The organism is Coprococcus sp. AM97-35, from assembly GCF_027697525.1.
Classification (GTDB): domain Bacteria; phylum Bacillota; class Clostridia; order Lachnospirales; family Lachnospiraceae; genus Allocoprococcus; species Allocoprococcus comes.
This window is the reverse complement of sequence record NZ_JAQESL010000001.1, coordinates 115,343-173,013: the sequence shown is the minus strand read 5'-3', so window position 1 is coordinate 173,013 and position 57,671 is coordinate 115,343. Positions and strand designations below refer to the sequence as shown.

General features: G+C 43.8%; 49 protein-coding genes and 1 tRNA gene (2 of these 50 running past the window's edge). 44 read left to right on the top strand and 6 right to left on the bottom strand.

Annotated features, from left to right (window positions below; translation table 11 throughout):
• From pelG to PG840_RS00800, 6 genes are all read left to right on the top strand, one after another.
• Positions 1-1,390 carry the 3' portion of an exopolysaccharide Pel transporter PelG gene (pelG, locus tag PG840_RS00825; protein WP_270205087.1) on the top strand. The gene continues 80 nt to the left of window position 1, outside the view, so the window shows 1,390 of its 1,470 coding nt (coding positions 81-1,470); the start codon falls outside the window, past its left edge; it ends in the stop codon at positions 1,388-1,390.
• Positions 1,377-3,155 carry a CotH kinase family protein gene (locus tag PG840_RS00820; protein ID WP_270205086.1) on the top strand — a complete coding sequence of 593 codons (1,779 nt, stop codon included), beginning with the start codon at positions 1,377-1,379 and terminating at the stop codon, positions 3,153-3,155. Before pelG ends, PG840_RS00820 begins: the two co-directional genes overlap by 14 nt.
• The gene (locus tag PG840_RS00815) at positions 3,145-3,894 is read left to right on the top strand and encodes a polyphosphate polymerase domain-containing protein (RefSeq protein WP_195502002.1); all 750 of its coding nucleotides are present in this window, start codon (positions 3,145-3,147) and stop codon (positions 3,892-3,894) included. The genes PG840_RS00820 and PG840_RS00815 overlap by 11 nt, the downstream gene beginning before the upstream one ends.
• Positions 3,891-4,562 carry a DUF4956 domain-containing protein gene (locus PG840_RS00810; protein ID WP_055282628.1) on the top strand — a complete coding sequence of 224 codons (672 nt, stop codon included), beginning with the start codon at positions 3,891-3,893 and terminating at the stop codon, positions 4,560-4,562. Before PG840_RS00815 ends, PG840_RS00810 begins: the two co-directional genes overlap by 4 nt.
• Before the next feature lie 93 nt (positions 4,563-4,655).
• Positions 4,656-5,363, top strand: coding sequence for a helix-turn-helix domain-containing protein (locus PG840_RS00805; protein ID WP_270613248.1), 708 nt, complete (start codon positions 4,656-4,658; stop codon positions 5,361-5,363).
• Between the two features lie 35 nt (positions 5,364-5,398).
• A complete protein-coding gene (locus PG840_RS00800) occupies positions 5,399-6,049 on the top strand; it encodes an IS3 family transposase (RefSeq protein ID WP_330663212.1) in 651 nt (216 codons plus the stop codon).
• A 159-nt stretch (positions 6,050-6,208) separates the two neighbouring features.
• On the opposite strand, the gene PG840_RS00795 is transcribed toward PG840_RS00800, so the two are convergent.
• Positions 6,209-7,015 carry an ABC transporter permease gene (locus PG840_RS00795; RefSeq protein WP_022220124.1) on the bottom strand — a complete coding sequence of 269 codons (807 nt, stop codon included), beginning with the start codon at positions 7,013-7,015 and terminating at the stop codon, positions 6,209-6,211.
• Positions 7,008-7,775, bottom strand: a complete 768-nt coding sequence (locus tag PG840_RS00790) for an ABC transporter ATP-binding protein (RefSeq protein WP_270205083.1) — start codon at positions 7,773-7,775, stop codon at positions 7,008-7,010. The genes PG840_RS00795 and PG840_RS00790 overlap by 8 nt, the downstream gene beginning before the upstream one ends.
• Before the next feature lie 188 nt (positions 7,776-7,963).
• Between PG840_RS00790 and PG840_RS00785 the strand changes: the two genes are divergently transcribed.
• The 12 genes from PG840_RS00785 (at position 7,964) to PG840_RS00730 (ending at position 22,237) form a co-directional block, all read left to right on the top strand.
• Positions 7,964-8,626 (top strand): epoxyqueuosine reductase QueH, encoded by a 663-nt coding sequence (locus PG840_RS00785; RefSeq protein ID WP_055248342.1) that lies wholly within the window; start codon positions 7,964-7,966, stop codon positions 8,624-8,626.
• A 76-nt stretch (positions 8,627-8,702) separates the two neighbouring features.
• Complete coding sequence (gene argH / locus PG840_RS00780; protein WP_270205082.1) at positions 8,703-10,082, top strand: argininosuccinate lyase; 1,380 nt, start codon at positions 8,703-8,705, stop codon at positions 10,080-10,082.
• 183 nt (positions 10,083-10,265) lie between these two features.
• Positions 10,266-11,351: an aspartate-semialdehyde dehydrogenase gene (gene asd / locus PG840_RS00775; RefSeq protein WP_008372310.1), complete on the top strand. Its 1,086-nt coding sequence runs from the start codon at positions 10,266-10,268 to the stop codon at positions 11,349-11,351.
• A 100-nt stretch (positions 11,352-11,451) separates the two neighbouring features.
• Positions 11,452-13,557 (top strand): polyphosphate kinase 1, encoded by a 2,106-nt coding sequence (ppk1, locus tag PG840_RS00770; RefSeq protein ID WP_055248284.1) that lies wholly within the window; start codon positions 11,452-11,454, stop codon positions 13,555-13,557.
• A 115-nt stretch (positions 13,558-13,672) separates the two neighbouring features.
• A complete protein-coding gene (locus PG840_RS00765) occupies positions 13,673-15,724 on the top strand; it encodes a DNA topoisomerase (RefSeq protein WP_270205081.1) in 2,052 nt (683 codons plus the stop codon).
• Positions 15,721-16,392 carry an acyltransferase gene (locus PG840_RS00760; protein WP_270205080.1) on the top strand — a complete coding sequence of 224 codons (672 nt, stop codon included), beginning with the start codon at positions 15,721-15,723 and terminating at the stop codon, positions 16,390-16,392. The genes PG840_RS00765 and PG840_RS00760 overlap by 4 nt, the downstream gene beginning before the upstream one ends.
• 6 nt (positions 16,393-16,398) lie before the next feature.
• Positions 16,399-17,202, top strand: a complete 804-nt coding sequence (locus tag PG840_RS00755; RefSeq protein WP_055156598.1) for an MBL fold metallo-hydrolase — start codon at positions 16,399-16,401, stop codon at positions 17,200-17,202.
• A gap of 393 nt (positions 17,203-17,595) precedes the next feature.
• Positions 17,596-18,666, top strand: coding sequence for a recombinase RecA (gene recA, locus PG840_RS00750; RefSeq protein WP_044999002.1), 1,071 nt, complete (start codon positions 17,596-17,598; stop codon positions 18,664-18,666).
• An 8-nt stretch (positions 18,667-18,674) separates the two neighbouring features.
• Complete coding sequence (locus PG840_RS00745; protein WP_055156726.1) at positions 18,675-19,286, top strand: regulatory protein RecX; 612 nt, start codon at positions 18,675-18,677, stop codon at positions 19,284-19,286.
• Positions 19,287-19,358: 72 nt separating this feature from the next.
• The gene (gene rny, locus PG840_RS00740; RefSeq protein WP_008372294.1) at positions 19,359-20,909 is read left to right on the top strand and encodes a ribonuclease Y; all 1,551 of its coding nucleotides are present in this window, start codon (positions 19,359-19,361) and stop codon (positions 20,907-20,909) included.
• 180 nt (positions 20,910-21,089) lie between these two features.
• Positions 21,090-21,629, top strand: a complete 540-nt coding sequence (locus tag PG840_RS00735; protein WP_008372292.1) for an NUDIX hydrolase — start codon at positions 21,090-21,092, stop codon at positions 21,627-21,629.
• 65 nt (positions 21,630-21,694) lie between these two features.
• On the top strand, positions 21,695-22,237 hold the full coding sequence (locus PG840_RS00730; RefSeq protein WP_243002775.1) for a stage II sporulation protein M: 543 nt from the start codon (positions 21,695-21,697) through the stop codon (positions 22,235-22,237).
• A 97-nt stretch (positions 22,238-22,334) separates the two neighbouring features.
• On the opposite strand, the gene PG840_RS00725 is transcribed toward PG840_RS00730, so the two are convergent.
• Entirely contained in the window at positions 22,335-23,642 is a 1,308-nt protein-coding gene (locus tag PG840_RS00725; protein ID WP_270205079.1) for an oligosaccharide flippase family protein, read from the bottom strand.
• A gap of 136 nt (positions 23,643-23,778) precedes the next feature.
• Here PG840_RS00725 and PG840_RS00720 point away from each other — a divergent pair, with 136 nt between their 5' ends.
• From PG840_RS00720 to PG840_RS00675, 10 genes are all read left to right on the top strand, one after another.
• Positions 23,779-24,222: an RrF2 family transcriptional regulator gene (locus PG840_RS00720; RefSeq protein ID WP_055260503.1), complete on the top strand. Its 444-nt coding sequence runs from the start codon at positions 23,779-23,781 to the stop codon at positions 24,220-24,222.
• A complete protein-coding gene (gene nifS / locus PG840_RS00715) occupies positions 24,215-25,399 on the top strand; it encodes a cysteine desulfurase NifS (RefSeq protein WP_022220116.1) in 1,185 nt (394 codons plus the stop codon). Before PG840_RS00720 ends, nifS begins: the two co-directional genes overlap by 8 nt.
• Before the next feature lie 35 nt (positions 25,400-25,434).
• Positions 25,435-25,878, top strand: a complete 444-nt coding sequence (gene nifU, locus PG840_RS00710; RefSeq protein ID WP_008372281.1) for a Fe-S cluster assembly scaffold protein NifU — start codon at positions 25,435-25,437, stop codon at positions 25,876-25,878.
• Positions 25,879-25,901: 23 nt separating this feature from the next.
• Complete coding sequence (mnmA, locus tag PG840_RS00705) at positions 25,902-26,981, top strand: tRNA 2-thiouridine(34) synthase MnmA (protein ID WP_270205078.1); 1,080 nt, start codon at positions 25,902-25,904, stop codon at positions 26,979-26,981.
• A gap of 110 nt (positions 26,982-27,091) precedes the next feature.
• A complete protein-coding gene (locus PG840_RS00700; RefSeq protein WP_055296685.1) occupies positions 27,092-27,895 on the top strand; it encodes a histidinol-phosphatase HisJ family protein in 804 nt (267 codons plus the stop codon).
• A gap of 137 nt (positions 27,896-28,032) precedes the next feature.
• Positions 28,033-29,046, top strand: a complete 1,014-nt coding sequence (gap, locus tag PG840_RS00695) for a type I glyceraldehyde-3-phosphate dehydrogenase (RefSeq protein WP_008372277.1) — start codon at positions 28,033-28,035, stop codon at positions 29,044-29,046.
• Positions 29,047-29,308: 262 nt separating this feature from the next.
• Entirely contained in the window at positions 29,309-30,502 is a 1,194-nt protein-coding gene (locus PG840_RS00690; RefSeq protein ID WP_022220114.1) for a phosphoglycerate kinase, read from the top strand.
• 41 nt (positions 30,503-30,543) lie between these two features.
• Positions 30,544-31,293, top strand: a complete 750-nt coding sequence (gene tpiA / locus PG840_RS00685; protein ID WP_008372272.1) for a triose-phosphate isomerase — start codon at positions 30,544-30,546, stop codon at positions 31,291-31,293.
• 149 nt (positions 31,294-31,442) lie between these two features.
• Positions 31,443-32,981 (top strand): 2,3-bisphosphoglycerate-independent phosphoglycerate mutase, encoded by a 1,539-nt coding sequence (gpmI, locus tag PG840_RS00680; RefSeq protein ID WP_270205077.1) that lies wholly within the window; start codon positions 31,443-31,445, stop codon positions 32,979-32,981.
• Between the two features lie 379 nt (positions 32,982-33,360).
• On the top strand, positions 33,361-34,665 hold the full coding sequence (locus PG840_RS00675) for an aminotransferase (RefSeq protein ID WP_055248298.1): 1,305 nt from the start codon (positions 33,361-33,363) through the stop codon (positions 34,663-34,665).
• A gap of 665 nt (positions 34,666-35,330) precedes the next feature.
• Here the strand turns inward: PG840_RS00675 and PG840_RS00670 are convergent.
• Complete coding sequence (locus PG840_RS00670) at positions 35,331-39,572, bottom strand: 2-hydroxyacyl-CoA dehydratase (protein ID WP_195368136.1); 4,242 nt, start codon at positions 39,570-39,572, stop codon at positions 35,331-35,333.
• 261 nt (positions 39,573-39,833) lie between these two features.
• On the opposite strand from PG840_RS00670, the gene PG840_RS00665 reads away from it, so the two are divergent.
• The 3 genes from PG840_RS00665 to PG840_RS00655 are packed head-to-tail and all read left to right on the top strand — an operon-like array spanning position 39,834 to position 43,469.
• Positions 39,834-40,667: a membrane protein gene (locus tag PG840_RS00665; protein WP_008372258.1), complete on the top strand. Its 834-nt coding sequence runs from the start codon at positions 39,834-39,836 to the stop codon at positions 40,665-40,667.
• Positions 40,668-40,710: 43 nt separating this feature from the next.
• On the top strand, positions 40,711-42,147 hold the full coding sequence (gene pyk / locus PG840_RS00660) for a pyruvate kinase (RefSeq protein ID WP_270205076.1): 1,437 nt from the start codon (positions 40,711-40,713) through the stop codon (positions 42,145-42,147).
• Between the two features lie 20 nt (positions 42,148-42,167).
• Positions 42,168-43,469, top strand: a complete 1,302-nt coding sequence (locus tag PG840_RS00655) for a diaminopimelate decarboxylase (protein ID WP_270613246.1) — start codon at positions 42,168-42,170, stop codon at positions 43,467-43,469.
• Positions 43,470-43,846: 377 nt separating this feature from the next.
• Here PG840_RS00655 and PG840_RS00650 read toward each other — a convergent pair.
• Positions 43,847-43,929, bottom strand: a tRNA-Leu gene (locus tag PG840_RS00650).
• Between the two features lie 231 nt (positions 43,930-44,160).
• Between PG840_RS00650 and polA the strand changes: the two genes are divergently transcribed.
• Genes polA through PG840_RS00620 form a run of 6 tightly spaced genes read left to right on the top strand, consistent with a single transcriptional unit; the run spans position 44,161 to position 50,787 of the window.
• Positions 44,161-46,785, top strand: a complete 2,625-nt coding sequence (gene polA / locus PG840_RS00645) for a DNA polymerase I (RefSeq protein WP_211133787.1) — start codon at positions 44,161-44,163, stop codon at positions 46,783-46,785.
• A 12-nt stretch (positions 46,786-46,797) separates the two neighbouring features.
• Positions 46,798-47,388: a dephospho-CoA kinase gene (gene coaE, locus PG840_RS00640; RefSeq protein WP_008372230.1), complete on the top strand. Its 591-nt coding sequence runs from the start codon at positions 46,798-46,800 to the stop codon at positions 47,386-47,388.
• Positions 47,389-47,408: 20 nt separating this feature from the next.
• On the top strand, positions 47,409-48,206 hold the full coding sequence (locus PG840_RS00635) for an MBL fold metallo-hydrolase (RefSeq protein WP_270205075.1): 798 nt from the start codon (positions 47,409-47,411) through the stop codon (positions 48,204-48,206).
• Positions 48,207-48,248: 42 nt separating this feature from the next.
• Positions 48,249-48,521 (top strand): ACT domain-containing protein, encoded by a 273-nt coding sequence (locus PG840_RS00630; protein ID WP_117556694.1) that lies wholly within the window; start codon positions 48,249-48,251, stop codon positions 48,519-48,521.
• An 11-nt stretch (positions 48,522-48,532) separates the two neighbouring features.
• A complete protein-coding gene (locus PG840_RS00625; RefSeq protein WP_117556696.1) occupies positions 48,533-49,897 on the top strand; it encodes a PFL family protein in 1,365 nt (454 codons plus the stop codon).
• Positions 49,898-49,914: 17 nt separating this feature from the next.
• Complete coding sequence (locus PG840_RS00620) at positions 49,915-50,787, top strand: DegV family protein (protein ID WP_008372222.1); 873 nt, start codon at positions 49,915-49,917, stop codon at positions 50,785-50,787.
• Positions 50,788-50,862: 75 nt separating this feature from the next.
• On the opposite strand, the gene PG840_RS00615 is transcribed toward PG840_RS00620, so the two are convergent.
• The gene (locus PG840_RS00615) at positions 50,863-52,161 is read right to left on the bottom strand and encodes a nucleotidyltransferase (protein WP_195502536.1); all 1,299 of its coding nucleotides are present in this window, start codon (positions 52,159-52,161) and stop codon (positions 50,863-50,865) included.
• A gap of 200 nt (positions 52,162-52,361) precedes the next feature.
• On the opposite strand from PG840_RS00615, the gene PG840_RS00610 reads away from it, so the two are divergent.
• The 7 genes from PG840_RS00610 to smc all read left to right on the top strand — a co-directional run.
• Positions 52,362-53,549, top strand: coding sequence for an acetate kinase (locus PG840_RS00610; protein ID WP_008372212.1), 1,188 nt, complete (start codon positions 52,362-52,364; stop codon positions 53,547-53,549).
• A gap of 97 nt (positions 53,550-53,646) precedes the next feature.
• Positions 53,647-54,174 (top strand): YceD family protein, encoded by a 528-nt coding sequence (locus PG840_RS00605; RefSeq protein WP_055156626.1) that lies wholly within the window; start codon positions 53,647-53,649, stop codon positions 54,172-54,174.
• A 3-nt stretch (positions 54,175-54,177) separates the two neighbouring features.
• Positions 54,178-54,360, top strand: a complete 183-nt coding sequence (gene rpmF, locus PG840_RS00600; protein WP_008372209.1) for a 50S ribosomal protein L32 — start codon at positions 54,178-54,180, stop codon at positions 54,358-54,360.
• A gap of 141 nt (positions 54,361-54,501) precedes the next feature.
• Positions 54,502-55,527, top strand: a complete 1,026-nt coding sequence (plsX, locus tag PG840_RS00595; protein ID WP_022219879.1) for a phosphate acyltransferase PlsX — start codon at positions 54,502-54,504, stop codon at positions 55,525-55,527.
• 21 nt (positions 55,528-55,548) lie between these two features.
• Positions 55,549-55,779: an acyl carrier protein gene (acpP, locus tag PG840_RS00590; protein ID WP_008372189.1), complete on the top strand. Its 231-nt coding sequence runs from the start codon at positions 55,549-55,551 to the stop codon at positions 55,777-55,779.
• A gap of 67 nt (positions 55,780-55,846) precedes the next feature.
• On the top strand, positions 55,847-56,542 hold the full coding sequence (gene rnc / locus PG840_RS00585; RefSeq protein WP_022219880.1) for a ribonuclease III: 696 nt from the start codon (positions 55,847-55,849) through the stop codon (positions 56,540-56,542).
• 7 nt (positions 56,543-56,549) lie between these two features.
• A protein-coding gene (gene smc / locus PG840_RS00580; protein WP_270205073.1) for a chromosome segregation protein SMC crosses the window boundary here: on the top strand, positions 56,550-57,671 show its start. The gene runs 2,439 nt beyond the window's last position; 1,122 of the gene's 3,561 nt are visible here — the first part of the coding sequence; the start codon lies at positions 56,550-56,552; its stop codon lies off the right edge, out of view.

Below are 57,671 nucleotides of genomic sequence, written 5' to 3'. Positions count from 1 at the left end.
AGGAGTGATCTGTACAGGTCCGATGCTGCTCGGTATCGTGCTGTTGGTAGGAATCGCTTTTATCTGCGATCATACCGGTGCGACGAGACATAACCGGGAACTTCTGAACTGTATGATTACTTACACACTTCTCGCTTCGTTGACCGTGACCAGTTTTTTCTCTATGGTCGTGACGAGATATATTGCGGACATGCTGTATGAAGAACGCTACGAGGCGGTGCTTTCTTCTTTCTGGGGTTCAACAGCGATCCTGCTTGTAGTCGGCGGAATCATGTATGGGATTTTTCTTCTGTTTTCAGGAATCAATCTGATCGATCAGTTTTTGTGCCTGGAGTTTTTCGGAGAATTGATCGTCACCTGGAATGCGATGAGTTATCTGACAGCGATCAAGGATTACAAAGGGATTCTTATTTCATTTATTACAGCGGTAGCGGTATCATTGTTGGTCGGATTCCTATTGATCCTGATTGGGATTCCACATGTAGAGGCGTTGATGATCGCAGTTACGATCGGTTATGGAATCATGCTGCTTTGGGATGTGACGCTGTTGTACCGTTATTTTCCGCAGAGAGAGATCAGTGCATTTTTCTTTTTACGCTGGGTGGATCAGTTCCTTCCGCTTGCGTTTACAGGCTTGTTCACGAACATCGGACTATTTGCACATCTTGTTATCATGTGGTGCGGACCGATCCGTGTACATGTTCAGGGATTATTTTATGGTGCACCGTATCATGATGTACCTGCGATGATCGCCTATTTGACGATTCTTATTACAACCGTTAATTTCGTTGTATCTGTGGAAGTGAATTTCTATCCGAAATATCGGAATTATTATAGTTTGTTTAATGACAAGGGAGAAATCAAGGATATCCTGCAGGCGGGAAAAGAGATGAGAAAGGTTTTAAACATGGAGCTGAAATATACGGCGTTAAAGCAGCTACTTACAACGGCACTGGCGATTTCGATCGGACAGCTGCTTCTGACATATCTTCCGCTTGGATTTAATGATCTTATGGAAGGATATTTTAGGACACTCTGCGTCGGCTATGGACTCTATGCAATTGCTAACACAATGATGTTGATCTTACTTTATTTTACAGATTACAAGGGAGCATTATTTGCAACAGGAATGTTCGCCGCGTGTACGACGACATTTACCTGTGTGTCTTTATTCTTCCCACAGGTGTATTATGGGTTTGGATTTTTACTGGGAAGTGCAGTGTTCTTTTTGATCTGTACACTGCGTCTTGGATATTTTATAAAAAAACTTCCGTATTATATTTTGAGCGTACAGCCGATTGTGGCAGAGGATAAAACAGGTTTCTTCACACGGCTTGGATGCTTTTTGGAAGAGAAAATAGAGAGGGGAGATAAGCTTGAAAAAATATAGATTACTTGCGTTGGGATGTGCCCTTTTATTAGGAATGTCCTGTTGCCTGACGGGATGTACCACCCCGGAGAAAACAGGGGATACTTCAAAGAAACAGACAGAACAACAGGAAGAGATAAAAAAGGCAGAGACACAGGATATCAACGACGTTCACCTCAGGGATAAGGATAGTCTCTATGAAAATGATGACGAGACAAGTGTTGTGACGATGTATCTCACCGTTTCCCGTGGAAATTCTTCAGAGGGAACGGCTCATACCTGGAAGGAGATTAACAGTTATTCGGCCTATGATTATGACAAGATGGGAGTAGAACGTTACCAGACAGCGGCGCTTCTTCAGGTTGGTGATGAGTCAGGTCCGCAGAGCGGGGAGGTTGGATATGGTGAAAATGTGCCGAATGCTACCGTGCAGATCAGAGGACAGACATCGAGCCGTAATTCGCAGAAAAACTATAAGATTGAGCTGAAGAAGAATAAGGGAACCTGGCGTGGACAGCGCACGATCAATCTGAATAAACATCAGACAGATGGAATGCGTTTCCGTAATAAGCTGTCCTACGATCTTCTGAAAGGGATACCGCAGCTGATGTCACTTAGAACCCAGTTTGTACATTTATATGTAAGAGATCTTACCGAGGGGGACAGCTCAGAATTCCAGGACTATGGATTGTACACACAGGTGGAACAGCTCAACAAGACAGGAATGAAGAACCATGGAATGGATTCGAAGGGACAGTTGTACAAAATTAATTCGTTTGAGTTTTTCCGCTATGAAGATGTAATAAAAAAAGAAGACGATCCGACCTATGACCAGAAAGCCTTTGAAAAGCTCCTGGAGATCAAAGGAGATTCAGATCATACGAAACTGATTCAAATGCTGACAGATCTGAATGATACTTCTCAACCGATTGAGGATATCCTGGATCAATATTTTGACAGAGAGAATCTGACGTACTGGATGGCGTATCAGATACTGACCGGAAATGTGGATACACAGAATCGTAATACATATTTATATAGTCCACAGAATTCAAATATATGGTATCTGATCGCGTGGGATAATGATACCTCTTTCATGAGAACCGAATATAACATTAAAAACCGTTCCGATCAAGGCAGTTGGGAATGTGGAGTCAGTAATTACTGGGGAAATGTTCTCTTTCAAAGATGTCTGCAGTCGGAGGATTTCCGTGAGGAACTTGACGCGGCGATCCAGGATCTGAGATCCTATCTCAGTGTGGATCGGATCAGTAGTATGATAGAGGAATATCGTACAGTTACTCAGAAGTATTTAAATCAGATGCCGGACCAGATGTATGCACCGTTGACTGAAGCGAAGTATGAAACAATTGCATCGGCAATCCCTTCAGAGGTAGAACAAAATTATGAACTTTATAAGGAGAGCCTGGAAAAGCCAATGCCGTTTTTTATCGGAAAACCGGTAATCGAGAGAAATATTTTGAAGTTCAACTGGGACGCATCGTATGACTTTGATGCAGAGACGGTCACTTACACAGTTGAACTGGCAAAAGATTATAAGTTTAATGAGATTGTATTTCGTAAGAATAATATTCAAATTCCGGAAGCGGAGACTACAGTTCCGGCAGATGGTCAGTATTTTGTGCGTGTCCGTGCGACAAATACATCTGGACAGACGCAGGATGCTTTTGATTATTATATAACAGACGCTGGAAAGAATTATGGTATGAAATGTTTCTACATTACAGGCGGCCAAAATGTTGAGGAAGATATTTATGAGGAATGATTTATCAAAAGAACGCTTCCGTAATGAATGGAAATATCTGATCAGTACCAGTGAGAAAGAATTGCTGGAGCTGAGGATGAAGCATTTGCTGAAAAAGGATCCAAATGCAAAGGGAAATGGTTATATGATCCGCAGCCTCTATTTTGAAGATTATTTCAACAGCGCTTATGCGGAAAAGGAATCTGGTGTCCTGATGCGAAAAAAATACAGGATTCGTATTTATGATTGTAGTGACCGTTCGATCAAGCTGGAGCGGAAGAAGAAATTCGGAAGTTATATTTATAAAGAAAGTGCTCCTCTGACAAAGGAAGAATTCTATAAGATCCTTGATGGAGATTATAAATTTTTGTTAAGCAGTCCGTATCCGTTGTGCAGAGAATTTTATGTGGAATGTGTCAGCAATCTCATGCGTCCACGCACGATCGTTGACTATGACCGTGTACCGTGGATCATGGATGAGGGGACAGTCAGGATTACATTTGACAGTGATGTGAGGGCAGCGGTCGGAAGTTATGACATCTTTGATCCGTCCCTTCCGACACTTCCGGTGCTTGAACCGGGGAAACTGGTTATGGAAGTGAAATTCACAGAGATGCTTCCACAGATCGTGCGTGACTTGCTTCCGCCAAATGCACAAGAATTCACAGCAGTATCAAAATATGTACTCTGTTATGAAAAATCGCAGTATTTATATGGATTTGAATATTGGAATGAAACACAGGAGAGAAAACTATTATGAGTATACAAGATATGATTAAGAAGTCGGTGCTGGAATCCGGCGTATTTGACAGCTTTAATGCACCGAAGATGGCAATTTCGCTGATCGTGGCGTTGCTTCTCGGAGCAGTGATCTATATGGTTTACAGCAAGTTTTATGTAGGGGTGATCTTCTCTCGGAGCTTTGCAGTTACGTTGGTCGGCATGACACTTCTCACTTGCATGGTTACTCTGGCAATCAGTACGAATATCGTGATTTCCCTTGGTATGGTCGGTGCATTGTCTATCGTACGTTTCCGTACGGCGGTGAAGGATCCGATGGATCTGCTCTATCTTTTCTGGGCGATCACGACAGGTATCACGACTGGAGCGGGAATGTATCCGTTGGCACTGATTGCAGCAGCGGTTATGATCATTATGATTTATCTGTTTTATCATAAGCAGCAGAAAGGCAGAATCTATATCGCCGTGATCCATTATCAGGGAGATGAAGCCGGTGATGAGATCATCCGCAGCTTTGGCAGAATGAAATACTTCATAAAGTCAAAGACGATGCGTGGGGAGAAAACAGAGATGGCAGTTGAGGTATTCTGTCGGCAGAATGATCTCGATTTCACAGAGAAGATCCGGAAGATCACAAATGTAGAAGATATTACATTGATCCAGTATAATGGAGAGTATCACGGATAAAATGAAAAGACTATAACTGGTTGATTCATTAAGATGATATGCTACCCTCATATAGGACAATGAAATATAAAAGTCCTATATGGGGGTATTTTCATGTTCAGAAAGAGTAAGATAGAACCAGTAGAAAAAGTAAAAATAGTCGAACGCTACCTTGCAGGAGAAATTGGCATACGGCAAGCAGGAAAAGAATTGGGAGTTGATCATCATAGTATTCGAAATTGGATTTCTATTTATCAGTATGATGGACCAACTGGATTACTCAATCAACCGAAAAACAAATCTTATTCAAAAGATTTAAAAATATCTGCTATAAATGATTATCTTAACGGAGAAGGATCTCTTCAGGATATTTGCACAAAATACGGAATTCGTTCACACAGACAGCTTTCCGATTGGATTAAGGTGTATAATTCTGGTGGAATATTAAAAATATCCACTGGAGGTGCTTACATGAAAAAAGCAAAGAACACTACACTTGATGAGAGATTAAAAATAGTAACAGATTGTCTTGCAAATGATAAGAATTATGGTGCAATGGCACTCAAATATGATTGTTCCTATCAACAAGTTCGCAATTGGGTAATACGATACGAAAAGATGGGTCAAGCGGGTCTGGAAGACAGACGTGGACGTCGTATAGCTTCTCTTCCAAGCAGAACACCTGAAGAAGAGCTACGTGACAAGATAGCTGAACTGGAAAGAAGAAATCTAGACTTACAAATGGAGAATGATCTGTTAAAAAAGTCAGAGAACTGGAAAGGAGGGGCCGCTATCTTTAATCCATCGGTTAGCCGAATATGAAGCCATCCAAAAACTAATTAGATGGACATAAAGGAATTCATGTGAATGATAAACGAGTACTTCGTATTTGTAGGAAATACGATATAAAATCAAATATTAAATGGAAACCTAAGAGTTGTACCAGAGGAGACAGAAATCCTGATCACATAGCAAAAAACTATTTACACCGTGAATTTCACGCCGAAAAACCGAATGAAAAGTGGCTTACAGATGTTTCTGAATTTAAATACTACAACGGAATAGAAGTTCATAAAGTTTATCTGAGTGCTATTTTAGATTTATATGATAGAAGGATTGTTTCCTTTAAAATCAGCGATCATAATGATAATCCATTAGTTATGGACACGTTTGATGAGGCTGTTCGTCAGGAGCCAGATGCACACCCATTAGTTCATTCTGATCGAGGCTTTCAATATACAAGCGCACAGTTTTATACTAGATTAAAAAAACATCATATGAAGCAGAGTATGTCTAGAGTTGCCCACTGTATTGATAATGGACCAATGGAAGGGTTTTGGGGAATTCTAAAACGAGAAATGCATTATAAACAGTGTTTTAATGACAGAAGCTCTTTGATTACTGCGATAGCTAATTACATAGATTACTACAACAACCAACGACTTCAAAGAAAACTGCATGTAATGACACCAATGAAATATCATGAGCAATATACAAAAGCAGCATAAAATATCGCCAGCCATAGCATGGCTGACGATACAAAAATTTATTATTTTTTATTGTCCTCTTGACAGGGAGCATACCAGAAATGATCTGAAAAGTATGGTTCCTTTTTGAAAAAGCGAGGGAGAAAGAAGAGACTTTCCCTGTGAAGTTTCTGATAAATATCAGGAAATCTTACACCGGCAAAGATACCACTTCTCGATCAGTCCGATCAGAGCATAGAGCAGCATGGCGATCACGCAGAGGATGCAGATGCTCATCAGCAGCCAGTCGAGCTTGAAGACCTGACTGCCGTAGATGATCATATAGCCAAGTCCTTCCCTGCCGCCGATAAATTCTCCGATGATCACGCCCACCAGACAGAGCCCGATATTGACCTTCATGGTGCTGATGATCGCCGGAATGCAGCTTGGGATCACGACTTTGGAGAGGGCGTGGAGCCGGTTCCCGTGGAGGGTGTAGATCAGCATGATCTTATCCGGGTCGACTTCGGAAAATTCAGAATAAAGATTCAGGATGCTCCCGAAGATTGCAACAGACATTCCGGCAATGATGATGGTTGTGCGGTTTGCGCCGAGCCAGACAATGAGAAGCGGAGCAAGTGCAGATTTTGGCAGACTGTTCAGGACGACCAGATAAGGCTCCAGGATTTCCGAAAGCTTCCGGAAGAGCCAGAGAAGGACGGTGACAAAAAGGCTGAAGAAGATTACCAGAACAAAACTGACCAGAGTTTCGTAAAGGGTTACTCCGATATGGCGGAAAATACTGCCGTCACCGGTCATTTCCAGAAAACACAGGGCAATCCGGGAGGGGCTGCTGAAGATGAAGGAGTCGATGAGTCCTGTATTTGCGGCAAATTCCCAGAGGAAGAGAAAGGCAAGCAGGATGGAGACTCTGGAAACGGCAACGATCCGTTTATGTCGGCGCCGCATATTCAGGTAATGCAGCTGGTTTTTTGAAAGTTCATTCATCCGGGTTCAGCTCCTTCCAGATTAGATTGAAATAAGTCTTAAATTCCGGGGCATTGCGGCGGGCAAGCGGGGAAAGTCCCGGATCAGAAAAGGAAACATTGACCGTTTGCCCGATGGTTGCCGGACGGCTTGTGAGAACAAGGATCCGGTCAGCAAGACTGATCGCTTCAGCAAGGTCATGGGTGACAAGGATCGCTGTTTTTTTCTCTTTTTTGATAATCTGCCCGATATCATCACTGACATTTAATCGGGTCTGATAATCCAAGGCAGAAAAGGGTTCATCCAAAAGCATGATATCCGGCTTCAGGACCAGCGTGCGGATCAGCGCGACTCTCTGGCGCATTCCTCCGGAAAGTTCGGATGGTTTTGCATTTGCAAAGGCATTCAGGCCGTATTGTGTAAGAAGGGCTCTTGCCAGTGCGAGGGAACGGGCAGTCAGTGCATGCTGGATCTCGAGACCGAGAAGAACGTTCTGATAGATGGTACGCCACTCAAGAAGTTCATCCTTTTGCAGCATATATCCGATGCCGGAAGTATTGTCCGGATGATAGCTGCCGTTTATTTTGATGAGACCTTTTTCCGGGGTGAGAAGACCTGCAATCAGGTGGAGCAGTGTAGATTTTCCGCACCCGGAGGGACCGACCAGAGCAATAAATTCCCCTTCGCGGACCGAAAAGGTGATGTCTTTCAGGGCGTAGGTTTCTCCTTCCAGTGTATGGTAAGCATAATGAACGTTTTTCAGTTCCAGTGCATATTGCATGATAATCCTCCAGATACAGAAACGATCATAAGTCTTTTACTTACAGTTTATGAGAAATAAAAAAAAGCGTGTGTGCATCTGGCTGGAATGGAGCGGAAAAAGAAAAACAGAGCAGAAAAGATATTGTGCGAAGAGAACAGCTGCATTATAATAAGAAACAAATCTGCAATATGAGGAGAGATGAACAGATGCAGAAAAAGAATTACCAGAAAGAACTGGATAAAAAGATAGAACAGATCGTATCGGAAAAGAAGGTTCCACGTCTGTTCCTTCACAGCTGTTGTGCACCATGCAGCAGTTATGTGCTGGAATATCTGTCAGAATATTTTGAGATTACGGTGTTTTATTACAATCCGAATATTTTTCCGGAATCTGAATTTGAAAAACGGATCCACGAACAGGAGAAGCTGATCCGTGAGCTTCCGGCGAAACATACGATCCATTTTCAGGCGGGAAATTATGACAGTGAAAAATTTTACGAGATGGCGAAGGGACTGGAGATGATTCCGGAAGGTGGAGAGCGGTGCTTCAGGTGTTATGAGCTCAGACTCCGGGAAGCTGCGAGATTTGCAAAAGAAGGCAGATATGATTATTTCACCACAACCCTTTCCATCAGTCCGCTGAAAAATGCACAGAAGCTGAATGAGATTGGTGAGCGGCTTGCCGGGGAATATGGAGTGGCTTATCTGGTTTCGGATTTTAAAAAGAGAAATGGATATAAGCGTTCAACCGAGCTGTCAAAGATTTACGGACTTTACCGCCAGGACTATTGTGGCTGTATTTATTCCAAAAATCAGAGAGAACGGGAAAAGAAACTTCGGGAGGAAGAGGAAAGTTCTGTGAAAAGTTAAGAGGGGAACTTTACAGAATCCGACATTCTATGGTACACTAAAGCACAGAATTACGTTGAAGAAAAGAGGGAAAGCTATGGCACAGTTATGGGGAGGACGTTTTACGAAAGAAACCGACAAACTGGTTTATAATTTCAATGCGTCCATTTCATTTGATAAACGATTTTATGAGCAGGATATCCAGGGCAGCAAGGCGCATGTTATGATGCTTGCAAAGCAGGGGATCCTGACAGACGATGAGAAGCAGCAGATTCTGGACGGACTGGAAAGCATCCGCAGGGATGTAGAGAGCGGAAAGCTTGAGATTACAGAGGAATACGAAGATATCCACAGTTTTGTAGAGGCAAATCTGATCGACCGGATCGGGGATGCAGGAAAGAAGCTGCATACCGGAAGAAGCCGTAATGACCAGGTTGCACTGGATATGAAGCTTTATACAAGAAGTGAGATCACCGCACTGCAGGGACTGGTTGTGGATATGCTCCGCGAACTTCTTGCGATCATGAAGGACAACACCGAGACGATCATGCCTGGATTTACCCATCTGCAGAAAGCGCAGCCGATCACACTGGCACACCATATGGGTGCTTATTTTGAAATGTTCAAAAGAGACCATATGCGTCTGAAAGATATTTACAAAAGAATGAATACCTGTCCGCTTGGATCCGGAGCACTTGCAGGAACTACTTATGATCTGGACAGAGCATACACCGCAGAGCTTCTCGGATTTGACGGACCGACACTGAACAGTATGGATTCGGTATCGGACCGTGATTATCTGATCGAGCTGATGAGTGCTCTATCTACGATTATGATGCATTTAAGCCGCTTCTCAGAAGAAGTGATCATCTGGAATTCCAATGAATACCAGTTTGTCGATATCGATGACAGCTACAGCACCGGAAGCAGTATCATGCCACAGAAGAAGAATCCGGATATTGCGGAACTTGTTCGTGGAAAGACAGGACGTGTATACGGTGCACTGACTTCGATCCTGACTACAATGAAAGGAATTCCGCTTGCTTACAATAAAGATATGCAGGAGGACAAAGAGCTGGTATTTGATGCCATCGATACCGTGAAAGGATGCCTGGCTTTATTTACCGGAATGCTCGCAACCATGAAGTTCAACAAAGAACGTATGCTGGAAAGCTGCAGACACGGATTTACCAATGCAACAGATGCAGCTGACTATCTGGTAAATCACGGGGTACCGTTCCGTGATGCACATGGAATCGTAGGAAAGCTGGTACTTTATTGCATCGATAAGAAGGTTGCGTTAGATGATATGTCACTGGAAGAATATAAGGAGATCTCTCCGGTATTTGAAGAAGATATTTATGATGCAATCAGCATGGAGACCTGTGTCAATAAGAGAAATACGATCGGTGCACCTGGACCGGAAGCTATGAAAAAGGTGATCGCGCTTCACGAAGCATATCTGGAAGAGTGCTAATCGTTATAAGGAAAATGAGCATTGCTGGTCACAGGTACTGGGAACAGTAACATGAGCGTTAATAAGTAGACATAGTTTTTCAATTGTCAGGGTTGAAAAATGTCGGAAAATGCGCTATGATATACAAATCGCGCGTACAAATGTGCGCATTAAAAAGACAAAACAGGAAATGAGGACATAAAAATGGATCAGAAATTAAGAGTAGGTATTCTTGGTGCAACAGGAATGGTAGGACAGAGATTTATCTCTCTGCTGGAAAATCATCCGTGGTTTGAGGTAGTAACACTGGCTGCAAGCCCGCGTTCCGCAGGGAAGACATATGAAGAAGCAGTCGGAGACCGCTGGAAAATGGACACTCCGATGCCGGAAGCAGTCAAGAAGATCGTTGTACATAATGTCAACGAAGTAGAAGAAGTTGCAAAGACAGTTGACTTTGTATTCAGTGCAGTTGATATGTCAAAAGATGAGATTCGTGCGATCGAGGAAGCATACGCAAAGACAGAGACACCGGTTGTATCTAATAACAGTGCCCACAGATGGACACCGGATGTACCGATGGTAATCCCGGAAGTAAACCCAGAACATTTTGCAGTCATCGAAGACCAGAAAAAGCGTCTTGGAACTACAAGAGGATTTATCGCAGTAAAACCAAACTGTTCGATCCAGAGCTATGCGCCTTGCCTTGCAGCATGGAAAGAATTCGGACCAAAAGAACTGGTTGTTACAACCTACCAGGCAATTTCAGGTGCAGGAAAGACCTTTAAAGACTGGCCGGAAATGGTAGAAAATATCATTCCATTCATTGGTGGAGAAGAAGAAAAGAGCGAGCAGGAACCGCTTCGTGTTCTTGGCAGAGTTGAAAATGGACAGATCGTAAAAGCAGATTCTCCGAAGATCACATGCCAGTGTGTACGTGTACCGGTTCTTAACGGACATACCGCTGCCGTATTTATCAATTTTGAAAAGAAACCAACCAAAGAGCAGCTGATCGAAAAACTGGAAAGTTTCAAAGGCTTCCCGCAGGAAGCAGAGCTTCCGAGTGCACCGAAGCAGTTCATCCGCTATATGACAGAAGACAACCGTCCGCAGGTGAAACTGGATGTAGATTATGAGAACGGAATGGGAATTTCTATCGGACGACTCAGAGAAGATTCCCTTTACGATTATAAATTTATCGGACTTTCCCACAATACAGTCCGCGGTGCGGCAGGAGGAGCTGTTCTCTGTGCTGAGACACTGACTGCAAAAGGCTTTATCACAAAGAAATAGCTTTTGCAGGAAAGTTTAAAAGAAGTTAACTTTTCTTTCTTCTGATTCAGTGGTAGAATGAAATTATACCAGTGTAAAGGAAGAGTGAAGGTGGGCTAATATGAAAAAAGAAATGCAGAACTATACACAGAACAGAGAACTGTCCTGGCTGAAGTTCAATCAGAGGGTACTGGAGGAAGCAAAGGATTCTTCAGTACCCCTTCTTGAAAGAATGAAGTTTGTATCCATTTTTACAAGCAACCTGGATGAATTTTTTATGATCCGCGTAGGAAGCCTGTATGATATGTCGCTTACGGATAACAGCACGATCGACAGCCGTTCGGGGATGAATCCGAAAGAGCAGCTGGATGCAATCTTTGCGGCTGTAGCACCATTGTATAAAGAGCGGGACAAGACTTACTCGGAAATCAAGAAGCTGCTGAATCCATACGGTGTCTGTGGACTATCGATAAAAGAGCTGGAGCAGCAGGAAAAGAAGTATGTGAAAAAGTACTTCAAAGACCAGATCCTACCGATCCTGTCTCCACAGATCGTGGATGCCAATCATCCATTCCCACATCTGCTCAATAAGGAACTGTATGTGATCGCAAGTCTGAAGCAGAATGGAACTTCCATGATTGGAATCGTACCGGTTCCACAGTTTGTGTCAGACATTTTATATCTTCCGGGCCATGATATCCGTTATATTCGTATGGAAAAGGTGATCATGGAATATCTGGATGTGGTGTTCGACAAATACGAGGTATCGAACAAGAATTATATCTGCGTGACAAGGAATGCAGATGTGTCGCCGGACGATGAGGCACTGGAGATCAATGATGATTTCCGCCTGCTGATGCAGGAAACCCTTCACAAGCGCCGCAGAATGGCAGTGGTCCGCATGGAGACAGCGGAGCCGCTGGATAAGGAACTGGAAAAGTATTTCTGTGACAAATTTAAGATCACACCGGCACAGATCTACCGGACCAAGATGCCGATGAAGCTGGATTATATTTTTTCGATTATGGATAAGGTTCCGGCATCGCTGAAACGTTCTCTGATCGACGAACCGTTTACTCCGCAGCCGTCCCGCTATCTGACGGATGGAAAAGTGATTCCGCAGGTAAAGAAAAAAGATATACTTCTTTCTTATCCGTATGAGAGTATGGATCCGTTTCTGCGTATGATCAAGGAAGCGGCTTATGATCCGACCGTTCTTACGATCAGGATCACAATCTACCGTCTGGCAAAGAAGGCACGGCTGGTAGAGTACTTATGTGCAGCGGCCGAGAACGGCAAAGAGGTTACGGTTTTGATCGAGCTGAGAGCCAGATTCGATGAACAGAACAATATTGACTGGTCCGAACGTCTGGAAGAGGCAGGATGCCGTGTGATTTATGGATTTGAAGGTTATAAGGTGCATTCCAAGATCTGTCTGATCACTTACCGGAACCGCAACAATATCGAGTACATTACGCAGGTGGGAACCGGAAACTACAATGAAAAGACAGCGACGATGTATACGGATGTGTCGCTGATCACAGCGGATAAGGGAATCGGAGAGGATGCAGCCGTCTTCTTCAAGAATATGTCCATTGGCAATCTCAATGGAAGCTATCAGCACATTATTGTTTCACCGACCAGTCTGAAACCAAAGGTGCTTTCACTGATGGACGAGGAGATCAAAAAGGGAACGAACGGACGGATCATCATGAAGATGAATTCTGTGACGGATGTAGATTTTATCCAGAAGGTTTCCGAGGCATCGAATGCAGGGGTGAAGGTGGATCTGATCGTCCGTGGGATCTGCTGTATTCTTCCGGGAGTCAAAGGGTACACAGAGAATCTCCGTGTGACCAGTATTGTCGGACGTTATCTTGAGCATCCGCGTATTTTCCTTTTTGGAACCGGAGCGGATCAGAAAATCTATATCGGTTCCGCAGATATGATGACGCGTAATACGGAAAAACGCGTGGAAGTGGCATGTCCGGTTTACGATGAAACTATCAGGAAACAGCTGACACATATGCTGAAGATCATGCTTGCGGACAATGTAAAAGCGCGGGAATTAAAGAGTGACGGCAAATACTACATGAAAGAAAAAGGAACTTCAAAAGTCAATTCCCAGGAATATTTTATGCGTGAAGCAATCACCGTCAGACATCCGGAAGGACGGACAAAACAAAGCTTCGTTGATAAAATCCGGAAGATTTTTCGAAGAAAATAATTTGTTTTATGTTCTGAATATGATATGATAAAAAAGTGGAGCTGGTATCAGCTTCACTTTTTAAACGCTGTGAGAGTTGCTATAGCGTGAAAATACAGGAGTACAAAATTATTATATGGGTAAATCGGTATATATTGCAGAAAAGCCGAGTGTGGCACAGGAATTTGCCAAGGCACTGCATTTGAATTTGAAAAGAAAAGACGGATATCTGGAATCAGATGAGGCGATCGTAACCTGGTGTGTTGGTCATCTTGTCACGATGAGTTATCCGGAAGTATATGATGAAAAGTATAAGAGATGGTCTTTGCAGACACTGCCATTCATTCCGCAGGAATTTCTCTATGAGGTGATACCGGGAGTAAAGAAGCAGTTTGAGATCGTAAAAGGAATACTGACCAGGAAGGACGTAGACCGGATTTATGTCTGTACCGACTCGGGAAGAGAAGGAGAATACATTTACCGTCTGGTGGAACAGATGGCAGGCGTAAAAGGGAAAGAACGCCGGCGTGTGTGGATCGATTCCCAGACGGAGGAAGAGATCCTCAGAGGAATCCGTGAGGCGAAGGATCTGTCAGAATACGATAATCTGTCAGCTTCGGCTTATCTCCGTGCGAAGGAAGATTATCTGATGGGAATCAACTTTTCCAGACTTCTGACACTCAAATATGGAAACAGCATTTCAAATTATCTTGGGAATAAATACACGGTTGTATCTGTCGGACGTGTGATGACCTGTGTCCTTGGAATGGTCGTAAGGCGGGAACGGGAGATCCGTGAATTTGTTAAAACGCCGTTCTATCGTGTGATCGAATCGGTAAATGTAGACGGACATACTTTTACCGGTGAGTGGCGTGCAGTGAAAGGTTCGGCTTATTTTGAGTCTCCAAAGCTCTACAAAGAGAATGGATTTAAAGAGAAAGAGGAGGCCAAAAAGCTGATCGCTGTTTTGAAAGAGGGAACATCCCCTCTTACCTGCCGGATTGTATCCATCGAAAAGAAAAAAGAGAAAAAGAATCCGCCACTTCTGTTTAACCTTGCAGAACTTCAGAACGAATGCTCCAAACGGTTCAAGATCAGTCCGGATGAAACGCTCCGCATTGTGCAGGAGCTTTACGAGAAGAAGCTTGTCACCTATCCGAGAACAGACGCCAGAGTGCTTTCGACGGCAGTATCAAAGGAGATCACAAAGAACCTGAACGGGCTGAGTAAATATCAGATGACTGCACCATATATGCAGGATATTCTGCATTACGGAGCATATAAAAATTTGGCAAAGACGCGTTATGTCAATGACAAGCAGATCACGGATCATTATGCAATCATCCCGACAGGACAGGGACTTTCAGCATTGAATTCGGTATCTGCAACGGCTCATCGTGTGTATGATGTGATCGTCCGGAGGTTTCTGAGTATCTTCTATCCTCCGGCAGTTTATCAGAAAGTGGCGTTGGTAACACAGATCGGAAAAGAACAGTTTTTCTCCAACTTCCGTGTACTTGCGGAAGAAGGATATCTGAAGGTGGCAGGGGTCCCTGCCCCAAAGAAAAATGCAAATGGAAATGACGCGGAAGGAGATGGAAGTGATAACAATGTGGATCTGGATGCCGCATTTTTTGCATCCATCCAGAAGTTAAAAAAAGGTGATATCCTGGATGTGAAATCACTGGATATCAAAGAGGGAGAAACTTCACCGCCGAAGAGATACAATTCCGGTTCCATGATCCTTGCGATGGAAAATGCAGGTCAGCTGATCGAGGATGAGGAACTTCGTGCGCAGATCAAAGGAAGCGGGATCGGAACCAGTGCGACCAGGGCGGAGATCCTGAAAAAGCTCTTCAATATCAAATATCTGGCACTGAATAAAAAGACGCAGGTGATCACACCGACGCTTCTTGGAGAAATGATTTATGATGTGGTGTTGAATTCTATCCGTTCACTTCTGAATCCGGAGCTGACGGCAAGCTGGGAAAAGGGGCTTAACTATGTGGCAGAGGGAGAAATTACATCGGATGAATATATGACAAAACTGGACCATTTTATTGTCAGCAGAACCAACGGGGTACTGGGACTGAATAACCAGTATCAGTTAAGAAGCTGCTATGACAGAGCAGCAGTATTTTATAAAAAAGAAACCAAAGGCAGAGTATTGAAAGGAAAGAAAGAATGAAAAAAATGACGGTTAAAGAAATGTATACGCTGGAAGAGACAATCGCAAAGGATTTGTTTGAAGGAGTGACCTACCCGTGGGAAGTACTTCCGAAAATCAGCAGTTTTATCCTGGAACTGGGTGCGTCTCTTCCGGAAGAAGAGTATGAAAAACGTGGAGAAAATGTGTGGGTTGCCAGATCCGCAAAGGTTGCACCGACTGCATTTATCGGCGGTCCGGCGATCATCGGGAAGGACGCAGAGGTAAGACACTGTGCGTTTATCCGCGGAAATGCGATCGTAGGAGAAGGGGCAGTTGTCGGAAATTCTACCGAGCTGAAAAATGTGGTCCTCTTCAATAAAGTACAGGTTCCACATTATAATTATGTGGGGGATTCAATCCTTGGATACAAGTCACATATGGGAGCAGGTTCTATCACATCTAATGTGAAATCCGATAAAAAACTGGTGGTTGTAAAGACGCCGGAAGGAAATATCGAGACCGGTATGAAAAAGTTCGGCGCGATGCTGGGTGACCATGTAGAAGTTGGATGTGGAACCATTCTGAACCCGGGAAGTGTAGTAGGACCGCATACCAATATTTATCCACTTTCTTCGGTTAGAGGATTTGTGCCGGGAGGAAGTATTTACAAATGTGCAGGTGAAGTGGTTGAAATGAGACAGGAGTAATGACGGATGAAGCTTACAATACTTGGAACGGGAAATGCAACAGTAACGGAATGTTATAATACATGTTTTGCCCTCTCGGATGGAAACAGGCATTTTCTGGTAGATACCGGCGGCGGAAACCGTATTTTAAAGGTGTTAAAAGACACCGGGATCCAGCTGGAAGACATTCACGATATTTTTATTACCCATGAACATATCGATCATCTTCTGGGCGTGATCTGGCTGATACGGATGATCGGGCAGAAGAAGATCGGCCAGGGGAAATATGAGGGGAATCTGCGGATCTACTGCCATGAAGAACTGGCAAGATCAATCCGCATGATCGCAGAACTTACGATCCAGAAAAAGGTGACGAAATATTTTGATGACCGGATTCTTTTTGTGCCGGTGCATCACGGAGAGACAAAGGAAATCCTTGGCTGTCCGGTCACCTTTTTCGATATTTTTTCCACGAAGGCAAAGCAGTTCGGATTTACGATGCTGCTTCCGAACGGAGTGAAGTTTACCTGCTGCGGTGACGAACCGTACAATGAGAAAGATTATGAATTTGTGAAAGGCAGTGACTGGCTGACCCATGAGGCGTTCTGCCTGTATGGAGAAGCAGATAAGTTCAAGCCTTATGAAAAGCACCACAGTACTGTGAAAGAAGCATGTCAGCTTGCCGAGGAGCTTCAGATTCCGCATCTGATCCTGTATCATACGGAAGAGATGCATCTTAAGGAGAGGAAAGAGCTTTATACGCGGGAAGGACGGGAGTACTATCACGGGAAGTTGTTTGTACCGGATGATCTTGAGGTGTTTGAGCTTTAGATTGCAGGACGGGTGGTCTGCGGGAAAATAGAAGACGGACGCGCTTTTAATAAAATAAACCGGACAGATTTAGTTGTGCAGGGCATTCCGATGAGCCTCCGAATGCGAAAATTATGTCAGCAATGGCTTCCGAGAAGAAGTGTTCTGGTTGTGGGGGAAGGGGGAGATGTGGTATGATGGGAGAGTCAGAAGCTTTGGGGATCTGGGCGAGAAAGGTTTTCGGGAGGGGTTCGGTTTCTTCTCCGGGGAAGGTGAGACGTGTGGATCTGATTTAAAAATGTAGTTGACAAACCAGAACATATGTACTAATATAGAACCAGAACAAACATTCGTTCGATGGAGAGCGTGGGCGAAGAATCTGGGATAAGGAGATTAATGATGGCGAATAATACAATGAATGATGAGAATAAAAAGAAAGCATTAGACGCAGCAATTGCAAAGCTTGAGAAAGATTTTGGTAAGGGAGCAGTTATGAAGCTGGGTGATCCGGCGGCACAGGTGCATGTTGAGACGGTTCCGACCGGTTCTCTGAGCCTGGATCTGGCACTTGGTGTTGGCGGCGTTCCGAAAGGACGTATTATTGAAATTTATGGACCTGAATCAAGTGGTAAGACGACAGTTGCATTACATATGATCGCAGAAGTACAGAAAAGAGGCGGCATTGCGGGATTTATCGATGCAGAGCATGCACTGGATCCGGTATATGCGAAGAATATCGGTGTAGATATTGATGAACTTTACATTTCACAGCCAGACAGCGGAGATCAGGCATTGGAGATCACTGAGACAATGGTACGTTCCGGTGCGATTGACATTATCGTAGTCGATTCTGTTGCAGCACTTGTTCCGAAGCAGGAGATTGAGGGTGATATGGGTGATACACATGTAGGTCTGCAGGCAAGACTGATGTCACAGGCACTCAGAAAACTGACACCGGTTATCAGTAAATCAAACTGTGTTGTAATCTTTATCAACCAGCTGCGTGAGAAGGTTGGCGTTATGTTCGGTAATCCGGAGACAACAACGGGTGGACGGGCACTGAAGTTCTATTCATCTGTCCGTATGGATGTCCGCAGAACTGAGACTCTGAAGCAGGGCGGAGAGATGGTTGGTAACCATGTCCGCGTGAAGATCGTGAAGAATAAAATTGCACCTCCGTTCAAGGAAGCAGAATTTGATATCATGTTCGGAAAAGGAATTTCCAGAGAAGGAGATATCCTGGATCTTGCGACGAAGATTGATCTGGTCAATAAGAGTGGTGCATGGTATGCATACAACGGAGAAAAGATCGGTCAGGGACGTGAGAATGCAAAGTCTTATCTGACAGCACATCCGGAGATTATGGAAGAGATTGAAGAAAAAGTCCGTGCGCATTACGGAATCGGTGCAGAAGGGCAGGAAGCAGAAGAACCGGCACAGGCTGCTCCGGCAGATGCTGAAGAAGTGATGGATGAGGAAGAATAAAACATATGATGAGAATTACCCGAATCGAGCCAGTTACAAAGACAAAGTATCGGGTATCTGTTGATGAGCAGTTCGCCTTTGTGGTTTACAAAGGCGAACTGTCCCGTTTTCACCTGAAAGAAGAGTGTGAATTGACAGAGGATACTTATGCAAAGATCAAAGAAGTCCTTTTGAAGCGGGCAAAGCTTCGTGCGATGCACCTGCTGAATGACATGGCAAGAACTGAATCCCAGCTCAGAGATAAATTAAAGCTGGGCGGCTATCCATCGGAGATCACCGAGGCGGCGATTGCCTATGTGAAATCATTTGGATATATCAATGATGACGCCTACATTCGGAACTTTATAGACAGCAGGAAAGATAAAAAGAGCAGACGGGAGATTTATGCCCTTCTGAGACAGAAGGGCGTGGATATGAACCGGGCAGAAGAGATCATGGAAGAGATGTATGAAGAGCATTCCGATCAGGAAGCAATCCGGGAGCTTCTTCGCAAAAAACACTGGGACTTTGCCTGTACAGATCCGAAAGAAAAGCAGAAAATATATGGATATTTGGTGCGGAAAGGATTTCGTTACGAAGATATCCGTCAAGTAATACAAGTTTGCGATTGGAATGCTTGACATATTTGTGAAAACAGTATAGAATTTAAGTGTTGTATTTGTACAATGAAAACTAAATAAGGAGGTGCTCCTGTGCTGATACCTATAATTATTGCTGTAGTTGTTACGCTTATAGTAGTAATGCCGGTTACTTATTTTGTTACTGTTTCCAAGTTGAAGAACGATGCAAATTCTAAAATTGGGAACGCTGATGTAAAAGCAAGAGAAATTATTGATGATGCTTTGAAGACAGCAGAGACAAAGAAGAAGGAAGCACTTTTGGAAGTAAAGGAAGAGTCCATCAAGACAAAGAATGAACTTGAAAAAGAGACTAAGGAACGCAGAGCTGAACTTCAGCGTTATGAAAAGCGTGTACTTTCAAAAGAAGAATCTCTGGATAAGAGATCTGCGGCAATTGAGCAGAGAGAGACTGCATTTACTGCAAAAGAGACAGCGATGAAGCAGCGGGAGGCTGAAGTTGAAGAACTCAGCCAGAAAAGAGTACAGGAACTAGAAAGAATCTCAGGACTTACCTCCGAACAGGCAAAGGATTATCTATTAAAAACTGTTGAAGAAGATGTGAAACATGACACTGCCAAGATGGTGAAAGAGCTTGAAACACGTGCAAAGGAAGAGGCTGACAAGAAGGCGAAAGAGTATGTTGTCACCGCAATCCAGAGATGTGCGGCAGATCATGTGGCTGAAACTACGATCTCGGTAGTTCAGCTTCCAAGTGACGAGATGAAGGGTAGAATTATCGGACGAGAGGGACGGAATATCCGTACTCTTGAGACACTGACAGGAGTAGAGCTTATTATTGATGATACTCCGGAGGCAGTTGTTCTTTCCGGATTTGATCCAATCCGAAGAGAAGTGGCAAGAATTGCACTGGAGCGTTTGATCGTAGATGGACGAATCCATCCTGCAAGAATCGAAGAGATGGTTGAAAAAGCGCAGAAAGAAGTAGAGACTATGATGCGCGAAGAAGGAGAGGCAGCAGCACTTGAAGTTGGTGTACACGGCATCCATCCAGAACTGATTCGTCTTCTTGGACGTATGAAGTTCAGAACGAGCTACGGTCAGAATGCACTGAAGCATTCAATCGAGGTTGCTCAGCTATCCGGATTGCTTGCGGGCGAGATCGGACTGGATGTCCGTATCGCAAAGCGTGCAGGTCTTTTACATGACATCGGTAAATCGATCGATCACGATGTAGAAGGTTCACATGTTCAGATTGGTGTAGACCTTTGTAGAAAATACAAAGAGTCGCCGCTTATTATCAACGCGGTAGAAGCACATCATGGTGATGTAGAACCACAGTCTCTGATTGCAGGCGTTGTTCAGGCAGCAGATGCGATTTCGGCTGCAAGACCAGGTGCAAGAAGAGAAACCTTGGAGACATACACAAACAGATTAAAACAGTTAGAAGATATTACCAACCAGTTTAAAGGGGTTGAGAAGTCATTTGCTATTCAGGCGGGTAGAGAGATTCGCGTAATGGTAGTTCCAGAACAAGTATCTGATGATGATATGGTATTGCTGGCAAGAGATATTTCAAAACAGATTGAATATGAATTGGAATATCCAGGTCAGATTAAAGTAAATGTAATCCGGGAATCCCGTGTTACAGATTATGCTAAATAACACGATAATCAGAAAACGACAGCCGTCCAAAAGATTCAATCTTTTGGATGGCTGTATTTAATTTACGCGAGCAACGAGCCAAAGTCCGTGCTTGCACGAGACCTTGGCGACTGCCGCGATAACTTGAGAAACTCGCGGAGCGTGTTTCTAATAGTTGTGTGAAAAGGAAGTGGAAAACGGATGAAAAAAGAAATCAAACGTGTAAAAAGAGAAAGGGTATATCAGGGAACAATTGTTGATGTATACAAAGATTATATGGAGTTTTCCAATGGAAATCATGAGGTGTGGGACTATATCCACCACAAAGGGGCTGCTGCTGTGATACCTGTGATGGATGACGGCAGACTCCTGATGGTAAGACAGTACCGGAATGCACTGGATCGCTTTACACTGGAGCTTCCGGCAGGAGGGCTGGACCAAGCAGATGAACCGGGACGAGACTGTTCGGCAAGAGAATTGGAAGAAGAGACCGGATATCACAGTGATGATCTGGAATGGCTGATCACGCTTCGAACAACTGTAGCACTTTGCAACGAAAAAATCGAAGTTTATGTGGCACGAAACCTGATCCGTACCCATCAGCATCTGGATGAGAATGAATTTGTGAATGTAGAGGCACATACGGTTGAAGAATTGAAGCAGATGATCTTTGAAGGAAAGATTGAAGATTCCAAGACTGTAGCCGCTATCCTTGCCTATGATGCAAAGTATAACAGATAAAGTGAACGCATAATTGACAACTCCGGACATATAATGAACTATGTGAAATTATTGGAGGCCGGAATGTGGAATTTTATCGGAAGAAATATCAGCTGCCCATGCTATATCTGATCGGTTTTGGAATGGGTATCTTATATGCTAATTTTATTGCGAAAAATTATGTTACGATGACTGGAATTTTCCATGAATATTTTCTAAATCAGTATACACAGGTGAAAATCATAAATGAAGATTACCTGTGGTACCTGCTCAGATGGAGAGTGATGCCTCTGGCGTTAGCGGTCTGTGTGGCAAATCTGGGATTTCGCAGACTGACAGCAGCTGGAATCCTCCTTTGGACAGGCTTTGCAGCAGGGATACTGTCTGTGGCGGCAGTTTTAAGGATGGGACTTTGCGGAATGCTGCTGTGTATTGCCGGTATTTTCCCGCAATATATTTTTTATGTACCGGCATATCTTCTATTGATCCGGTATTATTATCGTTATCCGCAAAGTGAATGGAATGGAACAAAAACAGGATTTACTGTTATGATGATCGTGGCGGGAATTTTGTCTGAGGTATATTTAAACCCTGGGATTGTCCGCTGGTTTGTGAAGGTTCTTACATAGCAAGAATGTGTTCAGCCACATTTTAGCGTCAGGTGATAGAAAATGACAGAAAGTCCTCTTACTGAACAATTCGGTAAAGAGGACTTTCTGCCGTTTTTTATCGCCCTTGTTTTATCAGGAGAAACATGCAGCAGCCAAATGTAAGAAGCTGGCTTGCAAGCAGTGCCCACAGATAGCCAAGAATCCCGAACTGCGGAATCAGAAAAAGAACACCACAGATTCGTACTGCCAGGGTGAACAGATTGATCAGAAAAGTTTTTCCGGCAAGATCCAAACCATTTAACACACTGATCAGTGCGGTGTTACTATAGAGAAAAGGACAGATAAATGCTAGTGTTAAGATATAATTTCCGGCTTCTGGTGTATGAAAGATCCGTCTGCTGATAAAGCCGGATGCGGTAAAGAAAAATAGCAGGCAGGCAAAACCAAGAAACAGGCAGAAAAAAATAACTTTCCGTAAAAGCTGCGGAAGAGCATGCTTTTTCTGAGCATCCGGCATACTGGCAACTTCGGGGAGGAGCATTGTGGAGATGGAATTGGTGAGGGCAGATGGAAATAAAATGCAGGGAAGGGCAATTCCGGTCAAAATTCCGTAGGTGCTAAGAGAAGCGGAGATACTCATTCCATACTTTTGCAGGGCAAGAGGAATAGAAATTGCTTCCAGACTCTGAAAAAGATTCAGAAGGACTCTGCTTGCGGTCAGTGGAAGGGCAGAAAAAAGCAGGGGAGGAACAGCAGAAAGAGTCGGCTCCCGGTGTGGGGAGAAAGGTTGCCCGGCAGTTCTGAGCTTATGGATGCAAAGAAAAGCGGCTGCAATTTCACCACCGACAATTCCGAGGACAGCAATTGCGACAGATGGTGTAAAAGCGGTATGAGCATCGGCTGTATAGAGGAAGATAACAAAAAAGATCCGGACCAGCTGTTCAAATAATTGGGAGAGGGCAGGAAGCCGGATCTGCTTGAGCCCCAGAAAGTAACCACAGCTGCAACTGTGCAGAGCTGCAAATGGAAGTGCATATGCTATCAGGAAGATGAGAGAGGCGCATCGGGGATCACCAAGTATGACTGTGGTGAGGAAAACAGCATTTTTCTGCAGCAGAAAAAGACAGCAGATGGAAAGAAAAAGAGAACAAAGCAGTGCTGCTTTCAGGTAAGAATAAGCTTTTGCAGACTGCTTTTTTGCAGAAGAGGCGGCAACCAGGCGCGCCAGAGCCGTCTCGATCCCTGCTGAAGTTGCAGCATAAGCAAGTGTGTAGACAGGGAAAATCAGCTGATACAGACCGATTTCTTCTGCAGGGAAAGATCTGCTGAGAAAAATACGGTAAAAAAATCCCATTACACGGGTGAGAATGCCGACTACAGTAAGGATAAAAGTTCCTTTCAGGAGAAAATGTTTTTGTGACATAGCGGCTCCAAAGGCATTTTTGTTTTAAAATATATGCAAGAAAGAGCCTTGACAGAACATAACAGAGGTGATATCCTCAATTTGCAAGAAATCCTAGTAAAACAGTGGGATATAAAAATAAAGAGAAGGTGATGGATTGAAGATCTCAACGAAGGGTCGTTATGGTTTACGCGCCTTTATCGATCTTGCGTGTTATGGCGCAGAAGAACCGGTTTCCATCAGCAGTATATCAGCCAGGCAGGAGATATCGGAACGATATCTGGAACAGCTCATGGCGAAGCTGAAAAAGGCAGGTCTTGTCAAGAGTATCCGTGGAGCGGGAGGAGGATATCGGCTGGCAAAGGATGCGGCGGAAGTTTCTGTTGGTGATGTACTCAGAGCACTTGAAGGAGACCTTGAACCTGCGACTTGTGCAGCACTTCATTCGGAAGACAGCTGCGAGATCCAGGGCAGCTGTATCACGAAATATGTCTGGAAGAAAGTCAATGAAAGCATGGCACAGACGGTAGACAGTATTATGATAAATACCCTTGTGGAAATGAATAAAGAAATAAAGAAAGAAGGACAAAAAGATGAGTAAATTAATTTATTTGGATAACGCAGCAACAACAAAAACTGCACCAGAAGTTCTGGAAGCAATGCTGCCATATTTTACAGAGCAGTATGGCAATCCTTCTGCGATCTACAGCTTCGCATCCCATAACAAAGATGTTGTGGCAGAACAGAGAGAAAGAATCGCAAACGCACTCGGTGCAAAGAGCAACGAAATTTATTTTACAGCCGGCGGATCAGAGTCTGACAACTGGGCACTCAAAGCAACCGCTGAGGCTTATCAGAATAAAGGAAAACATATTATCACAACCAAGATCGAACATCATGCGATCCTGCATACAGCAGCTTATTTGGAAGAGCGTGGGTTTGAAGTGACTTATCTTGATGTGGATGAATACGGAAAAGTAAATCCGGCAGATGTGGAAGCAGCAATCCGCCCGGATACCATCCTGATCTCTGTAATGTATGCAAACAACGAGATCGGTACAATTGAACCGATCAAAGAAATCGGTGAGATCGCCCACAAACATGGTATCCTGTTCCACACAGACGCCGTACAGGCTTTCGGACAGGTCCCGATCAATGTAGATGAATGTCATATTGATATGTTAAGTGCCAGCGGACACAAGCTGAACGGACCAAAAGGAATCGGATTCCTCTATATCAGAAAAGGCGTGAAGATCCGTTCCTTCGTTCATGGTGGGGCACAGGAAAGAAAACGTCGTGCAGGTACAGAAAATGTTCCGGGTATTGTTGGAATCGGTACAGCAACAAAACGTGCTATCGCTACGATGGAAGAACGTACAGCAAAAGAGCGTGAGATGAGAGATTATCTGATCAAACGTGTGATGGAAGAAATCCCGTACACCAAGCTGAACGGACATCCGACAGACCGTCTGCCAAATAACGCAAACTTCTGTTTCCGTTTCATTGAGGGCGAATCTATGCTGATCCGTCTTGATATGGCAGGAATTTGTGGATCTAGTGGATCTGCATGTACATCCGGATCTCTTGATCCATCCCATGTACTTCTTGCAATCGGACTGCCGCACGAGATTGCGCATGGATCTCTGCGCCTGACTCTGAATGAAGAGATCACAAAAGAAGACATTGATTATGTAGTAGATCAGCTTAAGACAATCGTAAGCGATTTACGCGGAATGTCACCGCTTTATGAAGATTTTGCAAAAAAACAGAATAAATAATACGATAGAAAATACAGCTTTAGGAGGAATTTACAATGTATACAGAGAAAGTAATGGATCATTTTCAGCATCCACGTAATATGGGAGAAATCGAGAACGCAAGCGGAGTGGGTACTGTTGGTAACGCCAAATGTGGTGATATCATGAGAATCTACCTTGATATTGATGATAACGGAATTATTAATGATGTAAAATTTAAGACATTCGGATGTGGTGCGGCTGTTGCAACAAGCAGTATGGCGACAGAACTTGTAAAGGGAAAACATATTTCAGAAGCAATGCAGGTAACAAACAAAGCCGTTATGGAAGCACTTGACGGACTGCCGCCTGTTAAAGTACACTGTTCTTTACTGGCAGAGGAGGCAATCCATGCAGCGCTGTGGGATTATGCAGAGAAGCACGGGATCAAGATCGAAGGACTCCAGAAGCCGAAGAACGATATCAGTGAAGGTGAAGAAGCAGAAGAGGAAGAGTATTAGAATTTTCTGCAGGAGAAAAGAGAATGGCAAAAAAGAAAGTGGTAGTCGGAATGTCAGGTGGTGTCGACTCATCGGTAGCGGCATATCTTCTGAAAGAACAGGGATATGATGTGATTGGTGTGACGATGCAGATCTGGCAGGACGAAGAATCGAAAATACAGGAAGAAAACGGCGGATGCTGTGGACTCAGCGCGGTAGATGATGCCAGAAAAGTTGCGGCACAGATCGGCATTCCGTATTATGTGATGAATTTCAAGAAGGATTTTCAGGAGAAGGTAATCGATTATTTTGTGGATGAATATTTGCATGGCCGGACACCAAATCCGTGCATTGCGTGTAACCGTTATGTAAAATGGGAATCTCTTCTTACGCGGAGCATGGAGATCGGAGCAGACTATATTGCAACAGGTCACTATGCGAGAGTAGAACAGTTGCCGAACGGACGCTATGCGATCCGGCATTCGGCAACCTGGTCAAAAGACCAGACCTATGCGCTTTATAATCTTACCCAGGATCAGCTGAGAAGAACGCTGATGCCTGTCGGTGAATATGAAAAAGACCAGATCCGCAAGATCGCAAAAGAGATTGGATTGCAGATTGCGAACAAACCGGACAGTCAGGATATCTGTTTTGTATCCGATGACGATTATGCATCTTTTATTGAAGAAGAAAGTAACCAGAAAATCCCGGAAGGTAATTTTGTAACACCGGACGGAAAGATCCTGGGACGGCATAAAGGAATCATCCACTATACGATCGGACAGAGAAAAGGACTTGGACTTTCTCTTGGGTATCAGGCATTCGTGCTTGAGATCCGTCCGGATACGAATGAAGTTGTGATAGGGACGAATGAAGATCTGATGACGACGCGGGTCCGTGCAAATAAGCTGAACTTTATGACGGTAGAGAATCTGGAAGGTGAGATGCGCGTATTTGCCAAAATCAGATACAACCATAAAGGGGACTGGTGCACAGTCCGCAAAACGGGAGAAGATGAGATAGAGTGCATCTTTGAGACACCGCAGAGAGCGGTTACACCGGGGCAGGCACTGGTACTGTATGATGGAGATTATGTACTTGGAGGCGGAACAATTCTGGGATAGCTCAGAATTGTTCTGTTTTTTGGTATATTGGGACCGTACTGCAATCCAACAAATGATTTGCGGGAAAGCCGGGTGGATTTACACATGAAGAATGACAAGGAGGGGAAATTATGAGAGCGGACTGTCATATGCACACTTATTTTTCCGGAGATTCAGAGGCAAAACCGGAAGATATGGTTCTTGCAGCAATCGATAAAGGACTGGAAGCAATCTGTTTTACGGATCATGAAGATATTGATTATTTTTGTGATGATATTGAATTTGTGTTTGATCCGGAAACCTATTTTAAAGAGCTTGGAGCACTGAAGGAAAAGTATAAAGAGAAGCTGGATATCCGGATCGGTGTGGAGTTTGGACTTCAGCCACACCTTGCGAAGAAAGCAAAAGCATTTACCGCGGCAAATCCGTATGATTTTGTGATCGGATCTATGCATGTGGTTGGTGGGAAGGATCCTTATTATCCTGAGTTCTTTGAGGGAATTTCGGATGAAGAGGCCTACCGGATGGCACTTCAGGAGACAATAGCCGATATCAGGGCTGTAGCGGATTTTGATGTGCTCGGACATCTGGATTATGTGGTACGCTATGGAAAACATCGGGAACAGGAATATTCTTACGGCAGATTTGCGGATGAAATAGATGAAATCCTGCGGTATCTTATTGAACACGGGAAAGGGCTGGAAGTCAATACGGCAGGACTGAAGTATGGCCTTCCTTTTGCACACCCGCATCCGGATGTGTTAAAAAGATACAAAAAGCTGGGGGGAGAGATCATCACCGTCGGCGCAGATGCACATAAACCAGAGCATGTAGGGTATGATTTTAACATAGTTGACAATATTCTCGAAGCATGTGGTTTTAAATATTATGCAGAATTCATAAAAAGGGCCCCGGTTTTCAGAAAAATAAAGTGAAAAAAGGGGATTGAATTTTTGTTCTGAATTTAGTACAATAAATTACAGTTGATAAATCTTAAACAATGATAAGATTTATCAAGAAAAATGTAACTGTTATATACAGTAATACAATTTATCTTTAGGAGGACTAAATCATGGCAGTAAAAGTAGCAATCAATGGATTTGGACGTATTGGACGTCTTGCATTCAGACAGATGTTTGGAGCAGAGGGATTTGAGATCGTAGCAATCAACGACCTTACATCTCCTAAGATGCTGGCTCACTTATTAAAATATGATTCAACACAGGGAAAATATGAATTAGCTGATAAAGTATCTGCTGGAGAAGACTCCATCACAGTAGACGGAAAAGAAATCAAAATCTACGCTAAAGCTAATGCAGCTGAACTTCCATGGGGAGAAATCGGAGTAGATGTAGTTCTTGAATGTACAGGATTCTACACATCTAAAGCAAAAGCTCAGGCACATATCGATGCAGGTGCTAAACACGTTATCATTTCTGCACCGGCAGGAAATGACCTTCCTACAATCGTTTACAATGTAAACCATACACAGCTTACAAAAGATGACGCAATCATTTCTGCAGCTTCTTGTACAACAAACTGTCTTGCACCAATGGCTAAGGCTCTTAATGATCTTGTACCGATCAAATCTGGTATCATGTGCACAATCCATGCTTACACAGGTGATCAGATGACTCTTGACGGACCACAGAGAAAAGGTGATCTGAGAAGATCTCGTGCAGCAGCAGTAAACATCGTTCCTAACAGCACAGGAGCAGCTAAAGCAATCGGACTTGTTATTCCGGAACTTAACGGAAAACTTATCGGATCTGCACAGCGTGTACCAACCCCTACAGGATCTACAACAATCCTTACAGCTGTAGTTGAAGGTGAAGTTACTGTAGAACAGATCAACGCAGCTATGAAAGCAGCTTCTAACGAATCATTCGGATACAACGAAGATCAGATCGTTTCTAGCGATATCGTAGGAATGAGATTTGGTTCTCTCTTCGATTCTACTCAGACAATGGTACTTCCGCTTGACAACGGAACAACAGAAGTACAGGTTGTTTCTTGGTATGACAACGAAAACTCTTACACAAGCCAGATGGTAAGAACAATCAAACACTTCGGAACATTACTTTAATCCGTAACGTTTGTTTGGACAGGCTGAATTGATTCTTACTGGAATATTCCAGAGATAGGCTCAAGCAAGGGTCCGGTCTACATGGACCGGACCCTTTTATTTAACAGGAAATTCTGATGGAGCTTCCTGTTAAATAAAGGGCACTATGTGCTCAAAATGCGTATTCGTGCGAAAACGTAGATTGCCGCAAGCGACTGCGCTCAGCACGGGGATATGCCCGGGCACATCCCATTTAAACGAAATGTAAACAGGAGGCAGGATTATGCTTAACAAAAAATCTGTAGATGATATCAATGTAAAAGGGAAAAAAGTCCTTGTAAGATGCGATTTTAACGTACCTCTGATCGATGGAAAGATCACAGACGAGAACCGTCTTGTTGCAGCACTTCCTACAATCAAGAAACTGATCGCTGACGGAGGAAAAGTAATCCTCTGCTCACATCTTGGTAAACCGAAGGGAGAACCGAAACCGGAGCTTTCTCTTGCACCGGTTGCAGTAAGACTTTCAGAACTTCTCGGACAGGAAGTAAAATTCGCAGCAGATCCTGAAGTAGTAGGACCAAATGCAAAAGCAGCAGTTGAAGCTATGAAAGATGGAGAGGTAATCCTTCTTGAAAATACACGTTACAGAGCAGAAGAAACAAAGAACGGAGATGAATTCTCTAAGGAACTCGCTTCTCTTTGTGATGTATTCGTAAACGATGCATTCGGAACAGCTCATCGTGCACACTGCTCTAACGTTGGTGTTACCAAATATGTTGATACAGCAGTTGTAGGATATCTTATGCAGAAAGAAATCGATTTCCTTGGAAATGCAGTAAACAATCCGGAAAGACCGTTCGTTGCAATCCTTGGTGGAGCTAAAGTTTCAAGCAAGATTTCTGTAATCGAAAACCTGATCGATAAAGTAGACACTCTGATCATTGGTGGAGGTATGTCTTATACATTCAGCAAAGCACAGGGCGGAACCGTTGGAAAATCTCTTCTTGAAGAAGATTACTGTGAATATGCACTGAACATGATTCAGAAAGCTAAAGACAAAGGCGTAAAACTCCTTCTTCCGGTAGACAACGTAATTGCAGATGATTTTTCAAATGATGCAAATATCAAAGTTGTTAAAGCTGGCGAAATTCCGGAAGGATGGGAAGGACTTGACATCGGACCAGAGACAATCAAGATCTATGCTGACGCTGTAAAAGATGCAAAGACAGTTGTATGGAACGGACCTATGGGTGCATTCGAGATGCCGAACTTTGCAAAAGGAACAGAAGAAGTCGCAAAAGCACTTGCTGAGACAGATGCAGTAACAATCATCGGTGGTGGTGATTCGGCAGCAGCAGTTAACCAGCTCGGATACGGCGACAAGATGACTCACATCTCTACAGGTGGCGGAGCTTCCCTTGAATTCCTTGAAGGTAAGGAACTGCCAGGTGTAGCAGCTGCTAACGATAAATAAGCAGCGTCTGTAATTAAGATAAAATAAGGGAGATTATTGCAATGGCAAGAAAGAAAATTATTGCAGGTAACTGGAAAATGAATATGACACCTTCAGAGGCAGTAGAGCTTGTGAATACACTCAAATCTCTGGTTGTGACAGAAGAGGCTGACGTGGTATTCTGCGTACCGGCAATCGATATCATTCCGGTTGTAGAAGCTGCAAAAGGAAGCAACATCCAGGTTGGAGCAGAGAATATGTACTTTGAAGAAAAAGGTGCATACACAGGAGAAATCTCTCCGAACATGCTTACAGATGCTGGTGTTAAATATGTTGTTCTCGGACACTCTGAAAGAAGAGAATACTTCGCAGAGACAAACGAGACTGTGAACAAAAAGATGCTGAAAGCATTTGAACACGGACTTACACCGATCATGTGCTGTGGAGAAACTCTTGAACAGCGTGAACAGGGTGTGACAATGGACTTCATCCGTCAGCAGGTTAAAGTTGGATTCCAGAATGTAACAGCAGATCAGGCTAAGACAGCAGTTATCGCTTATGAGCCAATCTGGGCAATCGGAACCGGTAAGACAGCTACAACAGAGCAGGCTCAGGAGGTTTGCAAAGCTATCCGTGAATGTATCGCTGAAGTTTATGATGAAGCTACAGCAGAAGCAATCCGTATTCAGTACGGCGGATCTGTAAATGCAGCTACAGCACCGGAATTATTCGCTCAGCCGGATATCGATGGTGGACTTGTAGGTGGTGCTTCTTTAAAACCAGATTTTGGTAAGATTGTAAACTGGAAATAGTCAATTATACCAAGGCGCAGGCAGAAATGCCTGCGTTTTTCAGCTGTCAAAGTTTTAACAAGTGCTTGCAAGCATATGTAAAATCATGTACAATATTTAACTGAAAGAGAAATCAAACGCTTTAAGACAAAATGAAGGAGTGTAAGACGATGAGTAAAAAACCAACAGTTTTGATGATCTTAGACGGTTACGGTCTGAGAGATGAAAAGAAAGGCAACGGTATTGCAGAGGCAAACACACCGGTTATGGATAAATTAATGGCTGAATATCCGTTTGTAAAAGGAAATGCAAGCGGACTTGCTGTAGGACTTCCGGATGGTCAGATGGGTAACTCGGAAGTAGGTCATATGAATATGGGTGCAGGACGTATTATTTACCAGGAGCTCACCAAGATCACAAAAGCAATCGATGATGGCGATTTCTTTGAAAATAAGGCACTTCTTGCAGCCTGTGAAAATGCGAAGAAGAACGGTACAGCTCTTCATCTGATGGGACTGGTATCTGATGGTGGTGTACACAGTCACATTACACATATTTATGGAATTTTGGAACTTGCAAAGAGACAGGGGCTGGACAAAGTATATGTTCACTGCTTCCTTGACGGACGTGATACACCTCCGGCATCTGGAAAAGAATATGTTGAACAGTTAGAAGCAAAGATGAAAGAAATCGGTGTAGGTGAAGTTGCAAGTGTTTCCGGACGTTACTATGCAATGGACCGTGACAACCGTTGGGACCGTGTAGAAAAAGCATACGCAGCACTTACACGCGGCGAAGGTGACACAGCAGCATCAGCAACAGAAGGAATCCAGGCTTCTTACGACAAAGAAGTAACTGACGAATTCGTAGTACCATTTGTAGTGACAAAAAACGGTACACCGGTTGCAACTGTAAAAGACGGAGATTCTGTGATCTTCTTTAATTTCCGCCCGGATCGAGCAAGAGAAATCACCAGAACATTCTGTGCGGATGATTTTGACGGATTTGACAGAGGAGAACGTATCAAGACAACTTATGTATGTTTTACAGAGTATGATGAGACAATTCCAAATAAAATGGTTACATTTGTAAAAGAAGGCATCACGAATACATTTGGCGAATTTCTTGCAGCAAACAACATGACACAGGCAAGAATCGCCGAGACAGAGAAATATGCACATGTTACCTTCTTCTTTAATGGTGGAGTAGAAGAACCGAACAAGGGAGAGGACAGAATCCTTGTCAAATCGCCTAAGGTTGCAACTTACGATCTGAAGCCGGAGATGAGTGCATATGAAGTATGTGACAAGCTTGTAGATGCAATCAAAGCGGATAAGTACGACGTAATCGTAATTAACTTTGCAAACCCGGATATGGTTGGCCATACCGGTGTAGAAGCAGCAGTGATCAAAGCAATTGAAGCTGTTGATGAATGTGTAGGGAAAGCAGTTGATGCAGTGAAAGAAGTTGGTGGACAGATGTTTATCTGCGCTGACCACGGAAATGCAGAACAGCTGATCGATGAAGAGACAGGAGAACCATTTACCGCTCATACAACGAACCCGGTTCCGTTCATTCTTGTAAATGCAGATCCTGCATATAAGCTTCGTGAAGGCGGATGCCTTGCAGACATCGCTCCGACGCTGATCGAGCTGATGGGAATGCAGCAGCCAGCAGATATGACTGGAAAATCATTATTAGTAAAATAGTAAATATATTTGCCCGGAATCATGAAAATGGTTCCGGGTGTTTTGTTGTCAGAAGAGCAAAACATACTGCAGGAGAAAAGAAAATATGCTGCATATAAATCTGATCTACTCTTTTTGAAAAGCATCGAAATGGAAAAATGCATGAAATGAAAAACAAAAATTCAAAAAAACATATTTAAATCAACAAAAATCACGATATGTCATATTTATATGCAAGAATTGGTTGACGAAAAATCATTTTTCCTATATACTTACTACTTGTAGTGAGTTTTGATGTTGTCAAAACAGCTGAAAGAAATTGCAGATGGCAGATTTCGGAAGTATAAAGTACGGCAAGAAACACACAATGATTAGTTGATGATTATGGGAGGTTTTCAAGATGACTGCATATAGAGATATGAGTAGAGAAGAACTGCTTGAATTAAAGAGCAGACTGGAAAAAGAATTTGAAGATGTTAAAGGAAAAGGTCTGAAACTGGATATGTCCAGAGGTAAACCGTCCAAAGCACAGCTTGATCTTTCTATGGGGATGATGGATGTACTTAAGAGTACATCAGATCTTGTCTGCGAAGAAGGAGTAGATTGCCGTAACTATGGAGTGATCGATGGAATCAAAGAAGCAAAACAGCTTCTTTCTGATATGATGGAAGTACCGAAGGACAATATTATCATCTTTGGTAACTCCAGCCTGAACGTAATGTATGATACTGTTGCAAGAGCGATGACACATGGTATCATGGGAAGCACCCCTTGGGCAAAGCTTGACAAGATAAAATTCCTGTGCCCGGTACCTGGATATGACAGACATTTTGCAATCACCGAACATTTTGGAATTGAGATGATCAATATTCCAATGACGTCGGATGGACCGGATATGGATCTGGTAGAGCAGTATGTGGAGAATGATCCGGCTGTAAAAGGTATCTGGTGTGTACCGAAATATTCTAACCCACAGGGAATCACTTATTCTGATGAAACCGTACACCGTTTTGCAAAATTAAATCCAGCGGCAGAAGATTTCCGTATTTTCTGGGATAATGCATATGGAATCCATCATTTGTATGAGGATAAACAGGATTATCTGATCGAGATTTTGATGGAATGTAAAAAAGAAGGACATCCGAACATGGTTTACAAATTCGGTTCTACTTCCAAGATCAGCTTCCCGGGTTCTGGTATTGCAGCAATTGCAGCATCCGATGAAAACCTTGCGGAAATCCGCAAGATGATGTCCGTACAGACCATCGGTCATGATAAATTAAACCAGCTCAGACATGCGCGTTTCTTCGGTGATATCCATGGAATGGTTCAGCATATGAAGAAACATGCAGATATCTTAAGACCGAAATTTGACACCGTATTAAGTGTACTGGAAAGTGAGCTTGGCGGACTTGAGATTGGTTCCTGGATAGCACCGCGAGGAGGATACTTTATTTCCTTCGATGCGTTGGATGGATGTGCCAAAGCAATCGTAGCCAAAGCAAAAGAAGCCGGACTGATCATGACAAAAGCGGGAGCAACCTTCCCATACGGAAAGGATCCAAAAGACAGTAATATCCGAATTGCACCGTCCTTCCCGACACCAGAAGAACTGGAAGTTGCAGCACAGGTATTCGTACTCAGCGTAAAACTGGTAAGTATTGATAAAATTCTTGGCGAAAAAGTAGAAGTCGAAGAAGCTTAATATATGTGAGAAAACAGTGGATTTTCCAGAAGGAGAATTCACTGTTTTTTGATGTAAAGGTTGTGGTGGCCGATTGTACAAAAGAAAGTCCTCCAATTCCATTGCGCAAACCATTCCGATGAGCCTCTTAGGGCGGGAAGCGTGTTCAGCAAAGGCTTCCACGCTTCCTGAGTCTCATCTACATTGCGCAAAAAGTGAATTGGAGGACTTTCTTTTGTAAAATCGACCGTTTAACTGTACTGGTAAAAATGACGGTGCTGAATTCGGAGAGAAAAAACTGTAAAGAAAGATGAAGCTTCGATGAAAGATGTGCTTTTTCGATAGTGAGAGAGGGAATTTTATCAATGGGGGAACCTGTGGGAGTGTGTTGAAGAGGGGAGAGTTTAGAATGATATAGGAAAACTATGACATGGGGATAACGGGAAAAGAAAATGCGATTTATGAAGTGATTTGAGAGTCGGATATTACACTAATCTTCCCTTCCGACTGCAATTCCCTAAATCCTAGTTCGCACCATCCAAAAAAATTTTGCATATGTAAAAAAAGTTACCAATACACAGACCAGAGGAATCAAAAATACTCCCCAGTGCAACTGAATGCGTGGGGAGTATTTTTGATTCCTCTGGTCGTTCCATTAGAACCTATATTTTACATATCTAAAATTTCTACATCTTCTTCTGCGCAGTCGAAAGCATCAGTTTGATGCGGTTCAGCTGGTTTACTTCGCTTGCTCCCGGATCATAATCGATTGCAACGATGTTGGATTCCGGATGACGGCGGCGCAGTTCTTTAATAACACCTTTTCCGACTACGTGGTTTGGCAGACAGGCGAAAGGCTGTGTGCAGACAATGTTTGGTGCACCGCTGTGGATCAGCTCCAGCATTTCTCCGGTAAGGAACCATCCTTCACCGGTCTGGTTTCCAAGAGAAACAATTTCTTTTGCCATCGAAGCCAGGTGTTCAATATGTGATGGTGGATCGAAGCGTTTACTTGCTTTTAATGCATCAACGGCAGGCTTGCGGAACCATTCCAGAGCCTTGATTCCGAGATTACCCATGCGGGCGGTTGATTTCTTCATGCCGAGATGTTCTGCTTTAAAGTTTGTATTGTAGAAGCAGTAGAGCAGGAAGTCGGTCAGATCCGGAACCACGGCTTCGGCACCTTCCTGTTCAAGAAGATCTACCAGGTAGTTATTGGCAGCTGGAAGGAATTTAACAAGGATTTCTCCGACAACTCCGACACGTGGCTTTTTGACATCTTTTAATGGAAGAGAATCAAAATCTTCTACGATCTGGCGGCAGAGACGCTTAAACTCGTGTCTGCTTGGATAGCCTTTCTTGATAAATTCGATAACTGTCTTTTCCCATTTCTTATGCATGGTATTGGCAGAGCCTGGAACAGCTTCATATGGGCGGACACGGTACAGGCAGCGCATGAAGAGATCACCAAATATCAGACCATACACACCTTTCAGTACAAGTGGAAGGGTGATCTTGAATCCAGGATTGCTTTCAAGCCCGCTTAAGTTGATTGAAATAACAGGGATGTGTCCGTAACCGGCTTTTTTAAGAGCACGGCGGATAAATCCGATATAGTTGGAAGCACGGCATCCGCCACCGGTCTGCGAAATAATGACAGCCAGGTGGTCGGTGTCATATTTGCCGGAAAGGATAGCCTCCATGATCTGTCCAACTACCATCAGAGACGGGTAGCAGGCATCATTGTTTACATATTTAAGGCCCATGTCAACTGCATGCTTGTTATCATTTTTCAGTACTTCCAGTTTGTAGCCTGCTTCCTGGAAGGCTGGCTCAATCAGTGAAAAGTGGATCGGTGACATCTGCGGACACAAAATGGTATAGGTTTCCTTCATCTCCTTTGTAAAAGGAATTTTTTCGATATTTGCCGGACGAATGGTGCGCTCCATATGCTTCTGCTCGCGGACGCGGATGGCGGCGAGAAGAGAACGGATACGGATACGTGCAGCACCCAGGTTATTAACCTCATCAATCTTAAGAGAGGTATAAATCTTGTCGGAACCGGTCAGAATATCTGCAACAGCATCGGTTGTTACGGCATCAAGACCGCATCCGAAAGAGTTCAGCTGGATCAGATCCAGATCATCTCTTGTCTTTACAAAATTGGCTGCTGCGTACAGTCGGGAATGATACATCCACTGATCCATAACAATCAGCGGACGTTCTACCGGATTCAGATGGGAGATGGAATCTTCCGTCAGAACGGCAAGTCCGTAGGAGGTGATCATCTCCGGGATACCGTGGTTGACCTCCGGATCGTAATGGTATGGACGACCGGCAAGTACAATGCCGCGGGTTCCTGTCTTTTCCATGTAAGCGAGTGTTTCTTCACCCTTTTTGCGGATGTCCTGACGGCATGCAGCAAGTTCTTCCCATGCAGCATGAGCGGCATTTTTGATTTCTTCTGCTGGAAGATTCTTTGCAGAAGTAAATTCACGGACCAGTCCGTCTGTGATTGTCTTTTCGCTTGTGAGGGCGAGGAATGGATTCATGAAATCTACTTCACCGTGTACGATCGGATCCATATTGTTCTTGATGTTCTCCGCGTATGAGGTGACGATCGGGCAATTATAATGATTGTCGGCATCGGCAAATTCACCACGTTCGTATGGTATACAAGGGTAGAAGATAAAGTCTGCACCCTGGTTGATCAGCCACTGTACATGTCCGTGCGCCAGCTTTGCCGGATAACACTCGGATTCGCTCGGAATAGATTCAATACCAAGTTCATAAATCTTATGTGTAGAAGCAGGAGAGAGTAACACATGATATCCCAGTTTTGTGAAGAAAGTAAACCAGAACGGATAGTTCTCATACATGTTGAGAACTCTTGGAATACCAACCGTTCCACGTTTTGCTTCGGATGGATCTAATGGCGTGTAACCAAAATAACGTTCATTTTTATAAGCGAAAAGGTTTGGCACATCACTCTTTGCTTTCTCTTTTCCAAGACCGCGCTCGCAACGGTTTCCGGAAATAAAACGACGTCCGCCACTGAATCTGTTGATGGTCAGACGACAGTTGTTGGTACAGCCGTTACATTTTGCCATTGAGGTTGTATAGGTAAGTTCATTGATTTCATCAATGGAAAGCATGGTTGTATTTTTGCATTCTTTGAAACCATAGCGTTCTCTTGCAATCAGCGCAGCCCCAAAAGCACCCATGATTCCTGCAATATCCGGACGGATTGCCTGACATCCGGCGATGGTCTCAAAGCTTCTGAGTACGGCATCATTGTAGAATGTACCACCCTGTACAACAATTTTTTTACCAAGCTCAGATGCATCGGATACCTTGATAACCTTGAAAAGAGCATTTTTGATAACCGAATAAGCAAGTCCGGCTGAAATATCGGATACTTCAGCACCTTCTTTTTGCGCCTGTTTTACCTTTGAGTTCATAAATACGGTACAACGGGTACCGAGGTCAATCGGATGTTTCGCAAAAAGTGCTTCATGCGCAAAATCCTCTACGGTGTAGTTCAGGGATTTGGCAAAAGTCTCGATAAAGGAACCGCATCCGGAAGAACATGCTTCGTTGAGCTGTACGCTGTCTACAGTCTGATTCTTGATCTTGATACACTTCATATCCTGACCACCGATATCGAGGATACAGTCTACATCCGGTTCGAAGAAAGAAGCGGCGTAATAGTGAGATACGGTTTCAACTTCGCCTTCATCCAGAAGAAGTGCGGCTTTAATGAGCGCTTCTCCGTAACCGGTTGAGCAGGAGTGAACGATCTGTACGCCTTCCGGAAGCTGGCTGTAAATATCCTTGATCGCACCGATGGTCGTACCAAGAGGATCACCGTCATTGCCATGGTAGAAGGAGTACAAAAGAGTACCGTCTTCTCCGACCAGAGCGGCTTTCGTGGTGGTAGAACCGGCATCGATTCCAAGGTAGGCATTACCGCGGTAGCTGGCAAGATCACCAACCGGCACCTGATGCTTTGCATGGCGGTTCTTAAATTCATTGTAATCTGCTTCACTGGAAAAGAGCGGCTGCATACGTTCAACTTCAAAGTCCATTTCAATATGGGCATCCAGCTTTTTCTGCATCTCACCAAGAGAGGTGACTACATCCTTTTTAGAGTTCAGCGCAGAGCCGACGGCTGCAAAAAGATGGGAATACTTTGGTGCGATAATGTGTTCGTCATCCAGCTTGAGAGTACGGATAAACGCTTCTCTCAGTTCAGAGAGGAAATGAAGCGGTCCACCGAGGAAAGCAACATGTCCGCGGATTGGTTTTCCGCAGGCAAGACCACTGATGGTCTGGTTGACGACTGCCTGGAAAATAGAAGCAGACAGGTCTTCTTTGGTAGCACCGTCATTGATCAGCGGCTGGATATCTGTCTTGGCAAATACGCCGCAGCGGGCTGCAATCGTATAAAGTGCTTTGTAATTTTTGGCATATTCGTTCAGACCGGTTGCATCTGTCTGGAGAAGGGATGCCATCTGGTCGATGAAAGATCCGGTACCTCCGGCGCAGATTCCGTTCATACGCTGCTCAATATTTCCATTTTCAAAATAGATGATCTTGGCATCTTCGCCGCCCAGCTCGATCGCTACATCGGTCTGTGGTGCATAATCCTGAAGAGCGGTGGAAACGGCAACAACCTCCTGGACAAAAGGTACGCCAAGATGCTTTGCCAGAGTAAGACCACCTGATCCGGTAATCATTGGAGATACCTTGATCTGACCGAGCTTGTAGATAGCACGACCAAGCAGATCAGAAAGGGTTTCCTGAATATTGGCGAAGTGACGCTCGTAATCAGAAAACAGAACATCATTATTACTGTCCAGAACTGCGATTTTAACAGTTGTAGAACCGATGTCAATCCCCAGGGTATGTAATTCTGTCTGATTCATGATTTAACTACTCCTTATTACAATTAAAAAATTTGTCTGTGTTATTACCTATTAAATGTAGTTTGCAGAGAACTACAGTATCTTACATTATACGACAGAACCAACGAAAATACAAACAGAAGTTGTGTATGGCATTGTAGAAAAAAGTGCCTGGAAGTGAACAAAAGATGTAAATTATGTGAAAAGAGAGTAAAGAGGTGGAATGGAATTGACAAAGTAAAAAGCAGACGATAAAATAACATACGTGGAAGGAGATTTTGAATGAAGAACTGGTTAGATAAAATGGAGCGCAGGTTCGGGCGCTATGCAATTAGAAATCTTACGATGTATCTGCTTGCAGGCTATGCGATCGGATATCTTTTGAGTTTTACGATGCCACAGCTTCTTACTTATTTTACACTGGAACCGGCACTGATTTTGAAAGGGCAGGTGTGGCGACTTCTAAGCTGGGTGATCATCCCGCCGAATGACAATATTATTTTTGTTATCTTTATGATGCTGTTATACTATTCCCTTGGTAATACGCTGGAAAGCTACTGGGGGGCATTTCGTTACAATGTTTACATTTTTTCAGGAATATTATTTACAGTTATTGGAGCCTTTATTGTGAATGGACTGATCGGAGGCATTACCGGATTTGGAAGCCTTTACAGTACTTACTATATCAATATGTCCATTTTCCTTGCATGTGCATCCATCATGCCGGATTATCAGCTTTTGCTTTACGGCATTATCCCGATCAAGATGAAGTGGCTTGCAATTCTGGATGTGGTTCTGCTTGCGGTAGACGCAGTGCAGGGCGGTCTGATCATACGGATCGTGATCATCGCATCCCTTTTGAACTTTATTATTTTCTTTTTCTGCAACCGGAATCTGCGTGGACACAGTCCGAAACAGGCTGCCCGCAGAAAGAAATTCCAGAAGCAGATAAGCCGTCCGCAGAATCAGTATGCAGGCGGTGCAAAGCACAGATGTGCAGTGTGCGGTCGTACGGAACTTGACGATCCGACATTGGAGTTCCGTTATTGTTCAAAGTGTAACGGGAATTATGAATATTGCCAGGACCATCTTTTCACACACGAACATGTGAAGTAGAGTTCTAACATAGAATCAAATTGAATAATAAGAGGAGGAAACAATGAAAAAAACCAAGATTGTTTGTACAATGGGACCAAACACCAACGACAGAGAAATGATGAGAAAGCTGATCCAGAATGGAATGAATGTGGCACGTTTCAATTTCTCACATGGTGATCATGAAGAACAGAAGTTCAGAATGGATATGCTCAAAGAGCTTCGTGAAGAGGAACATACAAACACTGCAATCCTTCTGGATACAAAGGGACCGGAAATTCGTACAGGAATCCTGAAAGACGGAAAGAAGATTACTTTAAAAGAAGGAGAAACCTTCACTCTGACAACAGAAGATATCGTAGGAGATAATAAGAGAGTATCTATCACATATAAGGGACTGGTACAGGATATTTATAAAGGCTGTACCATTCTGATCGACGATGGCCTGATCGGACTTCGTGTAGAGAGCAAGACAGAGACAGAGATTGTCTGTTCTGTAGTAAATGGTGGAGAACTTGGTGAAAAAAAAGGTGTTAACGTACCGAACGTAGCCATTCGTCTTCCGGCTATTACAGAAAAAGATAAGGATGATATCCGTTTCGGTGTAGAGCAGGATATTGACTTTATCGCAGCATCATTTGTAAGAAATGCAGAGTGTGTACTTGAGATCAAGGCATACTTAAAAGAACTCGGCGCTCCGTATATTCCAATCATTGCAAAGGTAGAGAACGCAGAAGGTATTGAGAATATTGATGAGATCATCCGTGCGGCTGATGGTATCATGGTGGCACGTGGAGATCTTGGTGTAGAGATTCCGGCAGAGGAAGTGCCGCATCTCCAGAAAATGATCATCCAGAAATGTAATGACAACTTTAAGACGGTTATCACTGCAACACAGATGCTGGATTCTATGATGCGTAATCCGCGTCCGACAAGAGCGGAAGTGACGGACGTTGCCAATGCGGTATACGACGGAACAGATGCAGTTATGCTTTCCGGAGAGACAGCACAGGGAAAATATCCTCTGGAAGCACTCCAGATGATGGTTCATATTGTAGAGACGACAGAGGAACATCTGGATTATGATTCTATTCTTGTTAAAGCCGGCGATCATCTGAAATCAGGTGTGTCCAGTGCGATCGGATATGCTTCTGTTCTTGCGGCAGCGAACCTGAATGCAAGATGCATCATCACTCCATCTGTATCCGGTGCAACAACAAGGGTTGTATCCAACCTTCGTCCGAGACAGGAAATCCTTGGAATTACACCGAACGAACGTACCCTTCGCCGGATGTCGATCTACTGGGGAGTAAGAGCACTGAAGTCCTTGGAATTCCATACAACAGATGATATCTGCAGCGGGGCAATTGATCTTGCACAGGCAAAGAAATGTGTGGACAGTGGAGATATTGTGGTCCTGACAGCTGGTATTCCTTCACCGAGCGTACAGCGTGAAAAGGGTTCTGTAAGTAATATGATGCGTATTGCAACCATCGACTAAACGAAAGAGAGATGAACAGGATGAAAAAAGAACCATTCGTAACAAAGACACAGTTAGATGAAATCGTAAAAGAATATCCGACTCCGTTTCATCTTTATGATGAGAAAGGGATCCGAGAAAATGTAAAAGCACTCAAAGAAGCATTTGTATGGAACAAAGGATATAAAGAATATTTTGCAGTAAAGGCAACTCCAAACCCATATATCCTCAATATTTTAAAAGAATATGGATGCGGATGTGACTGCTCTTCCTATACAGAGCTTTTAATGTCTGAGTCTGTCGGACAGGTTGGAGAAAATATTATGTTTTCTTCCAATGATACACCGGCAGAGGAATTTGCACTTGCTGATAAGCTCGGCGCGATCATCAACCTGGACGATATTACACACATTGATTTTCTGGAAAAGACGATCGGAAAGATTCCGGAGACAATCAGCTGCCGTTATAATCCGGGTGGACTTTTCAAAATTTCCAACAGCATTATGGATAATCCGGGAGATGCCAAATACGGTATGACAACTGAACAGATTTTTGAGGCATTCAAGATCCTGAAGTCCAAAGGCGCAAAAGAGTTCGGTATCCATGCATTCCTTGCAAGTAATACTGTAACTAATGAATATTATCCGACACTTGCACGTACTTTGTTTGAAGTAGCAGTTAAGCTTCAGAAGGAGACCGGTGTACATATCAAGTTCATCAACCTTTCCGGTGGTGTGGGAATCCCTTACAAACCGGACCAGGAACCGAACGATATCAAGGTGATCGGTGAAGGTGTAAGAAAAGTGTACGAAGAGGTTCTTGTTCCGGCTGGAATGGGCGATGTGGCAATTTACACAGAGCTTGGCCGTTTTATGCTTGGACCTTATGGATGCCTTGTGACAAAAGCAATCCATGAAAAGCATACGCACAAAGAGTACATCGGTGTAGATGCATGTGCTGCAAACCTGATGCGTCCGGCTATGTATGGTGCCTACCATCACATCACTGTCGTGGGTAAAGAAAATGAACCATGCGATCATACTTACGATGTGACTGGTTCTCTGTGCGAGAATAATGATAAATTTGCAATCGACCGTCAGCTTCCGAAGATTGACATGGGAGATCTGCTTGTGATCCATGATACCGGAGCACATGGATTCTCTATGGGATATAATTACAACGGACGTCTTCGTTCCGCAGAAGTTCTTCTGAAAGAGGACGGAGGTACACAGCTGATCCGCAGAGCAGAGACTCCGATGGATTACTTTGCAACTTTCGACTGCTTCCCGGTTTATGAGGAACTTAAGAAGAATACGGAAGAAGCGGATAAGCTCGGAAAATAGAATTATAAGGTGAGATAGAAAATGCCCCTGGATTTGATCCAGGGGCAAAAATTTATACAAAAAAATCTGACGTAATATTTCAAATTTAATGGAAAAGATGTTGGGGTCAAGAGGATTTCTGACCTTTTGACCCTGGTATTATGGAAAACATTTTAATACAAAATAAAAAGCACATCACTTGAAATTCTTCCATATGCCGTTGAGCTTGCCCTTTATACCGAAATGCGTGTAGGTGAACTTTCAGGATTGATGTGGAACGACATTGACGAAGTCAACAAAAAAGGTAATCAAAAAGGTAATCAAAAGTAACCAAACACTCTGAATGTAAAAATCCCTGAAACCCTTGGTTTATAAGGGCTTCAGGGATGTTGGATAACTGCCGGCAGCGGGACTTGAACCCGCACGCGGTCACCCGCAACAGATTTTGAGTCTGCCTCGTCTGCCATTCCGACATGCCGGCTTAACTAAAGATTCAATAAGAACCGAAAATAATGATAGCATATTTGCTATTGGTTCGCAAGTATTTTTTGAAAATATATTTCTTAAGATCCTGTTCATATAATATTTGTAAATGGATTTATTTAGGAATATTGAAAATATATCAAAAAAATGTCATAATGAGATGTTGTATATTTGAACGAATAGATAGAAAAGATAGAAGTAAGTGATGAGACTTACAGAGAGGCAGTTGATTATGAGCAAAATCGTATTGATAGACGGACACAGTATTCTGAACAGGGCGTTTTTCGGACTTCCGGATCTGACAAATGCGGAAGGACTCCATACGAATGCAATATATGGATTCTTAAATATTATGTTCAAGATCCTGGAGGAGGAAAAGCCGGAGTATCTGACCGTTGCATTTGATGTGCATGCGCCGACTTTCCGCCATAAGATGTTTGAGGCGTATAAGGGGACGAGAAAGCCGATGGCAGAAGAACTCAGACAGCAGGTACCGTTGATGAAGGAAGTTCTGCATGCTATGGGAATCCGGACGATCGAGCAGGAAGGGCTGGAGGCAGATGACCTTCTTGGAACGCTGTCCAAAAGATGCGAGCGAATGGGGATGGAAGTGGTCATTATTTCCGGAGACAGAGATCTTCTCCAGCTTGCTACAGACCATGTTGAGATCCGGATTCCGAAGACAAAACGGACCGGAACTGAGATCGAGAATTATTATGCAGTGGACGTAAAAGAAAAATACCAGGTGACACCGACAGAATTTATCGATGTGAAAGCATTGATGGGAGATACTTCAGATAATATCCCAGGGGTGCCGGGAGTCGGAGAAAAGACGGCGACCAAGATTATTGTAGAATACGGATCTATTGAAAATGCCTACAAGCATGCATCCGAACTGAAGCCGCCGAGAGCATCGAAAAATCTGGTGGAATACTGGGATCAGGCACAAATGAGTAAGGTGCTGGCGACAATCGATGTAGACGCGGATTTTGCTTATGAACTGGAAGAGGCGAAGCTTGGAAATCTTTATACAGAGGAAGCTTATGTCTATTTCCAGAGACTGCAGTTCAAGAATCTGCTGAATCGTTTTGATGTGCAGAGTGAGAATTCGATTGAAGATGCATTTGTGATCGCTGTGGGAAAAGAAGAAATTCAGAAAATCTTTGCGGAGGCAGAAAAAGCGCAGACGGTGGGAGCCGTTCTTTACAAAGACACCAGAAATGTACTTCCGCTGTTTGCAGGAAATGCTGAGATAGGTGGAATTGGAATTTCGTTTGGAAAAGAGAAGATCTACTGTATTCCGGCAGGAAATGGATACAGCATGGAGGAACTTCTGGAGGCACTTGTACATGTGGCAAAGCATGCCGGACGGTTTGTGGTGTTTGATCTGAAGTCATCCCTGCCTTATCTGAAAGGATTAGAAGGAGCAGCAGAGGAGAAGTGCTTTGACAGTATTGTAGCAGCTTACCTCCTGAATCCGTTGAAAAATGATTATGGATTTGAAGATGTGGCACAGGAGCATCTTGGATTGATGATCGATCCGAAGACAGAACTGGAAAAAATGGTCTGTTATGAAGCCTATGCTGCATTTGCGTCATCGGAAGTTTTGGAAGAAAAGCTGAAAAAAGAGGAAATGTGGAAGCTTTTTACAGAAATAGAGATGCCGCTTGTATTTACTCTGTTCCACATGGAGCAGAATGGGGTGCGTGTAGAAGCAGAAGAACTGAAAAGCTATGGAGAACAGCTTGGCGGAAAAATCGTACAGTTGGAAAAGGAAATTTATGAGCTTGCCGGGGAAGAATTTAATATCAATTCACCAAAGCAGCTGGGCGTGGTCCTTTTTGAACATCTGTCCCTCCCAAATGGAAAGAAGACGAAAACAGGATATTCGACGGCAGCAGACGTACTGGATAAGCTGGCACCGGATTATCCGATCGTGGCAAAAATCCTGGAATATCGTCAGCTTGCCAAGCTGAAATCGACTTATGCAGATGGGCTTGCCGTGTTTATTCATGAAGATGATCACCGGATCCATGGAAAATTCAATCAGACAGTCACAGCGACCGGACGTATCAGCAGTACAGAGCCAAACCTGCAGAATATCCCGGCGAGGGTAGAACTTGGACGGCTGATCCGTAAAGTATTTGTGCCGGAAGAGGGATATGTGTTTGTAGATGCTGATTATTCGCAGATAGAACTGCGTGTGCTGGCACATTGCTCCGGAGATGCAGCACTGATCGAAGCATACCGGGAGGCAAAGGACATTCACCGGATCACAGCTTCTCAGGTGTTTCATACTCCGTTTGATGAAGTGACCGATCTGCAGAGGCGAAATGCAAAAGCAGTCAACTTTGGTATTGTTTATGGGATCAGTTCTTTTGGACTGAGCCAGGATTTAAGTATTACGAGAAAAGAAGCGGCCGAATATATTGACCGTTATTTTGAAACCTATCCGGGCATCAAGAAATTTTTGGATGATGCAGTTGCTCATGCAAAAGAACAGGGATATGTTGTGACCTTATTTGGCAGAAGAAGACCGGTTCCGGAGCTGTCTTCCAGCAATTTTATGCAGAGACAATTCGGGGAACGTGTGGCAATGAATTCTCCGATCCAGGGAACGGCTGCAGATATCATGAAAATCGCAATGATCGCTGTGGACAAAGAGCTTCGCATGAGAAACATGAAATCCAGGCTGGTTCTGCAGGTACACGACGAACTTCTGATCGAGACATGGAAGGAAGAGGAAGAGGAAGTGCGGGAGATCCTGAAAGAAGGCATGATGCATGCGGCAGATCTTTCCGTTCCGCTTGAAATTGACATGCATAGTGGAAAAAATTGGTATGAGGCAAAATAGAAGGAAACAGATATGAGAAAAATAGGAATAACAGGAGGTATTGGTTCCGGGAAGAGCAAAGTACTCGACTTTTTAAGTGTAGTGTGCGGTGCGGTGATCTGCCAGTCAGATCTGGTGGCACATCAGGTACAGCTTCCGGGAGAAAAATGTTATCAGAAGGTCGTGGAGACGTTTGGGAAAGAAATTTTAAATCCGGACGGAACGATTGACCGGAAAATTCTCGGCAGAATTGTGTTTGATCAGCCAGAGAAACTGCAAAAGCTTAATGCGATCGTGCATCCGGCGGTCAATGAAAAGATCCGGGAGGAAATGCAGAAGGCGCAGGAAGAGGGAAAAGAGCTTTTTATTCTGGAAGCCGCACTCCTTACGGAACCGGTATATCGTGAGATGTTGGATGAGATCTGGTATATTCATGTGCCACAGGAGATTCGGATGGAGCGACTGAGAAGTTCACGCGGATATTCAGATGAAAAAATGTATGCGGTGTTTGCAAATCAGCCGTCGGAAGAGACATTTACAGCGGTTTCGGATCTTGTGATCGAAAATGGCGGAACCTTTGAAGAAACGGAAAAACAGATAGACTTGGCACTGGGAAGAGGCTAAGAACAGGGAGAAGAAACAAGATGAGATTATGCAGCATTGCCAGTGGCAGCAGCGGAAACTGTATTTATGTGGGGAGCGATCACACGCATCTGCTTGTAGATACAGGAATCAGCAAAAAACGAATTGAGGAAGGCTTAAAGGAACTTGAAATAAAAGGGGAAGAGCTGGATGGAATCCTGATCACCCATGAACATGCAGATCATATTCAGGGACTTGGTGTATTCAGCAGAAAATATGAGATCCCGATCTATGGAACACCGGGAACGATTCGGGGAATCCGTGATTATAAAAATCTCGGGAAAATGCCGGAAGGACTTTACCATGAAATCCAGATAGATAAAGAATTTAAGCTGGGAGATATTGATGTGCATCCATTTGCTATTTCCCATGATGCAAATGAACCGAGCGGCTACCGCTTTGAGCAGGATGGAAAGAAGATCGCGGTAGCAACGGATCTTGGAAAATATGATGAATATACGGTAGAGAACCTGAAGGATTTAAACGCGGTTCTGTTGGAATCTAACCATGATATACATATGCTGGAAGTCGGTCCTTATCCGTACTACCTGAAGCAGAGAGTTCTTGGGGACAGAGGACATTTATCAAATGAATTGTCAGGACGGCTTCTTTGTGATATACTACACAATAACTTGCAGAGTGTATTGCTGGGGCATTTGAGCAAGGAGAATAATTACGAAGAACTTGCGTATGAGACTGTCAGGCTGGAGGTCACTTTGGGGCAGAACCCGTATAAGGGGGATGAGATACCAATCGCAGTTGCAAAAAGGGATCAGGTGTCTGCAGTGATCGAGGTTTAGAAAAAGAAAGTATGCAGGATTGGATTCAGGAGGACAGGCAGAATGAAGAAATGCATTATTACAGTAGTCGGTAAAGATTCGGTAGGAATTATTGCAAAAGTATGTACATACCTGGCAGAGACCAATATCAATATTTTAAATATTTCCCAGGCGATCGTGGATGGGTATTTTAATATGATGGCGGTTGCAGATGTGGAAAATTCAAAAAAAGAACTGGATATCGTAGCGGTAGAACTTCGTGATATCGGCTTACAGATCGGTGTCAATATTCATTGTCAGAGAGAAGAGATTTTTGAAAAAATGCACAGAGTGTAAGGAGAACCGCTATGATTAATTTTTACGAAGTAGTAGAAACAAACCAGATGATCGAAGAAGAAAATCTGGATGTAAGAACAATCACATTGGGTATCAGTCTGATGGACTGTATTGACTCAGATCTGGACAGACTGAATGAAAAGATATATAAAAAAATCACAACACTTGCAAAGGATCTTGTATCGACAGGAGAGAAGATCGAAAGTGAATTTGGAATTCCGATCGTTAATAAGCGGATTTCCATTACACCGGTTGCACTTGTTGGCGGTTCAGCCTGCAAAAAAACAGAGGATTTTGTGACGATCGCAGAGACACTGGATAAAGCAGCAAAGGAAGTCGGTGTAAACTTTATCGGAGGATACTCTGCAATCGTATCCAAGGGAATGACAAAGAGCGATGAACTCCTGATCCGTTCCATTCCGATGGCAATGGCAAAGACAGAGCGTGTGTGCAGTTCGGTCAATGTAGGTTCGACAAAGACTGGTATTGATATGGATGCAGTCCGTCTTTGCGGCGAGATTGTAAAAGAGACAGCAGAGGCGACAAAGGACAAGGATTCGATTGGCTGTGCAAAATTTGTAGTTTTATGTAATGCACCGGATGATAACCCGTTTATGGCAGGGGCTTTTTTAGGTGTTACCGAAGGAGATGCCGTGATCAATGTCGGTGTCAGCGGACCTGGTGTTGTAAAAAGAGCGATTGAAAAATGTCGTGGCGAGGGTTTTCAGGAACTTTGTGATACGATCAAGAAGACCGCATTTAAGGTGACAAGGGTTGGTCAGCTTGTAGCCGGAGAAGCTTCCAAAAGGCTTGGTATTCCGTTCGGAATCATTGACCTGTCACTTGCACCGACACCGGCTGTTGGCGATTCAGTAGCGGAGATTCTGGAAGAAATCGGACTTGAGAGAGTTGGCGCACCAGGAACAACAGCAGCACTTGCTATGCTGAACGATCAGGTGAAAAAAGGTGGCGTTATGGCGTCTTCCTATGTAGGAGGTTTAAGCGGAGCTTTTATTCCGGTCAGTGAGGATAAAGGAATGATCGATGCAGTCAATGCCGGATCTCTTTGTATAGAAAAGCTGGAGGCGATGACTTGTGTCTGCTCGGTAGGACTTGATATGATCGCTATTCCGGGTAAGACGAAAGCTACTACGATTTCCGGGATCATTGCGGATGAGATGGCGATCGGAATGGTCAATCAGAAGACAACGGCGGTTCGTGTGATACCTGTAGTTGGAAAGGATGTTGGAGATATGGCAGAGTTTGGTGGCCTTTTGGGATATGCGCCGATCATGCCGGTCAATGAATTTGACTGCAGTGCATTTGTGAATCGAAAGGGAAGAATTCCTGCACCGATACATAGTTTTAAAAATTAGAAAGAGGTAAAGAGAGCATGGGGAAAGTTGCGATTGTAACAGATAGTAACAGTGGAATTACACAGGCAGAAGGAAAGAAGATGGGAATTTACGTACTTCCGATGCCATTCTATATCAATGAGGAGTTGTTTTACGAGGATATCACACTCACGCAGGAGGAGTTTTATGAAAAACTGGCAGGAGATGCAGATATTAAGACTTCCCAACCGGCTCCCGGAGATGTAATGGATATGTGGGACAAGGCGCTGGAGGAATATGATGAGGTTGTGCATATTCCGATGTCAGCCGGTCTTAGCAGTTCATGTGAGACTGCAATCATGCTTTCCCAGGACTATGATGGAAAAGTACAGGTCGTAAATAATCACCGGATTTCTGTTACGCAGCGAAGATCGGTGGAAGAGGCGAAAAAGCTTGCAGATGCTGGAAAGAGCGCGGCAGAAATTAAAGAACTGTTAGAAGCGATCCAGTGGGACAGTGATATCTATATTACAGTAGATACTTTAAAATACCTGAAGAAAGGCGGCAGACTTACACCGGCAGCTGCAGCGATTGGAACGGTTCTGAACCTGAAGCCAGTTCTCCGTCTTAAAGGAGAAAAGCTGGATGCGTTTGCGAAGTCAAGAGGATGGAAGAGTGCAAAGAAGACGATGATCAAGACAATTAATGAGATTCGTACTTCAGAATTCGGAGATTGTGATGGAAAAAAAGATCTGTATCTGGATGCAGCTTACACAGGAGACCGCAAGGAGGCACAGGAATGGCTGGATGAGCTTCATGAAGCATTTCCGGAGTTTGAAATCCGGATGGATCCACTGTCGTTGAGTGTGGCATGCCATATCGGACCTGGAGCCAGGGCGGTGACTCTTACCAAAATTCTTCATGTGAACTAAATGAGAAAGAGACTTTTTGCACAAACATGCGTAGTAGTGGTGTGCAAAAAGTCTCTTTTTGACAAAGGGGAAGGGTTAAATAATTTGCAACTGCTTCTGGTATTCATTTGTAAAAGGTGTGCCAAATTTCTCGGTAATTATGGATTCATACAGGTCTGATGCGAAAATGTCCAGGTTCAGGAGGACCTGGGTGGCGGAGGTGAGATCTCTGGCATCTGCGAGCTTTGTGATCAGAGGGATGGTGGCATACTCTTTGATCTCTTTAAGAATTTGAGTATCTTTTTTTTGAAAACCGAGTACGCGGGCATAAAGGGCGGATGTGGATGACCGCTCTTTTTTTGCTTTGCCGGAAATGTTGCCGGAATCTTCTACAAAACAGAAAGGAGGCTCATGTCGGAAGGTGTCCTTTTCTATGCCGAGCAGGATGTGCAGCAGGGCGCGGCTGATCCGGGTGTAGGTAAGCTCTCTGGTTTTCAGAAGATCGCAGAAGGAACTCCAGGTAGCAAAATCATTTCTCTGATTGATGATCCGGTTGGCGAGGTCTTTGCTGACATCAAGGTAATCGGTCAGAGAGGAAGCACTCTCACAGAGCAGTCGATACTTTAGCAGGAGCGAAAAATCATCCTGGGTAACCGGAAGTGAGGACTGGTAATTCTTTCGCAGCAGATCTGAAGAAGCGGGCGGAAGTTGTCCTGCGACGGATGAAAAAGCATCTTCTGGTAAAGATGGATTCAGAATTCGGTTGCGGATCGCAGTTGCGGAACTGAAGGTTTCGCGGAGGTCAGTATCATTGTAGCCGGATCCCTTGCGGGGAATCGCGAAAGGCTGGATCGGACTTTTGAAATACCGGAGCGCTTTTAAGTATTCAATCCCAAGAGTATTGTTTGGTGAGGACAGGATTTCGGCAAGGGACGGATCCTTTGTATAGACACTTAGGGCAGTCTGGCGTGCCTGCGGAAACGGTCGGCCTTTTCGCAGCTCATCCTGCAGGAGCTGCCGGTAGACTTCTGGCTCTTCGGAAAGAATCCGGGCAAGCCGATTGAGTTTTTTGATATCGCCACACTCACTGCCAAAGCAGAGATAGGAAATACAGCCAAGACTGTTAAAAATAGAAACGGCACCTCTTGCAAACAACTCTGCACTGCCACAGGAAAAAAGGACCGGGAGCTCCAGAATGAGTGATGCACCGCCAAGAAGGGCAGCTTTTGCCCGCAAATGCTTTGGTGCGATAGCAGGGGCGCCACGCTGGACGAAGTCACCACTCATAAGGACAACTGCCGCATCTGCCCCCGTTTTTTGAAGTGCCTGGTCTATATGATACTGATGTCCGTTGTGGAACGGATTATATTCTGCGATGATACCGACGATTTTCATACTTTTAACTAAAATCTCCTTTGTGTTGTTTGTGAAAAGATTATACTATAAAAAGAGTTTTTGTGCAAAAAACATTGTACTGGAAAATATTACGTGAAAAAAATAACATTACTTGTATACAATGTGTGCAAGGAGTATAATTAAGAATAGAGTGTGAGTTCTAATAAAGAAAATTCTAGTACCAGAAGGGAGAAACATCAATGAATGTATTAGTAATCAACTGCGGAAGTTCATCACTGAAGTTCCAGCTCATCAACTCAGAATCGGAGGCGGTTCTCGCAAAAGGTCTTTGCGAAAGAATCGGTATTGACGGAAGACTTACCTATCAGCCGGCAGGTGGAGAGAAGAATGTATCTGAAAAGGCTATGCCTACACATACAGAAGCAATCCAGTTCGTAATCGACGCGCTGACAGATGCAGATACAGGTGTTGTTAAGAGCCTTGACGAAATCGGAGCAGTCGGACATCGTGTTGTTCACGGCGGAGAAAAGTTTGCAAAATCTGTAGTTGTAACACCGGAAGTAAAAGCTGCGATCGCAGAGTGCAATGACCTTGCACCACTTCACAACCCGGCAAACTTAATCGGAATCGAAGCTTGTGAAAGTCTGATGCCGGGCACACCACAGGTTGTTGTATTTGATACTGCTTTTCATCAGACAATGCCTGAGAAAGCTTATATGTATGGACTTCCATATGAATATTATGAAAAATACAAAGTAAGACGTTACGGATTCCACGGAACAAGCCACAGCTTCGTATCTAAGAGAGTAGCTGAGATTGTTGGAAAACCATACAACGCAACAAAGACGATCGTATGCCATCTTGGTAATGGAGCATCTGTTTCAGCAGTGCTTAACGGAGAATCAGTAGATACCTCTATGGGACTTACTCCGTTGGAAGGTCTTGTAATGGGAACACGTTCCGGAGATATTGATCCGGCGATCATGGAATTCATTGCTAAGAAAGAAAACCTTGACATTGCAGGAATTATGAATGTCCTGAACAAGAAATCAGGTGTGGAAGGTGTATCCGGTGTATCCAGCGACTTCCGTGATCTTGAGGCAGCAGCAAAAGCAGGCAACAAGCGTGCAGAACTTGCAATCGACGTATTTGCATACAGAGTAGCAAAATATGTTGGTGCTTACACAGCAGCAATGAACGGTGTTGATAATATCGTATTTACAGCAGGTATCGGTGAGAACTGTGCACTTGTAAGAACAAAAGTCTGCAGCTATCTTGGATATCTTGGAATTACAATCGATGAAGAAGCAAATGGAAAACGTGGAGAAGAGATCGTAATCTCTACACCAGATTCCAAAGTGAAAGTTCTTGTAGTTCCGACAAACGAAGAACTTGCAATTGCAAGAGAGACAGTTGCACTTGTATAACAGAAGAAATTAGAAAAAACCTTAAAATCTGTAAATCATCCTTGACAAAAAGAATTTACATGGTATAATAGTTTAGGTGTGAACAGGAGAAAGAATTATGTTAATTGACCTGTCCGAAGTCTTATCTGAACCGCATAAGTCCATTGACGAAGTGGTCGGCACTGAGATGAAAGAAGTGAAGGTGAACGGAAGCAGATTTCCGGTAAGCCGGACACAGCCTGTGCATATTCATGTCGAGTATGCCGGCGAAAAAAAACTTCATATCAGTTGTGAGACAAGTCTTACGGTAATCATTCCGTGTGACAGATGTCTTACAGATGTACCGACAGATTTCACGCTTTCCTTTGAAAAGCAGGTGAATACAGCTCTGGCAGACGGAGAAGATGATGGCGAATCCGATGAAGCGAATTACATTGACGGATATCATCTTGATGTGGAGCAGCTGCTCTATAACGAGATTTTAGTAGGGTGGCCGATGAAAGTTCTATGTAGCGAAGACTGTAAAGGGATTTGCAGTGTATGTGGTCAGAACTTGAATGAGGGAAGCTGCGACTGCGAAGACACCAGTCTTGACCCTAGAATGTCAGTTATCCGCGATCTTTACAAGAATTTTAAGGAGGTGTAACCTATGTCAATTTGTCCAAAGAATAAATCTTCTAAAGCAAGAAGAGACAAGAGAAGAGCAAACTGGAAAATGAGCGCACCGAATCTGGTGAAATGCAGCAAATGTGGAGAACTTATGATGCCACACAGAGTTTGCAAAGCTTGTGGATCTTACAACAAGAGAGAAATCGTTACTGTAGAAAACTAATTAAAAAAGGCTATAGTACAGGAGTTAGGCGTATTGCTTAACTCCTTTTCTTTTTCCTAATTTTCCTAAATCTGCTAAATATTATTGATTTTTACGGTCATGTCTAGTAGAATTGGTTTAGTAATGCTGGGAGGTAACAGTATGAAAGAAATAACAAAAGTTGTTGTCGATGCAATGGGCGGAGACAACGCACCGCATGAGATCATCAAAGGTGCGGTCGAGGCGGTCGGGAAGTCAGATGCGATCCATGTGATCCTGGTCGGAAAAGAAGATGTCATCAATCAGGAACTTTCCGGGTACACATATAATAAAGAACAGATTTCGGTTGTTCATACATCGGAAGTAATTGAGACAGCAGAACCGCCGGTTATGGCGATCCGCAGAAAGAAAGACTCATCCATTGTGGTAGGTCTTAAGATGGTGAAGGATAAAGAAGCTGACGCTTTTGTTTCAGCAGGAAGTTCCGGTGCGGTTCTTGCCGGGGGACAGCTTCTGGTTGGACGTATCAAAGGGGTGGAAAGACCACCGCTTGCACCGCTGATCCCGACAGAAAAAGGATTCTCCATTTTGATCGACTGTGGGGCGAATGTAGATGCAAGACCTTCACATCTGGTGCAGTTTGCCAAGATGGGTTCGATCTATATGGAACATATTATGGGAGTCAAGAATCCGAAGGTTGCGATCGTCAATATCGGAGCTGAGGAAGAAAAGGGTAATGCCCTGGTTAAGGAGACTTTTCCTATGCTGAAAGAATGTAAGGATATTAACTTTATCGGAAGCATCGAAGCGAGAGAAATCCCTCACGGACAGGCAGATGTTATCGTCTGTGAAGCATTTACCGGCAACGTGATCCTGAAACTCTATGAAGGAGTAGCATCGGTTCTTGTAAGCAAGATCAAAGGTGGTATGAAGCAGAATCTCCGCGGCATGATCGGTGGACTTCTGGTTAAGCCGGTGCTGAAAAAGACTATGAAGGATTTTGACGCAAGTGAGTACGGTGGAGCACCACTGCTTGGACTCACCGGTCTGGTAGTAAAGACACACGGCAGTTCCAAGGCAAAAGAAGTCTGCAATTCAATTTTGCAGTGCGTAACCTTCAAAGAAGAAGGAATCAATGAAAAGATCAAAGAATGTATTCAGGCGGAAGAAAAATCCGCACAGGAATAAGCTCAGAAAGGATTAAGAATTATGGAATTTGAAAAACTGAAAGACATTATTGTTGATGTGATGGGATGTAACCCGGATGAAATTACGATGGACACTACATTTGTAGATGATCTGGGAGCTGATTCGCTTGATATTTTCCAGATTATTATGGGAATTGAAGATGCATTTGATATCGAAATTGAAAATGAAGATGCAGAAAAGATCGCAACAGTAGGTGATGCTGTAGAACAGATCAAGAACGCTGTTAACTAAGGAAAATGATTACAGGGGACATCCCCATTTTTGGGGAGTGTCCTTTTTTAAAATTGGAGGAGCAATCATGAGCAGAAATGTAAAGGAACTGGAAGAAAAAATCGGCTACAATTTCAAGGACAGCCATTTGCTCAGACATGCTGTGACGCACAGCTCTTATGTGAATGAAAAGCATATGAAGAAGGCAGACTGTAATGAACGTCTGGAATTCCTTGGAGATGCTGTCCTGGAACTGATTTCAAGCGAATATCTTTTTTTCGAGAACCAGACAATGCCGGAAGGAGAACTGACTAAGTTAAGAGCAAGCATGGTATGCGAGAAGGCACTTGCATTTTGTGCGCGGGATCTGGAACTTGGAAGTTATCTGCTGCTTGGGAAAGGTGAGGACGCGACCGGTGGAAGATTCAGAGAGTCTATTACCTCGGATGCATTGGAAGCACTGATTGGTGCGATTTATCTGGATGGTGGTTTTGCTAATGCGAAAGAGTTTATTTTAAAATATATTTTAAACGACCTGGAAGGGAAACGGCTCTTTTATGATAGCAAGACTATCCTGCAGGAAATGGTACAGGGCGGTCAGGAAAAAGGAATTGTCTACCAGCTGGTAGGAGAAGAGGGACCGGACCACAATAAATCCTTCCGTGTAGAGGTTGTGATCGGCGGAGAAGCCTTTGGATGTGGTATCGGAAGGACCAAAAAGGCTGCCGAACAGGAAGCGGCTTATCAGGCAATCCTGAAGCTGAAAGAAGGAAAGGTACAGTAGGTGAGGCATGTATTTAAAAAGTATTGAAGTACAGGGATTTAAGTCTTTTGCAAATAAGATTGTCTTTGAATTTCATAACGGGATCACCGGAATCGTCGGACCGAACGGAAGTGGGAAAAGTAACGTGGCGGATGCCGTCCGCTGGGTACTCGGAGAGCAGAAGGTGAAGCAGCTCCGTGGAGGTACGATGCAGGATGTTATTTTTTCCGGTACGGAAAACCGGAAACCCCTCAGCTACGCATCGGTTGCGATCACACTGGATAATTCAGATCACAAACTCCCGGTGGAGTTTGAAGAGGTTAAAGTCACAAGAAAGTTGTACCGTTCGGGGGAAAGTGAATACCTGATCAACGGCAGTGTCTGCAGGCTCAAAGATATCAATGAGATGTTTTATGATACAGGTATTGGAAAAGAAGGATATTCGATCATCGGACAGGGACAGATTGACAAGATCCTGAGCGGTAAGCCGGAAGAGAGACGAGAGCTTTTTGATGAGGCGGCCGGGATTGTCAAATTTAAGCGCCGTAAGGCGTTATCTCTTCGCAAACTGGAAGAAGAGCAGAGCAATCTGGTCCGTGTCAATGATATTTTGGGAGAGTTGGAAAAGCAGTTTGGTCCGCTTCAGAAACAGTCGGAGACAGCGAAGGAATATCTGAAAAAGAGAGAAGAACTGAAGCATTATGACATCAATATGTTCCTGGTGGAGATGAAACGTCTGAAGGGGCAGATCCGGGAAAACGATGAGAAGCTGAAGATTGCGCAGAATGAACTCACTGAAGCCGGTAAAAAGCATGAAGATATGAAGGCACAGTATGAGAAGATCGAGCAGGAAGTAGATGAGATCGACGCCGGAATCGAGCATGCAAAAAGTCAGAGAAATGAGACAACACTTCTGAAGCAGCAGTTGGAAAACCAGATCGAGCTTTTAAAAGAGCAGATCAACAGTGTCCGTATGAATGATGAACACTATGAAAAACGCGCAAACGATATTCAGGCAGAGCTTGCAAACCGTGAAAGGCAGAAATCCGAACTGGAAGAAGAAAAAGCAGAGATCGACAGACATCTTGCAGCAGCATCTGAGAGACAAAAGCAGGCAGGAGAGGAGCTGACTGCCCTGCAGAGCCGGATT

Bases quoted from the DNA above. Each gene is read 5' to 3' on its own strand.
- acpP (WP_008372189.1), top strand. From the start codon at position 55,549: ATGGAATTTGAAAAACTGAAAGACATTATTGTTGATGTGATGGGATGT.
- PG840_RS00700 (WP_055296685.1), top strand. From the start codon at position 27,092: ATGAGAGCGGACTGTCATATGCACACTTATTTTTCCGGAGATTCAGAG.
- rnc (WP_022219880.1), top strand. From the start codon at position 55,847: ATGAGCAGAAATGTAAAGGAACTGGAAGAAAAAATCGGCTACAATTTC.
- PG840_RS00675 (WP_055248298.1), top strand. From the start codon at position 33,361: ATGACTGCATATAGAGATATGAGTAGAGAAGAACTGCTTGAATTAAAG.
- gpmI (WP_270205077.1), top strand. From the start codon at position 31,443: ATGAGTAAAAAACCAACAGTTTTGATGATCTTAGACGGTTACGGTCTG.
- PG840_RS00625 (WP_117556696.1), top strand. From the start codon at position 48,533: ATGATTAATTTTTACGAAGTAGTAGAAACAAACCAGATGATCGAAGAA.
- argH (WP_270205082.1), top strand. From the start codon at position 8,703: ATGGCACAGTTATGGGGAGGACGTTTTACGAAAGAAACCGACAAACTG.
- PG840_RS00810 (WP_055282628.1), top strand. From the start codon at position 3,891: ATGAGTATACAAGATATGATTAAGAAGTCGGTGCTGGAATCCGGCGTA.
- PG840_RS00785 (WP_055248342.1), top strand. From the start codon at position 7,964: ATGCAGAAAAAGAATTACCAGAAAGAACTGGATAAAAAGATAGAACAG.
- PG840_RS00690 (WP_022220114.1), top strand. From the start codon at position 29,309: ATGCTTAACAAAAAATCTGTAGATGATATCAATGTAAAAGGGAAAAAA.
- PG840_RS00815 (WP_195502002.1), top strand. From the start codon at position 3,145: ATGAGGAATGATTTATCAAAAGAACGCTTCCGTAATGAATGGAAATAT.
- nifU (WP_008372281.1), top strand. From the start codon at position 25,435: ATGTATACAGAGAAAGTAATGGATCATTTTCAGCATCCACGTAATATG.
- gap (WP_008372277.1), top strand. From the start codon at position 28,033: ATGGCAGTAAAAGTAGCAATCAATGGATTTGGACGTATTGGACGTCTT.
- PG840_RS00665 (WP_008372258.1), top strand. From the start codon at position 39,834: ATGAAGAACTGGTTAGATAAAATGGAGCGCAGGTTCGGGCGCTATGCA.
- PG840_RS00615 (WP_195502536.1), bottom strand. From the start codon at position 52,161: ATGAAAATCGTCGGTATCATCGCAGAATATAATCCGTTCCACAACGGA.
- PG840_RS00805 (WP_270613248.1), top strand. From the start codon at position 4,656: ATGTTCAGAAAGAGTAAGATAGAACCAGTAGAAAAAGTAAAAATAGTC.
- PG840_RS00760 (WP_270205080.1), top strand. From the start codon at position 15,721: ATGAAAAAAATGACGGTTAAAGAAATGTATACGCTGGAAGAGACAATC.
- PG840_RS00620 (WP_008372222.1), top strand. From the start codon at position 49,915: ATGGGGAAAGTTGCGATTGTAACAGATAGTAACAGTGGAATTACACAG.
- PG840_RS00755 (WP_055156598.1), top strand. From the start codon at position 16,399: ATGAAGCTTACAATACTTGGAACGGGAAATGCAACAGTAACGGAATGT.
- PG840_RS00635 (WP_270205075.1), top strand. From the start codon at position 47,409: ATGAGATTATGCAGCATTGCCAGTGGCAGCAGCGGAAACTGTATTTAT.
- mnmA (WP_270205078.1), top strand. From the start codon at position 25,902: ATGGCAAAAAAGAAAGTGGTAGTCGGAATGTCAGGTGGTGTCGACTCA.
- ppk1 (WP_055248284.1), top strand. From the start codon at position 11,452: ATGAAAAAAGAAATGCAGAACTATACACAGAACAGAGAACTGTCCTGG.
- pyk (WP_270205076.1), top strand. From the start codon at position 40,711: ATGAAAAAAACCAAGATTGTTTGTACAATGGGACCAAACACCAACGAC.
- PG840_RS00790 (WP_270205083.1), bottom strand. From the start codon at position 7,775: ATGCAATATGCACTGGAACTGAAAAACGTTCATTATGCTTACCATACA.
- PG840_RS00745 (WP_055156726.1), top strand. From the start codon at position 18,675: ATGAGAATTACCCGAATCGAGCCAGTTACAAAGACAAAGTATCGGGTA.
- PG840_RS00725 (WP_270205079.1), bottom strand. From the start codon at position 23,642: ATGTCACAAAAACATTTTCTCCTGAAAGGAACTTTTATCCTTACTGTA.
- nifS (WP_022220116.1), top strand. From the start codon at position 24,215: ATGAGTAAATTAATTTATTTGGATAACGCAGCAACAACAAAAACTGCA.
- plsX (WP_022219879.1), top strand. From the start codon at position 54,502: ATGAAAGAAATAACAAAAGTTGTTGTCGATGCAATGGGCGGAGACAAC.
- recA (WP_044999002.1), top strand. From the start codon at position 17,596: ATGAATGATGAGAATAAAAAGAAAGCATTAGACGCAGCAATTGCAAAG.
- PG840_RS00630 (WP_117556694.1), top strand. From the start codon at position 48,249: ATGAAGAAATGCATTATTACAGTAGTCGGTAAAGATTCGGTAGGAATT.
- coaE (WP_008372230.1), top strand. From the start codon at position 46,798: ATGAGAAAAATAGGAATAACAGGAGGTATTGGTTCCGGGAAGAGCAAA.
- PG840_RS00670 (WP_195368136.1), bottom strand. From the start codon at position 39,572: ATGAATCAGACAGAATTACATACCCTGGGGATTGACATCGGTTCTACA.
- rpmF (WP_008372209.1), top strand. From the start codon at position 54,178: ATGTCAATTTGTCCAAAGAATAAATCTTCTAAAGCAAGAAGAGACAAG.
- PG840_RS00795 (WP_022220124.1), bottom strand. From the start codon at position 7,015: ATGAATGAACTTTCAAAAAACCAGCTGCATTACCTGAATATGCGGCGC.
- PG840_RS00605 (WP_055156626.1), top strand. From the start codon at position 53,647: ATGTTAATTGACCTGTCCGAAGTCTTATCTGAACCGCATAAGTCCATT.
- tpiA (WP_008372272.1), top strand. From the start codon at position 30,544: ATGGCAAGAAAGAAAATTATTGCAGGTAACTGGAAAATGAATATGACA.
- PG840_RS00735 (WP_008372292.1), top strand. From the start codon at position 21,090: ATGAAAAAAGAAATCAAACGTGTAAAAAGAGAAAGGGTATATCAGGGA.
- asd (WP_008372310.1), top strand. From the start codon at position 10,266: ATGGATCAGAAATTAAGAGTAGGTATTCTTGGTGCAACAGGAATGGTA.
- PG840_RS00610 (WP_008372212.1), top strand. From the start codon at position 52,362: ATGAATGTATTAGTAATCAACTGCGGAAGTTCATCACTGAAGTTCCAG.
- PG840_RS00655 (WP_270613246.1), top strand. From the start codon at position 42,168: ATGAAAAAAGAACCATTCGTAACAAAGACACAGTTAGATGAAATCGTA.
- PG840_RS00765 (WP_270205081.1), top strand. From the start codon at position 13,673: ATGGGTAAATCGGTATATATTGCAGAAAAGCCGAGTGTGGCACAGGAA.